The 57,671-nt window shown below is 41.8% G+C and carries 56 protein-coding genes and 4 tRNA genes (1 of these 60 running past the window's edge); 48 read left to right on the forward strand and 12 right to left on the reverse strand.

Annotated elements, in window-relative coordinates:
* Positions 1-18 precede the first annotated feature (18 nt).
* From ACTNDS_RS13245 to ACTNDS_RS13255, 3 genes are all read left to right on the forward strand, one after another.
* Positions 19-91 (forward strand) — tRNA-Asn (locus ACTNDS_RS13245).
* 39 nt (positions 92-130) lie between these two features.
* Positions 131-202 (forward strand) — tRNA-Glu (locus tag ACTNDS_RS13250).
* A 38-nt stretch (positions 203-240) separates the two neighbouring features.
* Positions 241-311, forward strand: a tRNA-Cys gene (locus tag ACTNDS_RS13255).
* Between the two features lie 123 nt (positions 312-434).
* Here ACTNDS_RS13255 and ACTNDS_RS13260 read toward each other — a convergent pair.
* The 4 genes from ACTNDS_RS13260 to ACTNDS_RS13275 form a co-directional block, all read right to left on the reverse strand.
* On the reverse strand, positions 435-983 hold the full coding sequence (locus tag ACTNDS_RS13260; RefSeq protein WP_441036271.1) for a collagen-like protein: 549 nt from the start codon (positions 981-983) through the stop codon (positions 435-437).
* Positions 984-1,101: 118 nt separating this feature from the next.
* Positions 1,102-2,181: a tetratricopeptide repeat-containing glycosyltransferase gene (locus tag ACTNDS_RS13265; protein WP_441036273.1), complete on the reverse strand. Its 1,080-nt coding sequence runs from the start codon at positions 2,179-2,181 to the stop codon at positions 1,102-1,104.
* Between the two features lie 110 nt (positions 2,182-2,291).
* Entirely contained in the window at positions 2,292-2,522 is a 231-nt protein-coding gene (locus ACTNDS_RS13270) for a hypothetical protein (protein ID WP_019160862.1), read from the reverse strand.
* A 414-nt stretch (positions 2,523-2,936) separates the two neighbouring features.
* The gene (locus tag ACTNDS_RS13275) at positions 2,937-4,415 is read right to left on the reverse strand and encodes an ISLre2 family transposase (protein ID WP_441036275.1); all 1,479 of its coding nucleotides are present in this window, start codon (positions 4,413-4,415) and stop codon (positions 2,937-2,939) included.
* A 232-nt stretch (positions 4,416-4,647) separates the two neighbouring features.
* Between ACTNDS_RS13275 and ACTNDS_RS13280 the strand changes: the two genes are divergently transcribed.
* Positions 4,648-5,361, forward strand: a complete 714-nt coding sequence (locus tag ACTNDS_RS13280; RefSeq protein WP_303243132.1) for a LytR/AlgR family response regulator transcription factor — start codon at positions 4,648-4,650, stop codon at positions 5,359-5,361.
* Between the two features lie 249 nt (positions 5,362-5,610).
* Here ACTNDS_RS13280 and ACTNDS_RS13285 read toward each other — a convergent pair whose 3' ends face one another.
* The 4 genes from ACTNDS_RS13285 to ACTNDS_RS13300 are packed head-to-tail and all read right to left on the reverse strand — an operon-like array spanning position 5,611 to position 9,449.
* On the reverse strand, positions 5,611-6,762 hold the full coding sequence (locus ACTNDS_RS13285) for a DHHW family protein (RefSeq protein WP_303243131.1): 1,152 nt from the start codon (positions 6,760-6,762) through the stop codon (positions 5,611-5,613).
* 14 nt (positions 6,763-6,776) lie between these two features.
* The gene (locus ACTNDS_RS13290; RefSeq protein ID WP_441036278.1) at positions 6,777-8,165 is read right to left on the reverse strand and encodes an MBOAT family O-acyltransferase; all 1,389 of its coding nucleotides are present in this window, start codon (positions 8,163-8,165) and stop codon (positions 6,777-6,779) included.
* A 22-nt stretch (positions 8,166-8,187) separates the two neighbouring features.
* Positions 8,188-8,664 (reverse strand): DUF4358 domain-containing protein, encoded by a 477-nt coding sequence (locus ACTNDS_RS13295; RefSeq protein WP_173743825.1) that lies wholly within the window; start codon positions 8,662-8,664, stop codon positions 8,188-8,190.
* Positions 8,661-9,449: a GDSL-type esterase/lipase family protein gene (locus tag ACTNDS_RS13300; protein WP_441036280.1), complete on the reverse strand. Its 789-nt coding sequence runs from the start codon at positions 9,447-9,449 to the stop codon at positions 8,661-8,663. Before ACTNDS_RS13300 ends, ACTNDS_RS13295 begins: the two co-directional genes overlap by 4 nt.
* A 259-nt stretch (positions 9,450-9,708) precedes the next feature.
* On the opposite strand from ACTNDS_RS13300, the gene ACTNDS_RS13305 reads away from it, so the two are divergent.
* The 6 genes from ACTNDS_RS13305 (at position 9,709) to ACTNDS_RS13330 (ending at position 15,127) form a co-directional block, all read left to right on the forward strand.
* The gene (locus ACTNDS_RS13305) at positions 9,709-10,566 is read left to right on the forward strand and encodes an HdeD family acid-resistance protein (protein WP_441036282.1); all 858 of its coding nucleotides are present in this window, start codon (positions 9,709-9,711) and stop codon (positions 10,564-10,566) included.
* Between the two features lie 38 nt (positions 10,567-10,604).
* Positions 10,605-11,369, forward strand: coding sequence for an arginase family protein (locus tag ACTNDS_RS13310; protein ID WP_441036283.1), 765 nt, complete (start codon positions 10,605-10,607; stop codon positions 11,367-11,369).
* A gap of 76 nt (positions 11,370-11,445) precedes the next feature.
* On the forward strand, positions 11,446-12,198 hold the full coding sequence (locus ACTNDS_RS13315; protein WP_441036285.1) for a prolipoprotein diacylglyceryl transferase: 753 nt from the start codon (positions 11,446-11,448) through the stop codon (positions 12,196-12,198).
* A gap of 74 nt (positions 12,199-12,272) precedes the next feature.
* Entirely contained in the window at positions 12,273-14,015 is a 1,743-nt protein-coding gene (locus ACTNDS_RS13320; RefSeq protein WP_441036286.1) for a S8 family peptidase, read from the forward strand.
* 78 nt (positions 14,016-14,093) lie between these two features.
* Complete coding sequence (locus tag ACTNDS_RS13325; RefSeq protein WP_173743819.1) at positions 14,094-14,576, forward strand: CinA family protein; 483 nt, start codon at positions 14,094-14,096, stop codon at positions 14,574-14,576.
* Positions 14,577-14,626: 50 nt separating this feature from the next.
* On the forward strand, positions 14,627-15,127 hold the full coding sequence (locus ACTNDS_RS13330) for an NUDIX hydrolase (RefSeq protein ID WP_173743818.1): 501 nt from the start codon (positions 14,627-14,629) through the stop codon (positions 15,125-15,127).
* 44 nt (positions 15,128-15,171) lie between these two features.
* Here ACTNDS_RS13330 and ACTNDS_RS13335 read toward each other — a convergent pair whose 3' ends face one another.
* Positions 15,172-16,404, reverse strand: a complete 1,233-nt coding sequence (locus tag ACTNDS_RS13335) for a 6-phosphofructokinase (RefSeq protein ID WP_303243124.1) — start codon at positions 16,402-16,404, stop codon at positions 15,172-15,174.
* Positions 16,405-16,551: 147 nt separating this feature from the next.
* Here ACTNDS_RS13335 and ACTNDS_RS13340 point away from each other — a divergent pair, with 147 nt between their 5' ends.
* The 13 genes from ACTNDS_RS13340 to ACTNDS_RS13400 all read left to right on the forward strand — a co-directional run bounded on the left by ACTNDS_RS13340 (position 16,552) and on the right by ACTNDS_RS13400 (position 27,371).
* On the forward strand, positions 16,552-16,860 hold the full coding sequence (locus tag ACTNDS_RS13340; protein ID WP_441036288.1) for a hypothetical protein: 309 nt from the start codon (positions 16,552-16,554) through the stop codon (positions 16,858-16,860).
* A gap of 43 nt (positions 16,861-16,903) precedes the next feature.
* Positions 16,904-18,124: a vWA domain-containing protein gene (locus ACTNDS_RS13345; protein WP_441036289.1), complete on the forward strand. Its 1,221-nt coding sequence runs from the start codon at positions 16,904-16,906 to the stop codon at positions 18,122-18,124.
* Positions 18,121-19,647 carry an AAA family ATPase gene (locus ACTNDS_RS13350; protein WP_441036291.1) on the forward strand — a complete coding sequence of 509 codons (1,527 nt, stop codon included), beginning with the start codon at positions 18,121-18,123 and terminating at the stop codon, positions 19,645-19,647. Before ACTNDS_RS13345 ends, ACTNDS_RS13350 begins: the two co-directional genes overlap by 4 nt.
* 34 nt (positions 19,648-19,681) lie before the next feature.
* On the forward strand, positions 19,682-20,491 hold the full coding sequence (gene srtB, locus ACTNDS_RS13355; protein ID WP_441036293.1) for a class B sortase: 810 nt from the start codon (positions 19,682-19,684) through the stop codon (positions 20,489-20,491).
* Between the two features lie 26 nt (positions 20,492-20,517).
* The gene (locus ACTNDS_RS13360) at positions 20,518-21,240 is read left to right on the forward strand and encodes an NAD-dependent protein deacylase (RefSeq protein ID WP_441036295.1); all 723 of its coding nucleotides are present in this window, start codon (positions 20,518-20,520) and stop codon (positions 21,238-21,240) included.
* Between the two features lie 56 nt (positions 21,241-21,296).
* A complete protein-coding gene (locus ACTNDS_RS13365) occupies positions 21,297-21,488 on the forward strand; it encodes a DUF951 domain-containing protein (RefSeq protein ID WP_019160878.1) in 192 nt (63 codons plus the stop codon).
* A gap of 110 nt (positions 21,489-21,598) precedes the next feature.
* Positions 21,599-21,886 (forward strand): 30S ribosomal protein S6, encoded by a 288-nt coding sequence (gene rpsF / locus ACTNDS_RS13370; RefSeq protein ID WP_019160879.1) that lies wholly within the window; start codon positions 21,599-21,601, stop codon positions 21,884-21,886.
* A 72-nt stretch (positions 21,887-21,958) separates the two neighbouring features.
* Positions 21,959-22,414 (forward strand): single-stranded DNA-binding protein, encoded by a 456-nt coding sequence (locus tag ACTNDS_RS13375; RefSeq protein ID WP_173743811.1) that lies wholly within the window; start codon positions 21,959-21,961, stop codon positions 22,412-22,414.
* 35 nt (positions 22,415-22,449) lie between these two features.
* Positions 22,450-22,713, forward strand: coding sequence for a 30S ribosomal protein S18 (gene rpsR, locus ACTNDS_RS13380; RefSeq protein ID WP_019160881.1), 264 nt, complete (start codon positions 22,450-22,452; stop codon positions 22,711-22,713).
* Between the two features lie 237 nt (positions 22,714-22,950).
* Entirely contained in the window at positions 22,951-25,002 is a 2,052-nt protein-coding gene (locus ACTNDS_RS13385; protein WP_441036298.1) for a DHH family phosphoesterase, read from the forward strand.
* Positions 24,999-25,445 carry a 50S ribosomal protein L9 gene (rplI, locus tag ACTNDS_RS13390; protein WP_019160884.1) on the forward strand — a complete coding sequence of 149 codons (447 nt, stop codon included), beginning with the start codon at positions 24,999-25,001 and terminating at the stop codon, positions 25,443-25,445. Before ACTNDS_RS13385 ends, rplI begins: the two co-directional genes overlap by 4 nt.
* A gap of 21 nt (positions 25,446-25,466) precedes the next feature.
* Positions 25,467-26,795: a replicative DNA helicase gene (gene dnaB, locus ACTNDS_RS13395; RefSeq protein ID WP_019160885.1), complete on the forward strand. Its 1,329-nt coding sequence runs from the start codon at positions 25,467-25,469 to the stop codon at positions 26,793-26,795.
* A gap of 108 nt (positions 26,796-26,903) precedes the next feature.
* Positions 26,904-27,371 (forward strand): helix-turn-helix domain-containing protein, encoded by a 468-nt coding sequence (locus ACTNDS_RS13400; protein WP_441036300.1) that lies wholly within the window; start codon positions 26,904-26,906, stop codon positions 27,369-27,371.
* Between the two features lie 84 nt (positions 27,372-27,455).
* Here ACTNDS_RS13400 and ACTNDS_RS13405 read toward each other — a convergent pair whose 3' ends face one another.
* Entirely contained in the window at positions 27,456-27,629 is a 174-nt protein-coding gene (locus tag ACTNDS_RS13405) for a DUF362 domain-containing protein (protein WP_008707918.1), read from the reverse strand.
* A 246-nt stretch (positions 27,630-27,875) separates the two neighbouring features.
* Between ACTNDS_RS13405 and ACTNDS_RS13410 the strand changes: the two genes are divergently transcribed.
* Positions 27,876-28,076: a DUF1858 domain-containing protein gene (locus ACTNDS_RS13410; protein ID WP_173743808.1), complete on the forward strand. Its 201-nt coding sequence runs from the start codon at positions 27,876-27,878 to the stop codon at positions 28,074-28,076.
* 105 nt (positions 28,077-28,181) lie between these two features.
* Here ACTNDS_RS13410 and ACTNDS_RS13415 read toward each other — a convergent pair whose 3' ends face one another.
* The gene (locus tag ACTNDS_RS13415; RefSeq protein ID WP_303243116.1) at positions 28,182-28,931 is read right to left on the reverse strand and encodes an adaptor protein MecA; all 750 of its coding nucleotides are present in this window, start codon (positions 28,929-28,931) and stop codon (positions 28,182-28,184) included.
* A 1,097-nt stretch (positions 28,932-30,028) separates the two neighbouring features.
* Here ACTNDS_RS13415 and ACTNDS_RS13420 point away from each other — a divergent pair.
* From ACTNDS_RS13420 to ACTNDS_RS13515, 20 genes are all read left to right on the forward strand, one after another.
* Positions 30,029-31,675, forward strand: coding sequence for a glycosyl hydrolase family 18 protein (locus ACTNDS_RS13420; protein WP_303243115.1), 1,647 nt, complete (start codon positions 30,029-30,031; stop codon positions 31,673-31,675).
* 85 nt (positions 31,676-31,760) lie between these two features.
* Complete coding sequence (locus tag ACTNDS_RS13425) at positions 31,761-32,450, forward strand: N-acetylmuramoyl-L-alanine amidase (RefSeq protein ID WP_441036303.1); 690 nt, start codon at positions 31,761-31,763, stop codon at positions 32,448-32,450.
* Positions 32,451-32,651: 201 nt separating this feature from the next.
* The gene (locus ACTNDS_RS13430) at positions 32,652-34,655 is read left to right on the forward strand and encodes a hypothetical protein (RefSeq protein ID WP_441036305.1); all 2,004 of its coding nucleotides are present in this window, start codon (positions 32,652-32,654) and stop codon (positions 34,653-34,655) included.
* A 32-nt stretch (positions 34,656-34,687) separates the two neighbouring features.
* The gene (locus ACTNDS_RS13435; protein WP_441036307.1) at positions 34,688-36,928 is read left to right on the forward strand and encodes a DUF2298 domain-containing protein; all 2,241 of its coding nucleotides are present in this window, start codon (positions 34,688-34,690) and stop codon (positions 36,926-36,928) included.
* Between the two features lie 116 nt (positions 36,929-37,044).
* Positions 37,045-38,100: an L-threonylcarbamoyladenylate synthase gene (locus tag ACTNDS_RS13440; protein ID WP_441036309.1), complete on the forward strand. Its 1,056-nt coding sequence runs from the start codon at positions 37,045-37,047 to the stop codon at positions 38,098-38,100.
* 30 nt (positions 38,101-38,130) lie between these two features.
* Positions 38,131-38,562: a ribose 5-phosphate isomerase B gene (gene rpiB / locus ACTNDS_RS13445; RefSeq protein ID WP_441036311.1), complete on the forward strand. Its 432-nt coding sequence runs from the start codon at positions 38,131-38,133 to the stop codon at positions 38,560-38,562.
* 47 nt (positions 38,563-38,609) lie between these two features.
* Positions 38,610-39,095: a deoxycytidylate deaminase gene (locus ACTNDS_RS13450; protein WP_441036343.1), complete on the forward strand. Its 486-nt coding sequence runs from the start codon at positions 38,610-38,612 to the stop codon at positions 39,093-39,095.
* 413 nt (positions 39,096-39,508) lie between these two features.
* Positions 39,509-40,948 carry a proline--tRNA ligase gene (proS, locus tag ACTNDS_RS13455; protein ID WP_441036313.1) on the forward strand — a complete coding sequence of 480 codons (1,440 nt, stop codon included), beginning with the start codon at positions 39,509-39,511 and terminating at the stop codon, positions 40,946-40,948.
* A gap of 95 nt (positions 40,949-41,043) precedes the next feature.
* The gene (locus ACTNDS_RS13460; protein ID WP_441036315.1) at positions 41,044-42,387 is read left to right on the forward strand and encodes a CCA tRNA nucleotidyltransferase; all 1,344 of its coding nucleotides are present in this window, start codon (positions 41,044-41,046) and stop codon (positions 42,385-42,387) included.
* 49 nt (positions 42,388-42,436) lie between these two features.
* Positions 42,437-43,465, forward strand: a complete 1,029-nt coding sequence (locus ACTNDS_RS13465) for a phosphotransferase (RefSeq protein WP_441036317.1) — start codon at positions 42,437-42,439, stop codon at positions 43,463-43,465.
* A 97-nt stretch (positions 43,466-43,562) separates the two neighbouring features.
* Positions 43,563-43,841, forward strand: coding sequence for an HU family DNA-binding protein (locus ACTNDS_RS13470; RefSeq protein WP_019160901.1), 279 nt, complete (start codon positions 43,563-43,565; stop codon positions 43,839-43,841).
* Between the two features lie 66 nt (positions 43,842-43,907).
* Positions 43,908-44,147 (forward strand): RNA-binding S4 domain-containing protein, encoded by a 240-nt coding sequence (locus tag ACTNDS_RS13475; RefSeq protein WP_019160902.1) that lies wholly within the window; start codon positions 43,908-43,910, stop codon positions 44,145-44,147.
* 78 nt (positions 44,148-44,225) lie between these two features.
* Positions 44,226-44,507 carry a sporulation protein YabP gene (gene yabP, locus ACTNDS_RS13480; protein ID WP_173743800.1) on the forward strand — a complete coding sequence of 94 codons (282 nt, stop codon included), beginning with the start codon at positions 44,226-44,228 and terminating at the stop codon, positions 44,505-44,507.
* 9 nt (positions 44,508-44,516) lie between these two features.
* The gene (gene yabQ, locus ACTNDS_RS13485) at positions 44,517-44,969 is read left to right on the forward strand and encodes a spore cortex biosynthesis protein YabQ (RefSeq protein WP_243874045.1); all 453 of its coding nucleotides are present in this window, start codon (positions 44,517-44,519) and stop codon (positions 44,967-44,969) included.
* On the forward strand, positions 44,921-45,244 hold the full coding sequence (locus ACTNDS_RS13490) for an FtsB family cell division protein (protein ID WP_243176460.1): 324 nt from the start codon (positions 44,921-44,923) through the stop codon (positions 45,242-45,244). Before yabQ ends, ACTNDS_RS13490 begins: the two co-directional genes overlap by 49 nt.
* A gap of 145 nt (positions 45,245-45,389) precedes the next feature.
* Positions 45,390-46,883, forward strand: a complete 1,494-nt coding sequence (locus tag ACTNDS_RS13495; protein WP_441036320.1) for a SpoIIE family protein phosphatase — start codon at positions 45,390-45,392, stop codon at positions 46,881-46,883.
* Between the two features lie 23 nt (positions 46,884-46,906).
* Entirely contained in the window at positions 46,907-48,307 is a 1,401-nt protein-coding gene (tilS, locus tag ACTNDS_RS13500; RefSeq protein WP_441036322.1) for a tRNA lysidine(34) synthetase TilS, read from the forward strand.
* Positions 48,300-48,830 carry a hypoxanthine phosphoribosyltransferase gene (gene hpt / locus ACTNDS_RS13505; protein WP_173743796.1) on the forward strand — a complete coding sequence of 177 codons (531 nt, stop codon included), beginning with the start codon at positions 48,300-48,302 and terminating at the stop codon, positions 48,828-48,830. Before tilS ends, hpt begins: the two co-directional genes overlap by 8 nt.
* A 16-nt stretch (positions 48,831-48,846) precedes the next feature.
* Entirely contained in the window at positions 48,847-50,694 is a 1,848-nt protein-coding gene (gene ftsH / locus ACTNDS_RS13510; protein WP_019160909.1) for an ATP-dependent zinc metalloprotease FtsH, read from the forward strand.
* 429 nt (positions 50,695-51,123) lie between these two features.
* The gene (locus ACTNDS_RS13515; RefSeq protein WP_441036325.1) at positions 51,124-53,238 is read left to right on the forward strand and encodes a glycoside hydrolase family 13 protein; all 2,115 of its coding nucleotides are present in this window, start codon (positions 51,124-51,126) and stop codon (positions 53,236-53,238) included.
* 37 nt (positions 53,239-53,275) lie between these two features.
* On the opposite strand, the gene ACTNDS_RS13520 is transcribed toward ACTNDS_RS13515, so the two are convergent.
* Positions 53,276-53,357: transfer RNA gene (locus tag ACTNDS_RS13520), tRNA-Tyr, on the reverse strand.
* Between the two features lie 261 nt (positions 53,358-53,618).
* Here ACTNDS_RS13520 and fba point away from each other — a divergent pair.
* From fba to ACTNDS_RS13540, 4 genes are all read left to right on the forward strand, one after another.
* The gene (fba, locus tag ACTNDS_RS13525; protein WP_441036327.1) at positions 53,619-54,482 is read left to right on the forward strand and encodes a class II fructose-1,6-bisphosphate aldolase; all 864 of its coding nucleotides are present in this window, start codon (positions 53,619-53,621) and stop codon (positions 54,480-54,482) included.
* Between the two features lie 227 nt (positions 54,483-54,709).
* A complete protein-coding gene (locus ACTNDS_RS13530; protein WP_441036329.1) occupies positions 54,710-55,984 on the forward strand; it encodes an ABC transporter substrate-binding protein in 1,275 nt (424 codons plus the stop codon).
* 86 nt (positions 55,985-56,070) lie between these two features.
* On the forward strand, positions 56,071-56,925 hold the full coding sequence (locus ACTNDS_RS13535; protein ID WP_441036331.1) for a carbohydrate ABC transporter permease: 855 nt from the start codon (positions 56,071-56,073) through the stop codon (positions 56,923-56,925).
* Positions 56,925-57,671, forward strand: partial view of a carbohydrate ABC transporter permease gene (locus ACTNDS_RS13540; protein WP_118511254.1) — the 5' portion only. 93 nt of this gene lie beyond the right edge of the window; 747 of the gene's 840 nt are visible here — the first part of the coding sequence; it begins with the start codon at positions 56,925-56,927; its stop codon lies off the right edge, out of view. The genes ACTNDS_RS13535 and ACTNDS_RS13540 overlap by 1 nt, the downstream gene beginning before the upstream one ends.

The following is a 57,671-nucleotide window of genomic DNA, read 5'->3' on the forward strand; positions in this document are numbered from 1 at the left end:
AAGGTGCAAAACCTTTATTCCTCCTTAGCTCAGTCGGTAGAGCATGCGGCTGTTAACCGCAGTGTCGTTGGTTCGAGTCCAACAGGGGGAGCTTTCGGAACATGAAGTCCGATATGTAAAAGTTATACCAGGCTCCATGGTCAAGCGGTTAAGACACCGCCCTTTCACGGCGGTAACAGGGGTTCAAATCCCCTTGGAGTCATTATACAAAATTTTTGTATAATTTGTAAAATATAATATGGTGCCATAGCCAAGTGGTAAGGCAAAGGTCTGCAACACCTCTATCCCCGGTTCAAATCCGGGTGGCACCTCTAGAACTTCAGATATAATTTATCTGAAGTTTTTTATTTGATTTAAATTTGAGCTAGAATAAAAACGCCGGTATATTGTGTAAAAAGCACAGTATACCGGTGTTTTATGCTTAAAAAGCAAGATCAGCTGTTTAGAATTCCGGCAGCTCTGAGACTAGAGAGAAGCTGATTAAACTGGGTTACAACATCTGTCTGACCTGCAGCATCTGCTACTGCTGCGGCAGATGTTACAGGTCCGGCAGGTCCTGTGGCACCGGTAGGTCCAGTAGGTCCAGTTGGTCCAGTAGCTCCGGCAGGTCCGACAGGTCCGATAGGTCCAGTTGGTCCAATAGCTCCGGCAGGTCCTGTAGCTCCGCTAGCGCCTGTGGCACCAGTAGCTCCTGTGACTCCGGCTGGCCCCTGAGGTCCTATTGCACCAGTAGCACCAGTAGCTCCGATTGGCCCTGGATATCCCTGTATACCAGGTTCTCCCTGAGGTCCCTGGGGTCCGATAGGACCAGCCGGTCCGGGACAACCTCTGGGCCCAGTAGGTCCGGTACAGCCCCGTGGTCCGGGAGGACCCTGACAGTCACAGCCGCAGCGATTGCTATTATTACAGCAGGAAGTGCCGGAAACATCGCTGGTCAGTGATTCAAGTGACTGATCTTTGAGAGGATGACGATGAAACAACATGCATTTTACCTCTGATATTAAGAAGTTTCACTATTATTATATGGAGAATGCCAGATACTGTTCACAGATTACATATTCTTTGCTACTTGTCTGAAGCCAATAATTGTTTCACCCTTTGTCAGGAAAAACCATGCTTCTGTAAAAAATATTGTTGATTTTGGATAATACAGGGCTCATCAGGATGAATTTTAGCAGCCCTTTGAAGGTAGTCAAAGGAGGTTTTGTATTGCCCAAGTTTGTCATAACAGACGCAGAGCTGTACCAAAGGAAGAAAATCATGGCAGTCAGGGATAAAAAATCCCCCATCTTGTTCACAGTAAGGTGCATTTAATGCTTGCTGATACCAGTAAACAGCAGAGATAAAAGCTGATTTTTCCAGAAAAAGATTTCCAAGTTCATAGCATATTTCAGCACGGGGAACATCAAACTGAAAGCTTTTAAAAAGAATATTCATTGCTTTATCATTTTCACCAAGAGCACGGTAACAGTAACAGAGCTGCAGACAGGCATCCAGTTGATTTTCCAGCCATGCTTCGGGATTTTCCAGAAAGTGAAGAAATACAGCGGCAGCTTCTCGATAAAGCTTATGATAAAAAAGTTCTTTTCCATAATAAAATTCCTGACGGGAGTCTAAAACTTCGGCATTTGCGAGCATGTGCTGATAAATCCGAAGATTGCGGTCTGGATCAGAAATCTTAATTTTGCGATGCTCAATTTGAATAGGAGAGTAAAGAATCTTACCGGAAAGAATGATTGCTTCATGTACCTTTCCACACCATCTGAAATCACAGGAGGTTTTTAAAATACGTTCCCGGTAATAGGAAAATGCAGGAGACTGATCTGTATGGAAAGCTGTAATATATTTCATCATTACGATATCAGTGTCAGAGGGAAGAGAACTTTTCAGGGAAGAAAGGAGAGTCAGGTTAGCAGGAGTGATCAGATCATCCGCATCCAGCCACATCCAGTAGTCTGTGCGGACTTTCTCTAAAAGAAAATTTCTGGCAGCAGAAAAATCCTCACACCAGGGAAAGTCAAACACCTGAGCTCCATATTTACAGGCAATTTCTTTCGTCTGGTCGACGGAACCGGTATCTGCAATGAGAATATAATCTGCAATATCAGTCATTGGTGAAAGAATTCGGGGAAGAACATCTGCTTCGTTTTTGACGATCATGCATAAACTTAGAGAAATCATACAATAGATAATACTCCGGGACACTATTGCAACAAGATATGTGAGATTAGCGTGAAATATGATAAAAACCGTAACTGTAAAAAGTTACGCAGCTACGGTTTTGGCATATATTATTCATCAAATTCTGCAGTGACGATAAATCCTCGGGGAGTATGCTCAATATTCTTGATAATACCTTTTCGGGATTTGATCCGTCTGGCATTGGGATAGCATCCTGACATGGCTACGGCTGGTTCAATAATGTAACTGTAATTCATGAAGGATTGGTATTCGGTGATTTCTACTTCATCACCGATTTCAATCAGTCCCTGACGCTCCATTTTAAATTTTTCCTGACGCATAGAATAATCCTTCTTTCTTTAATATTATTTTATTGATAGTGTGAATATCTGATAGTTGTGAACCTTACCTTTATATTAACACATATGAGTAAATGAAGAAAGTCCTGTAAAAAGGGTACGATTGCGTAAGTTTACTGTCGGAATAAATGGGTTAGAGTTCACTCTTGATGCTCAGATAAAGTATCTGGCTTAGATTTTCTTATTCCAACTTTACTTCATTCCCGTCTTTTTTGCAAGTCCCCTTCGGGACAGGGATCCACTTAGGTCTGCTTGAGTATACTTTTAGGCTGTGTACCGGAGTCCTGTCAAGGATGTGTAACACCGCTCTGCGGCTTCGTCCTTGACAGAACTCCGGTCCGCAGCCTTTTTTATAGTCAAGCAGACCTAAGTATATCTGCGGCATTTGCCACTTTTTTATAATCCCCAGATATGCTCATTGAAGTATACTTTTTTCTTTGTGTCCTGACTGATACTATGCGTCATTGCATCCACATATTTCCCCAGTATACCATGCCTGTTTTTCTCGCTTTTGAATATCTGGGCCGACAGAATGATTTCCTGTTCACATCCTGCCGCTTTGGGCAGCTCTACTTTCTGATATCTTACCAGTTCCAACATATCTCCGCCATTATAATAATACGCTCTCAACTGTGCCATTTTTGCAGCACCTTTCCGGCTCCATCCCATTGGTCTGGAACTCATCCTTGTTGAAAGCACATAGCTTACATGCCCCTCTGTACTGCTTCCGATCACTCCGTCTTTGTGCATCAGTCGCAGCCGTGCCGCTCCCCAGTTCTCCAGTATATAATCCCGGCTCTGCTCCAGACGTCTCGTCCCTGTTTCTACGCTTTCTTCCGGAAGCGCATTCTTTAGCCTCTCTACGATTTCACAAAAATCTGCTTTTGTTCCCCTGCGTATTGCTCTCCTCAGTTCTCTATATGCATCATCTGCACTGTCTTTCATATGGCTGATCAGACGGATCAGGTATTTCTGTAAATGGAACTCATCCAATACATACGATACTCCTTTGATCCGTGTCCTTGCTGTTTCTATCCAGCCGCCTCCATCTGCATTCAGATAGATCTTTTTTACTTTCTCCAGCTCATAGTGGGCATTGATATATTCATAGATTTCATCCCAGAATGCTTCATTGTCTTTTCCATCACATACCCTGCAGAAGTAATGCGGATTTATCAGTTTATATCGTTTGCTTTGCGGTGCCTCCGGTTCAATTCCTTCATGCACATACACCAGTTTTGTGATCAGACAGTTGTTTTTCTGTCCATTGCTGCTTTCAGTCAGATCGCCCTTCTGTTCTCGAAACTGGAGCGAAACATGATCCTCATCTGCTTCTATATACAGATATTCAACTTCCCTTTTCTTTTTAGGTTCTTTGGTGTCTTTCGGGAACTTCAGACCATGCAGTTTTGCTTTTACGGTCTGTTTGCTCACAGTTCCTTCCAGGCAGCTTTCCTCACCGCCTCTCCTATAGGAAGTCTGTACAGCCTCTTCCAGCATTGCTGCTACAGCATCTTCTGTTATCCTTTCATGTTTTTCCAGTCCCAGGATCCTGTCCAGCAGATACTCCATCTTACCTGTTTCTCTGTTGATGAAGAGGGTTTTTGTAAAGTGCACTGTTCCCAGTGATGTGACCAGCTGCTTTTGACTGTCTTTTTCAACATACCATCCTGTTGTCCTCTTACCACTGTCTTTCAGTTGTTGGTTCATCTGTTCCAGAGACTCCTGAATCATAAGGAGACCAACCTTATGCAATTCCTTTGTGATGCCTCTGACATACTCTGCCATCTTTTCAGGATGTTTAAAAAAATCATCCTCCAATTTTTCAAAAATACTGATGCTTTCTTCCGCAAAATGTTTTATACTCTTAATCATAGAGAACACCTTCCTTTGTTTGTATTAGTTTCGTCGCTAAATACTTTATCACAAAGTGGTGTTCTCTTTTATTACCATTTTTAATTTTCCGACTAAAACTTTACGCTAGCAAAAGGGTACTTGCTTTTGTAGAATGAATTATATATAATACTATAGAAGTTTTCTATCAAAACGATAAGAAAACAGGCTTGAAATTATGAATAGAAATTATCGGCTGAAAGGGTAACAAGTAATGCGTAAGATTATAGTCTGTGATGATGTGGAACTGGAAAGACAGCTTTTAAAAGATATATTACATGAATATTTTGAAGAAATCCATGAGGAGATTTGCGTTGAGGAATATTCTTCCGGTGAGGTACTTGTAGCTGACGCTGAGGAGGGATACCTGGAGGGAGAATTGCTTTTTCTGGATATCTATATGGACCAGTTGAATGGTATGGAAACAGCCAGAAAACTTCGTGCGCTTTCCTGCAATATACCGATTATATTTCTGACAGCATCTCCGGATTTTGCTGTTGAGAGCTATGAGGTACAGGCATCCGGATATTTGTTGAAATCCTTTTCCGAGGAGAAAATAAAGAAGCTTTTGAATCGTATTCTGAAGACAGATATGCAACGCAGGGTTGCAATTAAAAGTAAACGTCAGTATCGATATCCGTATACAGATGATATTGTATATGTTGAAAGTGATAAGCATACCATTACACTTCATCTGTCCGATCAATCAGAAATTGTAGCACAGGATAAGCTTATAGAGATTGAAAAGAGAATAGATGAGAAGAGATTTCTGCATTGTCACCAGAGTTATCTGGTTAATATGGATTATATAAAGGATGTGAAAGAGGATTTTGAATTACAGGATGGGACAATAATTCCTATTCGTGTTCGAGGAAGAAAGGAAGTGCTGGATAAGTATAATGAGTATTTTGCCAGCCATTTTGAATAAGGTATTTAGTATTATTGAGGAATATGCTTGAAAAAATGAGGAAAATGCATAAATGAGAAATTTATAAAAAAGTCTGATATAATACATCATGAAGGAAGAAAAACCTGATTCAAAACGCGGAAAATGAATGATCTTTTTGCGATGCTGTGAGGCAGACAAAAAATGAAAATTGGAAAAGTGTGTATGAAAATCCCCTCAGTACAGGATGTGTCCGCGTCATCTGAAACTGAGGGGATTTTTTTGAAATAATTACAGTGCCAGCTCCAATGAGGTATCTGCAAAGAAAGTATTGGCATTGTATAGATATAGTACTTCCTGAACATTCTCAACTTGAAGCAGCTGTTCCAGATCTCCATAGTAATAACGGGGATCGATCATAATGATTTTACGGTAATGTTGTGCAAGAAATGGGACAAAACTGTTGGCATAAGAATCCTTCAGAACCAGAAGGGTATTATTACTTTCAGTAGGAGTGCTGATTTTTATCTGTGCATGATTACCGCCGAAGAACAGGGCATATTTATCTCTGGTATTAAGCTTTGAAGTATCATAGAAGCTTGCAGATTTTTTCTGTTCCTCTACATAATTAACAACAGAGGAAAGGGTATTATCTCCATTAGGAAGGAAAACATCAATTTCATCGGTTTCACTGGAACGGAAACCGCTTTTGGCAGAGAGTGTTCCTTTGAACGTCTGGGATACAGGAGCTTTATCATAAGAGTCAGAGGAGGTATCGATTCCCATAACAGCAGCTGCCTGGAGATAAGCGTAGTAGGCACCCAGAGTGGTCCAGTGATGATCAGTGTGATAATAAAGATCTTCTGTTTTGTGATCAGTAAAGGTATCACGGATATCAATAAAGGTAACTCCTGCAGAAGTGAGAGAATCCTTCAGATTATCTATCCAGGGATTCTGATCGTCAGCAGGTGCAAAAGCAGGGAGCTTTGATTTCAGGATGTTTACTGAATTGGGTGCAATCAGTGCATATTGTTTCAGGTCTGAATGCTTCTGCGCGAAGGCAGTCATAGCATTGACTGTAGCATCATATTGAGTCTGAGGAGGAGCGTTAAAGCCTTCCATCAGATATCCATTTTTGCCAAGATACACACCATTTTCCTCCACTTTACCCATCAGCCTGTCTGTAGTGGCTTTTAAAGTAATCCACATATCACGAAGGGGGAACTGATCGTTTTCATAGGTTTCAAATTGTTTTTCGTATCCTCCGGAGACTAATTGATCCAGTTTCAGGGCAGGCCTGGATGCCAGTACCCGGTTTTCTTTTTCAGAGAATCCGGTATCAGGCAGGATAATACTGCTTACCAGTACAATTATAAGAAGCAGAAAAAAAAGAAGCCCTAATCTGTGAAAGAATAGTCGGTAATTTCTCAGTGATTTTTTCATAGGTACCGTCCCTTCTAAAATTTCGCGTATAAAAATGGTGTATAGGAATTATAAACCATATAGGCTACAGACAATGCCAGTAGTATAAGATTTATAAGGAGTGCTCCTGCTGGTTTTTTCTGGATTAGTCGCCTGAAACGTTGGTACAGTCCGGGTCTGCATGCCAGAATACTGATGATAAAAAGTATCAGGCCTGTTTTCAGATAATAAAGTGCAGTTGTGTCTGCAAAGCTGCTGGCTCCTATACCAAACAGTGCACCCAGATAATGGCCAAGTGCAGAAAAGTTTGTCTGACTGAAAAATACCCATCCAATCATGACTGCAACCATAGTATAGGCTGTGCGTAGCCAGGAAGGGAGTCTATCCAATAAGTTATTTAGTACAAATTTTTCAAGTAAGAGGAGAAGGCCGTAGTATAGTCCCCATAACACAAAGTTCCAGCTTGCACCATGCCATAGTCCGGTCAGAGCCCAGACAACCAGAATATTTCGGATATGTTTTATGACTGAGACACGGTTTCCTCCAAGAGGAATGTAGATATAATCCCGAAACCAGCTTCCAAGGGAAATATGCCAACGTCTCCAGAACTCGGAAACACTTGTGGAGATATATGGATAGTCAAAGTTTTTGTTAAAATCAAATCCCAACATTTTTCCCAGCCCAATGGCCATGTCAGAATAGCCGCTGAAATCAAAATATATTTGCATAGTGAAAGTCAGAATTCCAATCCATGCGGTAAGCACAGACATTTGAGTATTACTGCAGATTCCTGCATATAGAGCAGATAGATTATCAGCCAGGAGTACTTTTTTTGCAAGACCCTTAATAAAAAGTTCTGTTCCTGCACCAAAGCGGGAAATATTGACAGAACGTCTCTCAAGTTGTTCCTGGATATCTGCATAGCGGATAATAGGACCTGCAGCAGTATAAGGAAACATGGTGCTGTAGGTTGCAAAGGTAAGAAAGTTCTGTTGTGCTGTAATCTTACTTATATATATATCAAAGAGATAGGACAGGTTCCTGAAGGTATAAAAGGAAAGCCCGATTGGCAGGGAAAGTTCCGGATGGGAAATATGAATGCCTGTAATTCCGCCAAAGGTATCCAACAGGAAACCATAATATTTAAAAAATACAAGAATGCCAAGATTGATAATGATGGCAAAAACAAGATTCAGTTTTTGCTTTTTATCATCATAATAAAGCCGCTCCAGTTCAGTACCCATATAATAGTTAAATACGCTGGAGAAAAGCATAAGAATCACATAAACAGGTTCTCCCCATGCGTAAAATATAAGACTGCCTAAAAAGAGCAGCAGATTGCGAAGCTTTCCCGGAACCAGATAATAGATCAGCATAAAAACCGGAAGAAAGCAGAAAATAAAAAAGATACTGTTAAATACCATAACGAATGTTCTCCAATCTGCTTTATATCAAGGATAGAAATGCATGCTGCCAGCTATGGGCATCGGCTCCACACATATAATATACATAGTTTCCTTTTTTTCCTACAGCTGCATTATTTAAGAGAGCCATCTGGTCTGTACCATATCCTTCAAATACATTTTTCTGACTGGACAGGTGTGCCTGGGCGTTTTCCAGCAATATCTGTGCCTGGGCACGGTCTTTGGCTTTCATAATGCAGATTTCTTCAACAGCCATAGGAGAGGAGGCCTTATAAAAGAAAAAACCGTCAATATCCCGCTCCTCTGTTTGATAATAGCGTTTCAGATCAGCGCGGGTTTCTTTATTCAATGCAATGATGGCCTGATCTTTTTCCATAGACTGGGCAATCTGATCCATGGGAATGTTCCGGGCATTATCGGAGGAGTAAAGCGCTGTAAGATATATTACAAGCAGAATCACCAACCCGGTCTTTATAAGTATATGTTTATTTATTTTCATGTCTGTAACCCCGCTGCCTGTGCCATATGTGTGAGCCATTTAGGGTAATAATCCTGGATCACATGCTCACCGTCCGGTTCGTACAGATCCTCTGAGCTTCCCTCCACAATGGCGGAATTGTCAATAAAGGTACATCCCATTTCCTGGCAGAGACTGATAAGTCCTTCGTTATACTGCGAATAATAGGCAAGATCAGGAGTCGCTTCAATAGCAGCATCCGTAATCGGAAGAATACAGTTTATGTAAATTGGGATATCCGGCAGTGCTTCCTGGATTTTGACAATTTGTTTTTTGTAATCTGCTACAAATCCAGAAGAATCAGCCCCGTAAATTTCCAGATCATTGGAGCCGAAAGCCATGAAAACATGACTGGGATTCAGGCTGATCGCAGTAGCAATTTGTTCATCAGCTCCGGCCACACTTAATCCAAGCTTGGCTACTACTACATCGGTATCCAGATATCCATATTCCACAATAGAATTTGTGATGGAATCTCCAAGAATGACGCTGCCAGCAAAGGCCTGGCGGATCTGCACATCATCGAGAACAGTGCTGCTGTCCATATTGCGCAGAGAATCATCTTCTTCCGATTTTTTCAGATTCTGAAGCTGCTGCTCAGTCTGAGCAATATCTGCGTTTTCCAGTTCCTGAAGTTTGGATACGTTCTCCTGGCAGATCCTATCATCGCCGGAGTCTGGCCGACTGTATAAAAAGACAATGCTTCCCACAAGGATAAGCCCTGCGGGAATAAGAAGTAAAAGCTTATTAAAATCTTTGTTTTTCAAAATAAATCCTTCCTGAAGTTCAATTGCGAAATGTATCGAATTTATTATAATACGTGAAAAAAAAACTTCAAGGAAAAATTCACAGTTTTTTCATATTTTTATAAAAAGTGATGGAGTTGTGTGTGGACGTTTGGAAAAATTAGAGGTATACTTTTGTTATCTGAGTGGATATGCCATCTGTCGGGTTATCTGTTTTTGATAAAGAAAATAACCGAAAGAGAGACAGAACTGTAAAAATAATTGTCAGGAGGATTCATTTGTGGAGAAAAAAACTTCAAAGTTTCTTAGAGGGGAGATTCTTTCCTCAATCTGTTACATTGTATTAGGATTGTGCCTGGTCCTGATCCCGGATCAAACAGTAAACATTATCTGCAAGGTAGTATTTGGGCTGGTGATGATCGCAGCGGGAATTTATCATATTGTAATTTATGCTGCTGAAAAAGAGAAGGCAACGGTACTGGATCTGTCTACCGGAGTGATTGCTGCTGTTCTGGGAGTATTTCTTTTTTTTACGCCACAGATTGTGATTAAAATTCTGCCATACCTGTTGGGTGCTTTTGTAGTAGTTGACAGCATCTGGAAATTTAAGGGCAGCAGCAAATTGAAAAAGGTAAATCAGGGACAGTGGAAGGTGCTTTTTATCGGCAGTCTGATTTTTCTGGTACTGGGAGTCGGAGTGATGGCCTATCCTTTTAAAAAAGTTTCCAGAATGATTTTGGTTAGTGGAATACTTCTGATAGTAAATGGTGCTGCAGATTTTGTATTCTTGATTTTGATGAAGGTATGTCTGAAAAAGGGACAGAAGCGTATGCTAGAGAAAGAACAGCAGAATAACGTTTCAGATGAAGCAACAGATCACACAGAGGATTCTGAGAATGTGGCAGAAACCAGTATGCCTGAAGCTCAGGAAGAAAATAAGGCAGATGTGGAAATTTCTGAGGAACCGGCAGTGGAAACAGCAGCCCCCATAGAATTAGAAACAGCTGAGACTGCCGATGCAGCAGAGGCAGTGTTTTCCATGGAAGAGGCTCCCGATAAAGCAGAAGAAAGCCCTAACAAAGAAATTCAGTCTATGCTGAAAAATCATGATGAACCGCTGGAAGAGTGGAAAGATTGAAGAAAGTGAAGAGCGGTTTCAAAGGGAACAGGAAAATTATGAAAAAAAGAACACCAGTTATTATGAATATGTCCGGAATATATAGAGAAGAAAAATTCTGGAAGGGACAGGAAACTGTCTGGGTAGAAGCAGAAGATATTACCGGTACGAACTGTTATTGTGATGAAGACGCAAGAACTGAGATCAGTTGTCGCATAGATAAATTTTCATCGGAAGGAGTCCATTTTATTGACTCAGGAAACTATCATTATCTTACGCGTTTGTGGATTGGGAAAATCAAACAACCTTTCAGGCTTCTGGTGTTTGATAATCATACAGATATGCAGCCTCCTGCTTTTGGGGGGCTGTTGTCTTGTGGAGGATGGATCGCAGCTGCATTGGAGGAACTTACAAATCTGCGACAGGTGATCCTGATCGGTCCGGATGAAAATGCATATAGCCAGGTAGATGAAAGGCTTCGGAAAAAAGTGGTATTTCTTTCCAGAGAGACCCTTTTGACAATGAAGGAGGAAGAAATCTGCGGTTTCCTGAAAAATGTTATGATGGACAGTGAATTACCTGTTTATCTTTCGGTTGATAAGGATGTGCTCAGTTCAAAAGAGGTCTCAACTGCCTGGAGTCAGGGAGATATGAAACTTACCACTTTACTTGCCGGTGTAGAAACTATGCTGGAGTGTGGAAAAAGCAATGAAGGCCGGCTTCTGGGAGTGGATATCTGTGGAGAAGCTGATGTAAAAGGTATTCATGATAACGATGGCAATGACAGGGCAAATTTACAGTTGCTGAAGTTGCTGTGTATATAATAGGAAAATAGAATCAGAAAAAATATTGTTTTTTATATTTTGAAATAAAAAGCATGGTGAGGAGAAATATCAGTTTATGAAAAATGAGCTTTTAAAAATAGGTCCGCTGACTCTTTATGGTTATGGTTTTATGATTGCCATAGGAGTGCTGGCTGCCTGGCTGGTGGTGGAGCAGAGGGCAAGAAAGCTGCAACTGGCCTGTGAGCATATTTTCTATTTAGTGCTCTGGTGTGTTCTGGGTGGATTTGCATCTGCAAAAATTCTGTTCTGGATTACAGAATGGAAAGAAGTGATCCGGAATCCGTTGGGGATGTTCAGTTCTGATGGATTTGTGGTCTATGGAGGAATTATAGGAGGAATCCTTGCAGGCTGGATTTACTGTAAGGTAAAGAAATTAAATTTTTTAACGTATTTTGACCTGGTGATGCCTTCCATTGCTCTGTCACAGGGATTTGGAAGAATCGGATGCTTTCTGGCAGGATGCTGCTATGGAAAGGAAGCTCAAGGAGGATTGTCGGTGATTTTTACGGATTCGGATTATGCACCTAATAATATTCCACTGATTCCCACACAAATTTATTCTAGTATTCTGGATTTTCTGCATTTTTTCCTTTTGCTTTATATTGCCAGACATAAAAAAGCAGAAGGAGAAGTGGCAGCCTGTTATTTGATTTTTTACAGTGTGGGACGTTTTATTTTGGAATTTTTCAGGGGAGATCTGGAAAGGGGAAGTATAGGAATTTTATCTACCTCTCAGTTTATTAGTATTTTTACAGGAGTTGCCGGAATGGTAATGCTTGGAGTAATAAAGAAAAGGGCAAAGAAGTAAATATTCAAGGATAAACTACTATTTTTATGTTTTAGGGCATAGCCTGTAATAAAGCCTGCATGTGAGGATTCGGTATGTTCGGGTCAGCAGATGTTGAAAAGAATTTTATAAATATGCAGCAGGGAATCTCCAGTTCTTCTTCTGGGCAGAATATAGCACCTGCCCAGAACCAGGAATACGGAGATTTTATTCTGAGAAACTGGGAAACGATTTCGGAGGCTGACATGAAAAGGATGAATGCTGTTTTTCAGAAGGTAAATGAAATGTTCGGTATTCTTTATATTCCTTTGGAGCAGGCCGGAGTTCTGGAAATCAATTCCTATACCTATTCTTCTATTCCAAAATGCTATAGTCCTATGGATATAAATGCCATGGATGCCGGGGGAATCAGTCAGAGCTATCATCAGCCTTATCTGAAGCTGCAGGGTGAAGGAGTAGCTATAGCTGTGATTGATTCGGGAATTGACTATACACATCCGGTTTTTCGTGAAGGAGACAGGAGCAGGATCGCTTATCTGTGGGATCAGACAATAATGGAAAGTGGAAATGAAGCAGTTCCCTATGGGAAAGTCTTTGTGCGGGAAGAGATTGAGCAGGCGATTAAGTCAGAAAATCCCTATGAGACAGTACCGTCCCGGGATGAAAATGGACATGGAACAGCGTTGGCCGGTCTGGCAGCAGGAAATGTGGTCCCTTCTGAAAATTTTTCCGGGGCAGCACCTGGAGCAACTCTGATCATTGTGAAACTGAAGAAGGCTAAGACATACTTAAAAGAATTTTATCAGATTCCGCCTTTGGCAGAAGTTTATCAGGAAGATGATATTATGCTTGGAGTGTCTTATGCAGTTCGAATGGCAAAGAAAATGGGAATGCCTGTATCAGTCTGTTTGGGACTTGGAAGCAGTCAGGGAGCCCATATTGGAGACAGTGAACTGAGCCGGTATCTGGATTATATTAATGAAGATGCAAATGTTTCTGTATCTGTGGCTGCGGGAAATGAAGGCATTGCCCAGCACCATTTTACAGCTGAATTATCAGAAGAGCAGGAAACAGTGGAGTTAAAAATCGGAGAGCAGGAAGGGGGATTTTATACAGAATTCTGGGGAAATCCACCGGATGACTATAGGATTTCAGTTCAGTCACCGGCAGGTGAGATTCTGGATATCAGTACCTCTATTGGGTCTGTGACCCAAAAGCTGTCATTTATTTTTACTGCGACACAGGTTCTGGTGAATTATGTAAAAATGGAACGATCTACCGGAAAGCAGCTGATTTGTTTCCGGTTTCTTCATCCGGCCTCTGGAATCTGGAAAATTCGTGTACAAAAGGAGAAAGGGCCGGGAAACAGATTTCATATGTGGCTTCCTGTACAGGGATTGATTTCACAGGATACTTATTTTCTGCAATCGAATCCCTATTCTACAGTGACTGCTCCGGGAGATTCTGTGCGAAGTATTACTGCTACAGCTTATCAGTATAGGGATGCCAGTCTTTTTTTCCAGGCTGGCCGGGGCTTTACTCCGGATGGACAGGTAACACCGGATCTGGCTGCACCGGGAGTGGAACTGACAGTGCCTTTGAATGGACAGCAGAATTTTGGAAAAGCAACAGGAAGCAGTTTGGCTGCGGCGATTACCTGTGGGGCAGCAGCTCTGTTGCTGGAATGGGCCATTGTCAGAGGAAACCTTCCTTATGCATCAGGGAGTGCTGTGAAATTTGCCTTGCAGAAAGGAGCTGTGCGGGAGGAGAGGATGAATTATCCTAATCCTGAGTGGGGATTTGGAAGATTGTCTGTAATAGACAGCATACCGGAATAAGAAATATTTCTATAAAAAAGTAAGATTTTTTGGTATACTTGTAAGGTAAGAAATCAGAAAAACAGTAGGAGGAAAAGGATGGATCAGGCAGAAAAGGATAAAATCATCCATAAATTAATTGATGCACACAGAACGATTTCCACAATGGAGAGCTGTACCGCTGGCTTGATCGCATCGACGATCACAGATACAGAAGGGGCATCTGCAATTTTTCCCGGAGGGTATGTTACTTATTTGAATGAGACAAAGGTATTCATAGGTGTAGATAAAAATGTGATTGCCCAGTATGGAGTATATTCAAAAGAATGTGCAGAAGAAATGGCAAAAACAGTACAGAAAAAAATGAAAACGGACATTGCCATAGGAATAACCGGAACTACCGGGAACGTTGATCCAAACAATGCAGACAGTGTTCAGGGAGTGGCTTTTTTCTGCATCCTTGTGCATGAGAAACCTTATGTTTTTGAAGTGCATGCAGAGGTTTCCGGCATGAGCCGCCATGAGATAAAACTTTTATACACAGACAGGGTATTCCAGGAACTAAAAAAACTTGTAAAATAAGGGGATTTTCTGAAATTACTGTAACAGAAAATAAAAGAGGAAAAGGATAAATGAGAGATAAAGAAAAAAGTGTGATGACCACTCATTGTTATCTGGAAAAGGATGGGAAATATTTGATGCTTCACAGAATTTCTAAAAAAAATGATGTGAATAAGGATAAGTGGATTGGTATAGGAGGACATTTTGAAGAGGGAGAAAGTCCAGAAGAATGTCTGTGCAGAGAGGTTTACGAAGAAACAGGATATCGATTGCGTTCCTGGAAATTCAGAGGAATTGTAACCTTTACCCAGGAAGGGTATGGGACAGAGTATATGTGTCTGTATACTTCAGAGGAATTTGAAGGAATTCCCAGGGAGTGTGATGAAGGAAAATTGGAATGGATTCCCAAAGAAAAGCTTACTGAGCTGAATATGTGGCCGGGAGACAGGATCTTTAACAAGCTGATCAGAGAGAACGCACCCTTTTTTTCACTGAAGCTCAGTTATAAGGGAGATGATCTGGTGGAAGCTGTACTTAATGGGAAAGCACTGACAGCTGTTGAAGGTGAGTGAACTGCTCACTGCCTGAGGCTGCCAGTGCTTCTCAATATTACATTCTATTTGCGGTATACAAAATCCGGCAGTCCGTCTGTACCAAGGGGAATTTCGACCGTTCCCTGGATTAATGGAGCCGCGTAGTCAAGAAAATCCTGGGTTACATCTGAGCCATCAGCAGTAATCCAGTCTGCAGGAACTGTTTTTTCTTCATTACAGATGGCATTCACATCTTCCAGGCTGCATTTCATGGAATAGCTTCCGTCAGTGCCTGTTTCACGAAGGAAAGAAACCATTTTTCCGGTTTCACCATTCAGTGCTGCCTGTACACCGAAATTACCGGCAGTAACAGCTTCCATCTGGTCAGTGGCGGACATCATGGAGACGGAACAGCGCTGGCTGACATTAAGTTCCACAGAACGTGCTTTTACACCCAGACGGCTGCGTACCAGATTTTCCAGATATTTTCCACAACCTGCCAGCATTTTATGTCCAAAGGTATCTGTACCTACAGAGCTGTCATATTCGCAGATGAAAGTGCCCTCTGCATCGTGGATTCCTTCAGAGACACAGACGATTACATTGCAGTTCTTTTCAAAGGATTTCTCAACAGCTTTGAGGAAAGCTTCCTGATCAAAGGTTGTTTCCGGGAGATAGATCAGGAGTGGATTGTCACCTTTATATTTTCGGGCAAGGGCAGAGGCTGCAGTGAGCCAGCCCGCATGACGGCCCATGATTTCTACAATAGTAACGGATTTTTTCTCATAGACATTTGCATCTATGGTAATTTCACGGACTGTAGAGGCTACATATCTGGCAGCACTTCCAAAGCCTGGAGTGTGGTCAGTATGAACCAGGTCGTTATCAATGGTTTTGGGCTCTCCGATAATGCGGATATCGCTGCCTGTCTGGGCTGCATACCGGGAAAGCTTGCTTACAGTATCCATGGAATCATTTCCGCCAATATAGAAAAACCAGCCGATGTTCATTTCTCTGAATTTTTGAAAAAGTCTGGGGTAAACCGGATCTTCCAGAGATTCAGGAAGCTTATAGCGGCAGGAGCCTAGGTAGGCACCTGGAGTAGTTTTAAGTTTTTCAAGGCTGCTTCCGGGAAGTGCTGTGGCAAAATCTAAAACAGTTCCTGCCAGAAAGCCTTCGATTCCATTTACCATACCGTAAATATGTTGAATTTGTTCGGGATGTCGTAACCCTTCGGACACAACACCGTAGAGACTGCTGTTAATGACTGCAGTAGGGCCGCCGGACTGACCGACGATCAGATTTTTTTTGGACATGAGTTACCTCCTGGATTTTTTTGTAAAAGATATGGAAATCTTTTACTTGTAAAGCTAAAATGATTATATCATAGAGCTACTTTAAATGAAAATCTTTTTGTGATATTATGAAAATCAGATATTAGTACATGAAAACGGGGTGACAGTATGAGGGATCTTAAGCTGTATCAGGCACTGGAAATCTGGTTTGGCGGACAGCAGGAAAACCAGGATGCTAAGTATCAGGAAGCTGAGAAATATCTCAGGCTTCGCATACGTCCGGCAATGGAAATTCTTTTGGAAGAAGAGGATACAGAACGGATGCAGTGTCTGGAGGAACAGGGCTGGTTCGGGAGAAAGGAACTGGATGGTTTTATCTATAGTGCCAGTGAGAAGGAAAAGCTTCGGTCTCTGATATGGTTGCTGCATCTGAAAAATGAAAAGTATGGATATACAGGGAAAGATTTTTCTTTGTAAAACCGGGTAAAAGATCACAGCAGGAGAAAAAGAAACAAAGAATATGGGTAATGCTGAAAAACAAGAGCTTTTGGGAAAGAATATTCTGCAGAACTGCAGAAATGAACTGTATCTGGACTTTCCTTATCTGGACGGGGCATTTGCAGGTCTGGAATACAAGGCGGACAGTAATATTTCCACTATTGGGACAGATGGAGAGAAAATCTATTTTAATCCCCAATTCCTTATGGAAAAATATGTGGAGGATCCTGCTGCTTTAAGAAGAGGATATCTGCATATTCTGTTACATTGCCTGTATCTGCATGTTTTTCTGATACCGCAGGGTTCGGAAGTATCAGCAGAAGCTGTTAAAAGAAATGAATGGGATAGGGAATGTGATCGTTTTGTTGAAAATCTGATTGAAAAAGCAGTCCGGGAGAAAAAAATACAAAGTCTGGACAGGCGTGTCTCTGATTTTTCTGAAAAAGACAATCATTTTGACGATCATTCTATCTGGAGGATACATTGGGGATTTTCATCTGACAGCAAAAGGAACAGGGAGAAGTGGGAACATATTTTAGCATATACTTCTCAGAATAAGAACGGAAGTCAGGGAAAGGCCGGGAGCAGGTCTGATAACCGGCAGGAAGAACTGGATGAGATTTATCGAAGCAGGTACGATTACCGGAAATTTCTGAAACAGTTTTCCAGACCACGGGAAGAAGTGGAACTGGACACAGAGAGCTTTGATTATATATTTTATCATTATGGCATGGAGCATTATAAAAATCTTCCGTTGATAGAACCATTAGAATACAAAGAAGTAAATCGTCTGGAGGAGCTGGTGATTGCAATCGATACTTCCGCTTCCTGCTCCAGAGAAACAGTGCAGCATTTTCTGGGAGAAACTTATGCCATTCTCAGTGAAAGGGAGAATTTTTTTCATAAAATGAAGGTGTATATTCTTCAATGTGACTGCTTTTTACAAAAAGTGGATGTAATTCATTCTGAGGAAGAATGGAAGGAATATGCTGATCAGGTGGTGATCCAGGGCAGTGGCGGTACGGATTTTCGTCCAGTGTTTCAGTTTGTCAGGGAGAAACAGAGGAAAAAGGAATTGGAGAATCTCCGGGCACTGATTTATTTTACAGATGGTGATGGCATTTATCCCAGGCAGAAACCAGATTATGAAACTGCTTTTGTATTCCTGGAACGTTCAGAGAAAATGAAATTGGTTCCGGACTGGGCACTTTGCCTGATTACAGGGCAGAAGGAGAAAAAATGAACATACAGGAAGCAAAAAAAGAAATCTGTCATACTTTAAAAGCATATCTGATGAAGGATGAACATGGGACATATAGTTATCCTGTTTTGCGGCAGAGACCGATTCTTCTTATGGGACCGCCAGGTATTGGGAAAACTGCTGTTGTAGAACAGGCAGCCAGGGAATGTGGGCTGGGCTGTATATCTTATACAATTACCCATCATACCAGACAGAGTGCCATTGGACTTCCGGAAATCAGTCACAGGGTTTATAATGACAGAAAAGTGACAGTGACGGATTATACCATGAGTGAGATTGTGGCATCGGTATATGATTACATGGAAGCAACCGGGAAGAAAGAGGGAATTCTTTTTATTGATGAGATTAACTGTGTGTCGGAAACATTGGCACCGGCTATGCTTGCACTGTTGCAGAATAAGACTTTTGGCAGTCATAAGATTCCGGAAGGGTGGATTCTTGTTGCAGCCGGAAATCCTCCGCAATATAATAAATCTGTCAGGGAATTTGATATCGTAACGCTGGACAGGGTGCGAAAAATTGAGATTGAACCGGATTGCAGAGCATGGCTTTCCTATGCCAGGGCAAACCATGTACATAGGGCAGTGACGTCTTATCTAGAAATGAAAAAGCAGAATTTTTATTTGGTGGAAAATTCAGCAGACGGAAAATTTTTTGTTACAGCCAGAGGCTGGGAAGATTTGTCCAGACTTCTGGACAGCTATGAAAAACTGGGATTTGAAATCAGAAATGAAATAATCGGAGAATTTTTGCAGAAAGAGGAAATTGTGAGAGATTTTTCTGCATATTATGGGCTGTATAGAAAATATGGACAGGATTATGATTTTTCAGGTATTTTGAATGGGACATGTACAGAAGAGGAACAGAGAAAAAAGGAGATGGCCGTTTCCCAGGGAAGCTTTGAAGAAAAATTTGCAGTGGTAAATCTTTTAAATGGGGCTCTGGACAGTGCTGCTGCGGAATATGAGAAACTGGAACAGTTTACTGAGACATTATATTCCCAGCTGCTTTATCTGAAATCATATCTTAAAAAGGAAAGTGAACAGGACTTCAGAAACAGACTGGATGATTTTATTCAGAAGCAGCGGCAGAGTCTGATGGTAAAAGTGGATATGGAGTTGATTTCAGTGGGGGAACACCAGCTCCAGGAGAAAACACTGAAAACTCTGGAGACATATGTGAACCGTGTAAAAGGGGAACATATCCGGGAATCTCAGGATGGTTTTGATAAAATCAGGGAGTATTTCAGGGAAGAGGTGGAAATCCGGGATAAAGAGACAACAAAAATGGAAACAAAACTTCAGCGGGCCTTTGCATTTATAAAAAATAGTTTTGGCGATGGACAGGAGCTGCTTTTATTTATTACAGAGATAACCGGAAGTCCTGTACTTGTAGATTTTATTGCACAAAATGGCTGTCCGGCTTATTTTAAATATAGCAGGACATTGCTGGGGAAAAACAGAGAAAGAGAATTACAGAAGATGTGCCGGGAAGTATTACAATAAATGAAATATATTAAGTTATTTTGGAGGTGACTGCATGTCAGAGAAGAAACCGAAAAAAAAGAAAACAGCAGGAGATGTGATTCTCACAGTGATTCTGATCGCAGCAATTTGTATTTTTTGCTATGCCGGCTATAATTTGTTTCATATTTATACAGAGTACAAAAAGGGAACAGATGAGTACAATCATATAGCACAGATGGCAGTGACAGAGCGTGACCCGGAGGAAGCGGCGGAACCCACTGCAGAAGGGGGACTGGAGGCTCCTATGAACATTGACTTTAAATCTCTGAAAAGTGTTAATGATGATGTGGTGGGATGGATTTATGTGGAAGCTGTGCCGGATATTAATTATCCGGTTGTCCATGGAGAGGATAATGAGACTTACCTGCATCATACTTATGAAAAAAACTATAATTTTGCAGGTACCATATTCGTGGATTATGAGAATAAAGGGGATTTTAATGACTGTAATACCATTGTCTATGGACATAATATGAAAAACGGGTCCATGTTTGCTCAGCTGAAGAAATTTTCAAGTAACAGTGATACATATGAAAAGAGTAAATATTTCTGGATTTTTACACCGGAGAAAAATTACAGATATGAAATTATTTCTGCTTATACCACAGGTGCAAAAAGTGACACTTATACCTTGTTCAAAGGACCAGGAGAGGAATTTCAGGAATATCTGAAAAAGATCCGCGGTTATTCGGAAATACAGACAGATGCCGGTGATCTTACAGTAAAAGACAAGATTGTCACATTATCTACCTGTACCGGAAATCAGGCTACAAGATATGTTGTACAGGGCAGACGTGTGGATGCATTAGATGTGGCACAGTAAAATAGAAATACAGGAGGAACTGGAATATGTCAGGTGAGATTGAAAAATTGCAGGAGCTTGTTGATCAGTATGATAACATTGTATTTTTTGGAGGAGCAGGAGTTTCCACTGAGAGCGGAATTCCGGATTTCAGAAGTCAGGACGGACTGTATCACCAGAAGTATGATTATCCTCCGGAAACCATCTTAAGCCATACTTTTTTTATGAAGCGTCCGGAGGAGTTTTATAAATTTTACAGGGATAAGATGCTCTGCGATACAGCAAAACCAAATGCTGCCCATCAGAAGCTTGCAGAGCTGGAACAGGCAGGAAAGCTGAAGGCTGTGATCACACAGAATATTGACAATCTCCATCAGATGGCAGGCAGTAAGAAGGTTCTGGAGCTGCATGGAAGTGTGTATCGCAATTATTGTATGAAATGTGGCAGTTTTTATGATTTTGCGCATATAAAAGCTTCCACGGGAGTTCCCAGATGCGAATGCGGCGGGATCATCAAACCGGATGTAGTTCTCTATGAGGAGGGACTGGATAATCAGACGATCAATGAGGCAGTGAAAGCAATTTCAGAAGCACAGGTACTCATCATCGGCGGCACTTCACTGGCTGTTTATCCTGCTGCCGGGTTGATCGACTATTTCAGAGGAGAGCATTTGGTTGTGATCAATAAATCTCCCACACCAAGAGACAGGTATGCAGACCTGTTGATTCAGGAGCCCATCGGACAGGTATTTGCACAGATTCGATGCTGATAAGCTAGTGTGCCAACTAGGTGAGTTAAAAAAAATAGAAAGCAGAGGAGGAAAAAATGGGACTTTCCTATGAAGTGGGCGATATCGTTACATTGAAAAAAGTCCATCCCTGTGGAAGCAGGGACTGGGAAATTTTGCGTGTAGGTGCGGATTTTCGCCTGAAATGTACAGGCTGTGGGCACCAGATTATGGTTCCGCGCAAAATGGTAGAAAAAAACACGAAAAATCTTATGAAAAAAGAAAAATAAGACTTTACAGGCCGGGAAAATTATGTTAGAATCAACACTCGTGATATATTTTATATCCTTGCTCTTTGACAGGCAAAGGGCCAACAGACCATAAGGAGGTAAAGCAAGACATGAACAAGTACGAGTTAGCATTAGTTGTTAGTGCAAAAGTTGAAGACGAAGTACGTGATGCAGTTGTTGAGAAAGCAAAAGGATACATCACCCGTTACAACGGCACTATCACAGAAGTAGAAGAATGGGGTAAGAAGAAATTAGCTTACGAAATTCAGAAAATGCATGAAGGCTTCTACTATTTCATTCAGTTTGAAGCAGACGCACAGTGTCCGGCAGAGATCGAGAGACACGTTCGTATCATGGACAATGTATTAAGATACTTAGTCGTAAGAAAAGACGCATAATCTTATACAGAAATGATTTTAGAAGGCACCATTAAGAAACCCGTTCAGGAACAGAAATGATGAGGTAATGATATGAACAAAGTAGTTTTAATGGGACGCTTGACCAGAGATCCTGAGGTGAGATATTCCGCAGGTGAGAATGCATTGGCAATTGCCAGATATACATTGGCTGTAGATCGCAGATTCCGCCGTGATGGTGAGGCTACTGCAGATTTTATCAACTGTGTTTCCTTTGGACGCACCGCTGAATTTGCAGAGAAGTATTTCCGTCAGGGATTGAGAATTGTGGTTTCCGGACGTATTCAGACCGGAAGCTACACCAACCGTGAAGGACAGAAGGTTTACACTACAGAAGTAGTTGTAGAGGAGCAGGAGTTTGCGGAGAGCAAGTCTGCAAGTGATAACTATGCAGCTTCCCATCCGAGAACAGAAGCGCCGGCACCATCCATGCCCAATCCTGGTGCAGCAAGTACAGACGGATTTATGAATATTCCGGATGGAATTGATGTGGAATTGCCATTTAACTAAAGCAAACTGATAGAATAAGATAGGAGGAAGCAACCATGGCTTTTAATAGAGGCGAAAGACCAGACTCTCCAATGAAGAGAAGAGGCGGCCGCAGAAGAAAAAAAGTTTGTGTATTCTGTGGTAAAGAAAATAACGAAATCGACTACAAGGATGTAGCAAAATTAAGAAAATATGTTTCTGAAAGAGGAAAAATCCTTCCAAGAAGAATCACAGGAAACTGTGCAAAACATCAGAGAGCACTGACAGTTGCTATTAAGAGAGCACGTCATATGTCTATGATGCCATACATCCAGGACTAATCCAATGATGAATATTGAGGCTGCTTGCAAAAGCGTTTCCTGCGGGAAGACTTTTGCAGCAGTCTCATTCTTTTTTTACTCTGCTATGGTAAATTATGTGGAACTCTGTTATAATATCTCTTGTACTGGCAGAAAAAAAGATGTTTTGTCCGCTGCCGGAACCATAAGTAAAGCAGGAGCACAAAAACAAGACAGATTTACTGCAGAGAGAACCGCAGTGATCAGAAAGAAAAAGATATGAATAATAAATTAAAACTAAGAGGGCACATGAAGGCTTTTATGAGCTGGCCGTTGATTCTTACAGGTCTGCTGGTTGTGACGAATATACTGGTTTATTTTACAAGTATAAAGGCCGGTATTATTTTGTCAGTAGCTTTGATTATTTATGTTGGAATGGCTTTGCTTGTATTGCGGTGTCACAGACCATTTATTATCAATGATCTGATAGCCTTTGCCAACAGGTACGATGTACTTGAGAAAAGAATTCTTGAGGAGCTGGCCTTGCCCTATGCCATTATGGATACAAATGGCAGAATGATCTGGTCCAATAAGGTATTTTCGGAACTGACAGGGAAGGACCAGTTTTATAAAAAGAATATCAGTTCCATATTTCCGGATATTACGGCAGATAAGCTTCCGGCTTTGGATCAAAAGGATCCCAGTGAAATGAATACACAGGTTGGAGAGCGGATTTACCGTATTTCCATGCAGAGAGTATCGCTGGGCGAGGTAGTCTCCAACAGTGAAATCTTTGAGACTGTGACCAGGGATGTAGATCTGATTGCGCTGTATATGTATGATGACACTCAGCTGAAAGAGTATATTCAGAAAAATGAGGACAATAAACTGGTAGTTGCACTGGCATATCTGGACAATTATGAGGAAGCGCTGGAGAGTGTGGAGGATGTACGCCGGTCTCTGCTGATTGCTCTAATTGATCGAAAGATTACAAAATATTTTTCTAATTTTGATGGTCTGGTGAAAAAAATGGAGAAGGATAAATATTTCCTGATCATGCGCCAGAGTTCTCTGGAAGCATTAAAAGAACAGAGATTCCATATTCTGGATGAGGTTAAGACTGTTAATATTGGAAACGAAATGGCGATTACCCTCAGTATTGGTATCGGATTGAACGCGGCTAATTATATTCAGGATTATGAGTATTCCAGAATTGCCATTGAGATGGCTTTGGGACGCGGCGGAGATCAGGTAGTGATCAAAAACGGAAACAATATTACTTATTATGGCGGTAAGACCCAGCAGATGGAGAAAACCACCAGGGTGAAAGCGAGGGTAAAAGCACAGGCACTGAAGGAATTTATGAGTACTAAGGATCGTGTGGTTGTTATGGGACACAAGATCACAGATGTGGATGCCCTGGGCGCAGCTATTGGTATTTATCGTGCAGGTAAGACTCTTGGAAAGACTGTAAATATTGTTGTAAATGATCCGACCACATCCATAAGGCCGCTTATGATGGGATATATGAATAATTCAGAATATGAGCCATCTATGTTTATAACCAGTGATCAGGCCAGGGATTTGGTAGATAATAATACAGTTGTAGTAGTGGTGGATACCAATAAACCAAGCTATACAGAATGTCAGGATTTGCTGTATATGACAAAAACAGTAGTTGTGCTGGATCATCACAGACGGGGCAGCGAGGTGATTGAAAATGCTGTGCTTTCTTATGTAGAGCCTTATGCATCTTCTGCCTGTGAGATGGTGGCTGAGATTCTGCAGTATTTTTCAGATGATCTGCGTATCCGCAGTATGGAGGCAGATTGTCTGTACGCAGGTATTATGATCGATACCAATAATTTTACCACCCGTGCAGGAGTGCGAACCTTTGAGGCAGCAGCCTTTTTGCGCAGAAGCGGCGCTGATGTAACCAGAGTGCGTAAGATGCTGAGAGATAATCTGGAATCCTATCAGGCCCGTGCAGAAGCGGTGCGTACAGCGCATATATACAGAGACTGTTTTGCGATTGCCAGATGCCCAAGTGAGGGTGTGGACAGTCCAACGGTTGTGGGGGCTCAGGCAGCCAATGAACTTCTGAATATTGCAGGGGTGAAGGCTTCTTTTGTACTGACACAGTATAATAATGAAGTGTATATCAGCGCCCGTGCTATTGATGAAGTAAATGTACAGGTGATGATGGAAAAGATGGGCGGCGGCGGTCACATGAACATTGCCGGGGCTCAGGTAAAAGCATCTCCGGATGAAGTGGAGAAAATGCTCAAAGACATTATAGATAAGGAATATCAGGAGGAGAGCGTAAAATGAAAGTGATTTTACTTGAAGATGTAAAGGCTCTTGGAAAAAAGGGCCAGATTGTAAATGTAAGTGATGGATATGCCAGAAATATGATCCTTCCCAAAAAACTGGGACTGGAGGCGACTCCGAAGAATTTAAATGATTTAAAGCTTCAGAAAGCAAATGAAGAAAAGGTTGCCAAAGAGATCTATGAGGCAGCCCAAGCTTTTGCAAAGGATCTGGAGACAAAGGAAATTATTCTGACACTTAAGACTGGAGAAGGTGGAAGGACCTTTGGTTCTGTTTCTTCAAAAGAGATTTCGGAAGCTGCAAAAAAACAGCTGAATCTGGATATTGATAAAAAGAAACTTCAGCTTTCAGAACCGATCCGCTGCCTTGGCGTAACACAGGTACCGGTTCGTCTTCATCCTAAGGTAACAGGAACCCTTAAAGTCTGGGTAAAAGAAGCTTAAGCTTTCCGGAGGTAAAGGCGAATGGAAGAAGCGCTGATTAAGAGAATCCTTCCTCATAGTGTGGAGGCAGAACGTTCGGTGATCGCATCTATGCTTTTGGACAGAGACGCGATCCTGAAGGCCTCCGAGATGCTTACCAGCGATGATTTTTATCAGAAGCAGTATGGTATTATTTTTGATGCCATGGTGGAGCTTTGCAATGAGGGGAAAACAGTAGACCCTGTTATTCTTCAGAATCGTCTGAAAGAAAAAGAATTACCGCCTGACATTACCAGTATGGAGTATATGAAGGATCTGTTTACCGAAGAGGTAACCTCAGTACTGGTAAAGGATTATGCAGAAATTGTAAGCCAGAAAGCGGTCCTTCGACGCCTGATCAAAGCGAACGAAGAGATTGCCAATACCTGTTATCTTGAGAAAGAGAGTACAGAGGTGATCCTGGAAGAGGCGGAAAAGAAACTGTTCCATATTCTGCAGCAGAGAAACAGTGAGGAATATGTGCCAATCCAGCAGGTTGTGCTTAATGCTATCAATAACATTGAGAAAGCTTCCAAGCTTAAGGGATCTGTCACTGGAATCCCTACAGGCTTTGTGGATCTGGACTATAAAACTTCGGGCATGCATGCTTCGGATCTGGTGCTTATTGCAGCTCGTCCTTCTATGGGAAAGACGGCTTTTGTTCTGAATATTGCTCAGTATATGGCATTCCGTAAGGATGTGACAGTGGCAATCTTCAGTCTGGAAATGTCCAAGGAACAGCTGGTTAACCGACTTCTTGCTATGGAATCCCATGTGGATTCCCAGAATATGCGTACCGGTAATCTGAAAGACGAAGACTGGACAAAGCTGGTGGAAGGTGCAGATATTATAGGTAAATCCAATCTGATCATTGATGATACACCGGGTATTTCCATTGCAGAGATGCGATCCAAGTGTCGTAAATATAAACTGGAACATAATCTTGGAATTATTATGATTGATTATCTTCAGCTGATGAGCGGCAGTGGAAAGAGTGATTCGAGACAGCAGGAAATTTCAGATATTTCCCGTTCTCTCAAAGCGTTGGCAAGGGAACTGGATGTGCCGGTGATCGCACTGTCTCAGCTAAGCCGTGCAGTGGAACAGCGTCCTGATCACAGACCAATGCTTTCTGATCTCCGAGAATCCGGAGCCATTGAGCAGGATGCCGATGTGGTAATGTTTATTTACCGAGATGACTATTATCACAAGGATACCGAAAAGAAGGATATTGCGGAGATTATTATTGCAAAACAGAGAAACGGTCCCATTGGAACTGTGGAGCTGGTATGGCTGCCAAGATATACTCAGTTTGTAAATATGAAAAAGTAGAAAGCCAGGTGAACAGTAATATTTTGAAAAATCCTGTCAATGAAATTTCCTTGCAATCTGTTCGGGATATTTTTATAATAAAATATGCATCGGACAGGAGGGATAGCATTGGAACAGAAATATACTGTGACTCAGGCGGCGGAAATCCTGGGAGTGAGAACTTCTGTTCTCAGATACTGGGAGGAGGAACTGCAGCTGCGTATCAGCAGAAATGCACAGGGACATCGTTACTACACAGGATATGATATTACTCTTCTGGCTAATATAAAGGAACTTAAGAAAAGAGGACTGGCACTTCGAGCAATCAAAGAACTGCTTCCGAAAATTGCCTGTACTGAGCCGGGAGACGGAAACAGTAAGGTAAAGCTTCTGGAAACTTCACAGGAAAGGGACAACAGGATTCTTGAATTTCAGAAAATCATGGAGAGGCTGATCAATCAGGAACTCCGGATGAAGAGAGAGGGAGAAATACAGTGCCGCAATCTGGATGAAGCCATACGAAACAGACAGCTTGCAAGAAAAGAAGCGGCAGCAGCCCGGGAGAAAAAGCCCAGAAAAAAAAACAGAACAGCATAATAAAAAATTGCCGTCCTCAGTCAGATGACTGAAGAACGGCAATTTTTGTTTTGGTCAAATTACTGCAGTACAGTAATACTGATATTATTCTGCTGGATGAATAGCTTCTGTTGGGCAAGCGTCTGCGCATGTGCCACAGTCTAAGCATGCATCAGCATCGATTACATAATGCTCATCTCCCTGAGAGATAGCTTCTGCTGGACATTCGCTTTCACATGTTCCGCAGCTTACACATTCGTCTGAAATTACATATGCCATAGTTATAATCCTCCTTAATTGTAAATATGTAACAGTGTTTTAGTACCCTTCTGGGTTCTAGTCCTATTTTAATATATAAGTTCATGGATTACAAGTATAAAATTTGATACATGGTTATAAATATATTTGTTGATTCTTGATAAAATTAGTATTATAATGTTACTGGGCATAAAATGAACAGTAACATTATAATACTACCGTGTAGAAATGCCCGTATTTCTGATACAGACAAGGAGGAAACATATAATGGCTAAAGTTACTAAAAATATGCTGATTGGACAGCTTCTGCAGATAGATCCTAATATCGCAGCAATCCTTATGAGAGCAGGAATGCATTGCATCGGATGCCCGTCATCTCAGATGGAATCTTTGGAAGAGGCAGCTATGGTTCATGGTATGGATGTAGATGTTCTGGTTCAGCAGATCAATGATTTTCTTGGAGAATAATTTCAGAAAATAATAGGAAAAACAAATAAAAGAGGAGAACTCATATATTTCCGGTGAGTTCTCCTCTTTTGTAATGTTGATTTATGAGCGGGTTGGTAAGTCATATTATAATTGTGACAATTGCAGAAGCGCAGAGGAAGAAATAATCTCTCCGTGTTCTGCAAGGTAAGCTTCGCCTGATGAGGTGAAAGCCCGGCCGCTGCCATATTCCGTAAGAATATTGCAGATTTTATTGAATTCTTCAGGGGAGCATGATGACTGATGGATGACCAGTTTGTAAATATCATCAGAAGGATCCTTGTATAAGGTATTGCTTCCTGTGAAATAACCGTTCAGTCCACGTGCTGCAGCAATCACATCATCCAGATCATCAAATTCATAAAGGCGGATCAGATTAACAGCTGCATTCTCCGGGAGATCTTCTTTGCCTTTTACAGGCTCTGTAGTATCGGCTGTACTGGATTTTTTTGCAGAATTTCTGACTTTTGCTTCACAAAGCTTTTGAAATATATCGATAATATTGTCGGCACCGTCTAGCTGGACAGTATCAGCAGATTCTCGTCCCTTAAAAGGAGAAAATTTGGAAAAACGTGTATCCAGTTCCTCGGGATCCTCCACTTTGGTAATGATCAGGATAATACTTTCTGTACTTACTGGAATAGCCTCGATCATCAGAGGAATGTTATCTGCTTCAAATCCGAATTGAATCTGTGCCTGCTGCATCATGTCCCGAAAAAGCTTTTTGGCTTTGTCTGTTCCATAAGCAAGTTCGCTGATACGGATCTGATGACTTTCCAGATCTTCTCTGGTTAAGGTACAGCGTATCTGATTATCATTTATTTTTTCTATTTTCATGTCATATCACATCCTATTCTGTTTTTATATAGTATGATGGTTACTGTTCACTCTGTACGCAGCAACATATAATGACTTACAATGCCCTGGTAAGCAGCTAAGATATAGCTGCTGTTCACTATCTGTACAGTTTATACTGTTGAATAGCTACTTATATACAGTATATTATATAACATGAAACTGTAAAATGTAAAGGCAAGTCATTTGCCTAATTATAAAAAATTTGGGAACAAAATCGAAAAAATTAAACAAATTGATGAAAAGCATTGCGTATAATTGTAAATGCTGTATAATGAAAAACAGGAGAAAACAATCTGTCTGTAATCCATAAATATGCAGCCTGAGAGTAACCTATATCAATATTATAATATTCATTAAGCTTCACTGCCCTTTTATCCTGCAGCGTTCTTGCTGTGGCAGTGCTCAGATGAATTCCCATGAAAATAAATTGGAGTTTGCAGAGTATTTTGTTTTTTCCGGAAACCAGTAGTGGTGCTTTCTATTATCTGACCTTATCAGACCAGAGAGGGTGTGGTAGGTCATGGCAGGCAGCAGCCCTTCGATTCTTAACTGCCTGACTAATACAGGAAAGGAGGACAGAATACGGAAAATATATCACGGGCCAGGAAACAAAACCTGCGTAAGCCGCTGGAACAGGAGTTAAAAAGGTATCAGTCTCAGGGAATATCTTTATATCTTGACGGATATCCAAGTACTCCTAAAAACATTGCAAAAGCCTGTCAGATTGCAGAAAATGGTGGTTACATGCGGGATTACATTTCAGATGAAAAGGGACAGATTGCTCGTGTCAACTTCGATTTTGTCGAAGAAAAATAACAGAAGATAAAACTGGTGAGCCATAAGCCTCTGTGCCAGGTAAAAAAAACAGGCTGTCCGAAATATACAGAATATTTCCTCGATGTTCATAATGCCTCCGGGCAGCCTGTTTATTTGAAATATCCCATGATAGTATGATTTAAATGGAAATTTCAGGTAAATATTAAAAAATTATGAAAAGTTGATTTTTGTAATGCATTTGTAATAAAATATGATATAATGCTATAGTAATCAGTAATTATACCGAAAGGAAAAAAGTCATGAATAAGAAAATAAAACCCGCAATTGCAGTGATTGTCCTGATTTTTCTGGTAGCAATGATCGGGCTTTTGAGTCATGTGATCATGAAACGTATCCCTACAAAAGAGAAAATGGATCTGAATGAATATTACGGAGAACTGGGGGATGGAGAAGCGGCATTGGTTCTGGGAACAGAGCTCCTGGATGAGAAGGCGTTGGTAGCAGGGGAGAGAGTTTATCTTCCTCTTGATGTAGTGAATACATATTTGAATCAGAGATATTACTGGGATGCTGCCAATAAGCAGATCCTGTATGCAACACCATCAGAAGTAATTACCGCAGCAGCTGCATCAGAAGCAGGTGACCAGGTATGGTTAAAGGACGATAGGGTGTATCTGAATCTGTCATATGTACAGCAGTATACAGATATTGATGCATATATATATAAAGATCCTTACCGGGTTGCGATCCAGTATCAGTTTGATAAGATCAAAACTGTAAAAGCAGAGAAAAATATAGCAGTTCGTTATCGGGGCGGAATTAAATCCAGTATTCTTACAGAAGTGAAAAAAGGAACAAAGCTCCGTCTGCTGGAGGAACTTGAGGATTGGGATCAGGTTGCTACAGATGACGGATACATTGGATATGTGGAGAAAAAGAAAGTAGGAAAAGTGGAAGAAACTACTTTTGAACGCAATTTCCAGGGTGAAGAATATACTTATATTACCATGGATGATCCTGTGAATATGGTATGGCATCAGGTTACTTCCACAGATGCCAATGCATATCTGGAAGATGCCATTGCAAATATGACAGGGGTGAATGTGATCTCACCAACCTGGTTCTGTCTGACGGATACAGCAGGTAATATTTCCAATATTGCAAGTGCAGATTATGTTGCCAAAGCACATGAAAAAGGCCTGAAGGTATGGGGACTGATCGACAACTTTACTCAGGATGTAAGTACTATGGAAACTCTGTCAAATACAGCATCCAGACAGAATCTCATTACTCAGCTGATACAGGCTGCAGTTAATGTGGGACTGGATGGCATTAATGTGGATTTTGAGTCACTCAGTGAGGATGTGGGAATTCATTTCCTGGAATTTCTGAGAGAACTGTCTGTTGAATGCCATAAAAATAATCTGGTACTTTCCGTGGATAATCCTGTTCCTGAGGATTTCACCAGCCATTATGACCGGGCTGAGCAGGGAAGAGTTGTGGATTATGTGATTATTATGGGGTATGATGAGCATTATTCAGGGTCTGACGCAGGATCAGTTGCATCACTGCCATGGGTAGAACAGGGAATTCAGGATACACTGGAAGAAGTACCGGCAGACCGTGTGATCAACGCAGTTCCCTTCTATACAAGATTGTGGAAAACAACAGGTGGAGCTGTTACAAGTGAGGCAATTGGCATGGATCAGGCTCAGCAGGTGATCTCTGAGAAAAATGTGGAAACTTACTGGGATAAGAATACTTCTCAGAATTACGGAACCTATGAGGAGGATAATTCCACCTATCAGATATGGCTGGAGGATGCAGAGTCTATTGCCGCCAAGGTAAAACTGGCATCTAAGTATAAGCTGGCCGGTGTGGCTGCATGGAAGCTGGGATTTGAGAATAGCGGTATCTGGCAGGTGATCACAGATAATTTGCAGTAAATAAATAATACAAAGGAAAAACAGGAATGTGTAAAATACTCTCTGGCATATATTAAGGTGAATATGGCAGGGGGTATTTTATTTTTTGGAAAAGCGAGGGACAAAGCTTGTATTAATCTGTTTGTTTCTGATCGGTGTTTATATACTGGCTCGGGAGGCTGCTCTGGTGTCCGGAAAAAACCATAACCGGGATCCCGGAAAAATGATATTGGTAGATGCAGGTCATGGTGGAACTGATCCCGGGATGATAGGGGTTGGGGGATTAAAAGAAAAGGAAATCAATCTGGAAATCGCTAATAGGCTGAAAAAAGTTCTTGAGGAAAAGGGATATTATGTGATAATGACCAGGAAGGAAGATAAGGGATTGTATGACAAGGACTGTAAAAATCAGAAAGTCCAGGATCTTCAGAGGCGAATCGGGCTGATTGGAAAATACAAGCCTCTTTTATGTGTAAGTATTCATCAGAACAGCTATCAGGATCCTGAGGTATACGGTCCCCAGGTGTTCTATTATGAGGATTCCATACAGGGAAAGGAGCTGGCCGGTTATATTCAGGATGCGTTAAATACCTGTCTGGATGTGACAAGACCCAGGGCTCCAAAGGGAAACCGTACCTATTATCTTCTGAAACGAAGTGAAAGTGTCTTGAATATTGTAGAATGTGGCTTTTTGACCAATCCAGAGGAAGCAGAGCTGCTGCAGACATCTGAATATCAGCAGAAGGTTGCTTATGCAGTGGCACTGGGAATTGATAAATACCTTAAAAGCACTTAAATGTTTCTTTTATGTGAAGTTACTTTTAAAGTGTATTTGTTTTTGTTATACTGATAGAGCTAGTACATCTTTTTCGAAATAACTATACCACTCGCTTGTCTGTGAATCCGATTGGTATAGTTATTTACGAAACGATGTACTGGCAAAGAGAGTAATTGCTATTATTTGAGTTTTTTGAGATTAGAAAAGAGACAGGAAAGGATGACAGAAGGCATTATGCTTGGAATAATATACCTGATTTTGGCGATGCTGTTGGGTTATGAGGCATCAGCCTTTCTTATTGAAAAAGAAGAACAAAAGATATCAGTAAACAGGATCTGGCTTAAGCTTCCGGCAGCTTTTGGCACAGGAATTTTACTGCTGACATGGAGTGTTTATATTGTAGCCTGGTTTTTCAGTGTAGTGGGGGGTGTTCAAGATCCACTGCTATATGGAAATGTGATCGTGCTTGTCAGTGGGACAGTGATACTGGCAGTGATTCTGATGATCAAAAAGAAAAAAAATTATCCCTTTCTGGCAGGAAGGTTATGGGAAGATAAGAGCCGTTTCAGAAAAGAATTGATTTTATATGGATTATTGCTGGTTTTTATTACGTACATGATGTTTTATGTATTTTATATCAGGGACGGAGTACTGTACTCGGGGCTGACAGTTTATGGAGATTATGCACCACACACAGCTATGATGAGATCTTTTTCTCTGGGAAATAATTTTCCCACCCAGTATCCCCATTATGGAGGGGCAGATGTAAAATATCATTTTATGTTTCAGTTCCTGGCTGGAAATCTGGAGTATCTGGGGCTCAGACTGGATTTTGCCTATAATATTGTCAGCATTGGATCGCTTCTTGGTTTTCTTATGCTGCTGAGTCAGCTGGCTGTTCGGATTACCGGACGGTTTTGCTGTGGAGCGGTAACTGTCATTCTGTTTTTTTTCAGAAGCGGAGCTGCTTTTTTCAGATATGTGTGGGAACATCTTCAGACAGGGGATCTGCTGGCTGCTTTGCAGGAGAATACGTCATTTATCGGTTATACTGTAAACGAAAACTGGGGTTTATGGAATTTTAATGTGTATCTGAACCAGAGACACCTGGCATTTGGACTTTTGATCGTAACTCTGGTAATATATGTTTTTCTGGACTGGCTGGAAGCAGGAACCTCTCATAAGGAAAAAGGTTTTTCATGGTTTATACAGCGTATTTTGTCTTTACAGGCCTGGAAGAGCAGAAATCTGGAGAAGGCTTTAATTATGGGATTGCTGCTTGGGCTGAGTGCGTTCTGGAATGGAGCGGCGGTGATTGGCGGATTACTGATTTTACTGGGATTTGCCATTTTCTCCGATGGAAAGGTTGATTATGCGGTTACTGCAGGTACTGCAGTATTCTTTTCTTTTCTCCAGACAAAAATATTTATCCGGGGAAGTGCCATGGATACTAGACTTTATCTGGGTTTTCTGGCTGAGGAAAAAAACTTCTGGGGAGTGGTGAAGTATCTGTTCTGGATGGGAGGTATCTTTTTCCTGGGACTGATCCTGCTGGTATTCTTTATGAAAAGAAGAGAAAAAGCAATGCTTACAGGTTTTCTGTTTCCGGTAATCTTTGCTTTTGTTCTGCTGATGACACCGGATATCAATGTAAACCACAAATATATTGTGATCGCATATGGATTTCTGAGCGTTTTCTGGGCATGGGCAATCTGTAGTCTCTGGGGTAAAAAGTTGTGGAAAAAGCTTCTGGCAGTTCTTTTAGCTGTCTGCCTGACTGCTACAGGAATCTATGATTTTGTTATTATTCTAAAGGGAAACGGAACAGGACACAGGGTGACTGTGAATATGAACAGTGATCTGACCCGGTGGCTGACAGATCATCTTGGAAAACAGGATCTTTTGCTTACTCCGGAATACAGTATGAATGAAGTGACTATGTCAGGAGTGATGCTTTACTGTGGCTGGCCTTATTATGCCTGGTCAGCGGGATACGATACCAATTACAGAGCTGACAGGGCAGTGGAAATTTATACAGCTACAGATGAGAGTGTGTTGAGATCTGTGGTGAAAGAGGAAAAAATTACGTATATTCTTTTTGAGGAAGGATCGGAATTCGAACAGAAAGAATGTCAGGAAGCTTTGATCTCCCAAACCTTCGAGAAGGTCTACGAGACAGAGGATAGAAGAATCCGGATATATAAAACAATTGATGATGAATAAGTGTGACACTAAGAATGAGGAGGAAGACACAGATGAAACAAGTGGTACCCAGAGTGTTTCTGGCAGCAGCTCTGGCTGGACTGTCAGCGTATTTACTGAAGGGTGATGTGTGGACTTTCTGGACCTGGTGGATGCTGGCTTTTCTCATGGGAATGCTGGCTATGCCTGTGACAGGAAGACTTTTTGCTGGATTTGAGGATAAGGGTTGGATTTTTTCAAAGATTCTTGCTATTGCAGTTACCGGATTTCTTACCTGGCTGTTGGTAGCTGTGAAGCTGCTTCCGTTTACTACCGTTTCCTGTATTGGCGTATCTGTAGTGTGCGGGATTTTGTGCATTTTTCTGTATTTTTATCAGATGAAAAAAGGAGTAGATTGTCTGCCGGCTGGCAGAGGAACCTTGATTTTCAGAGAGGAAATTCTGTTTTTTATATTCTTTCTTTTGTGGACTTATGTAGCAGGATTCCGGCCGGAGGCTCACGGAACTGAGAAATTTATGGATTATGGCTTTATGGAGGCTATGATGCGCAGTTCTACTCTTCCGGCAAGAGATCTCTGGTATTCTGAGGGAACCATCAATTATTATTATGGAGGTCAGTATTTTGCTGTTTTTCTTACCAAGCTTACGGGAAGTAAGGTGGAATTGACTTATAATCTTATGCGGACCTTTGTGGCGGCTTTTGCATTTACCCTTCCGTTTTCGCTGGTATATCAGATGACTGTTGATGGATTAAAGGACAGGCTTACAGGGAAAAAACGATATATCCCCACTTTGGCCGGAGTTCTGGCAGGATTATCTGTATCCATAGCCGGAAATATGCATTATGTGGTGTACTGTAAAATAATACCATGGATCCAGAAGCTTCAGGGAGAAACACCGGACAGCTACTGGTTTCCGGATGCTACCCGATATATCGGTTATAATCCGGTCAATGAACAGGACAAAACCATCCATGAATTTCCCTGCTATTCTTTTGTACTGGGGGATCTCCATGCTCATGTGGTGAATATTATGTTCGTGTTACTGCTGGTGGGAGTTTTGTATGCATGGATGAAACATGTCCGCAGCAGGAAAGCAGTCATAGAGAAAATCAGCCGAAAGCAATTTTGGATAAGGCAGCTTTTTATTCCTCATATTTTGCTGGTATGTGTACTGATTGGAATGTTCCATTTTACAAATTATTGGGATTTTATCATTTATTTTGTAGTTGCAGGGGGAGTGATCCTGTTTACCAATATTATTCAGTTTGAAGGAAAGGTGAAAAAAGTCCTGACTGTTACCATTGTACAGGCGGTTGAGATGATTGTGGTTTCTTATGTGGTGATCCTTCCCTTTACTATGAAATTCCAGACCATGTTCCAGGGGGTAGGAATTGCAACCCATCATTCCCTGATTCACCAGCTGCTGATTTTATGGGGACTTCCCCTATTTCTTACAGTATTGCTGATCATATGTATTCTGTGGGAGAAACTTCGTGACGGCAGAAACAGGGGAGTATATCGCCTGATGCGGGCAATAGCACTGCCGGATTTATTTGCAGTGATCATGGGGCTGTGTGCCATGGGATTGATTCTGATACCGGAACTGGTCTATGTAAGGGATATTTATGAAAATGGAAATGCCAGAGCCAATACTATGTTTAAACTTACTTACCAGGCTTATATTCTTTTTGCCATGACTATGGGATATGGGATTGTACGGATGTTGGCTCTGGCACAGAAAAAAGTGTTTAAGATTTTTTCTGTGATTGGACTGGTGCTTTTGTGCTGGACCTTTGGATATTTCGGAAAAAGTGTAACCTCCTGGTTTGGAAATGTGTGGGAGGTTTCAGGGTATAAAGGACTGAATGCAGTTTCGTTTTTGGAAAACGGAGTACCGGAGGATGCTTCTGCGATCAGATGGCTGAAAAACAATGTGAAGGGAACGACGGTGGTTCTTGAGGCACCAGGGGACAGTTATAAAGACTATGATAACAGAGTTTCTGCAATGACAGGGCTTCCCACTGTACTGGGATGGTATGTTCATGAATGGCTGTGGCGGAATGATACAGATGATCTGAATACCAAGAGGACCGAGATTGAGACAATTTATACCTCTTCAGATAAGGAACTGGTGAAAGAACTTCTGGATAAATATGATATTTCCTATATTTTTGTTGGTTCCTGTGAAAGAGAGAAATATGGAACAAATCTGAATGAGGAGATATTGGCAGGATTGGGAAAAAAGGTATTCCAGTCCGAAAATTCTGACACATATATTCTGAAGGTGAACTAGGATGTAATGTTAGAGTGTAACGTCAGAATATCTTTTCATAGACGAAACCATAAAAATCGTGTACAATATTTGTGATATAAATATCAAATCTAATGAAAAAAGAAGGCAGAAGGACAATGAAAGCAGAAGTCGTATCCATGACAGCAGAGCATCTTGATCTGGATGCAATATGTCGTGCCGGAGAAATATTGAAAAAAGGCGGTCTGGTTGCATTTCCCACAGAAACGGTCTACGGACTTGGAGGAGATGCATTGAATCCAGACGCATCCATGAAAATATATGCTGCAAAAGGAAGACCTTCGGATAATCCGCTGATCGTGCACATTGCAGAGTTTGATAAGCTGGCACCCATCGTAGGGGAGATACCGGAGAAAGCCAGAATATTGGCTGAGAAATACTGGCCGGGACCTTTGACTATGATACTCTCAAAGTCAGATCTGGTGCCAAAGGAGACTACTGGCGGCTTGGACAGTGTGGCTGTCCGTTTTCCCAGTGACAGGATTGCCCAGGAAATGATCAAAGCAGCAGGAGGTTATGTAGCTGCCCCCAGTGCAAATACTTCGGGCAGACCAAGCCCTACCACTGCACAGCATGTGATAGAGGATCTGGGTGAGGAAATTGATATGATTATTGACGGAGGTCAGGTTGGAATCGGACTTGAGTCAACAATCGTTGATTTTACAGAAGATGTGCCGGTTGTTTTACGCCCGGGGTATATTTCACTGGAGATGCTGCAGAAGACTCTTGGCGATGTCCGGATGGATAAAGGATTGATCGCATCTGACAGTAAGGTTCGTCCGAAGGCACCTGGAATGAAGTATCGCCATTATGCACCGAAGGCAGATCTGGCTATTGTAGAAGGCAGTCAGGAGGCAGTGGTAAAAAAAATCAATGAACTGGCTGCAGAAGCCAAAGCTCATGGTGAGCTGGTGGGCATTATTGCAACGGATGAGACGAAGGACAGATACCAGGAAGGCCTGGTAGTGAGCATCGGAAGCAGAAGAGAAGAGGAAACAATTGCGCACCATTTGTATGAAGTGCTTCGTGAATTTGATCAGAGTGCGGTCAGATCCATATATTCAGAGGCCTTTTATACGCCAAGAATGGGACAGGCAATCATGAACCGTTTGCTGAAGGCTGCGGGACATAAAATTATCCAGGGGGATAAGTAAGAAATAATATGAATTTCAGGAGGAAAAGGTATGTTAGCTTTAGGATGTGATCACGGAGGATATGAATTAAAACTGGAGATTAAAAAATATCTGGATGAGAAGGGAATCGAGTATAAAGATTATGGCTGTGACAGCCTGGCTTCCGTAGACTATCCGGTATATGCAAAGAAGGTTGCTCATGCCATTCTTGATGGAGAATGTGAAAAGGGAATACTGATCTGTGGAACAGGTATCGGAATTTCTATTACAGCAAATAAGATCAGGGGAATCAGGGCAGCTGTCTGTACAGACTGCTTTACTGCGGAAGCAACGAGACTTCACAATGATGCCAATATTCTTGTTCTTGGAGGAAGAGTTGTAGGTCCTGGACTGGCTGTGAAAATTGTTGAGACCTTCTTAAATACTCCATTCTCCAATGATGAAAGGCACATCAGAAGAATCAATCAGATAGAGACAGAATAAAGTGGACTGCGAATAGCTGCCTGACCAGGGAGGTTTGAGCAATGGATATGAATCATAAACGTACAGATTACTTATCATGGGATGAATACTTTATGGGAGTTGCCATGATGTCAGGAATGCGTTCTAAGGATCCTAATTCTCAGGTAGGGGCCTGTATTGTAAGTGAAGATAATAAAATTTTGTCTATGGGATATAACGGATTGCCAAAAGGGTGTTCGGATGATGAGTTTCCGTGGGCAAGAGAAGGGGATAGCCTTCATACAAAATATTTTTATGTGACCCACAGTGAGCTGAATGCAATCCTGAATTACAGGGGTGGAAGTCTGGAAGGGGCAAAGCTCTATGTGTCTCTTTTTCCCTGTAATGAATGTGCCAAGGCTATTATACAGGCAGGGATTAAGACAATTGTTTATGACTGTGATAAATATGCCCATACTCCGGCAGTGATCGCGTCCAAGAGAATGCTGGATGCTGCGGGAGTGCGTTATTATAAATATAACCGTACAGGCAGAAAAATTACAATAGAGGTATAACGTTAGGATTTTCACCCTTGACACATCCTGAGATTTCGCATAAAATAAAACCAAATGCGAAATATCTATGGCGATGAAGAGAATAGTACATAAGGAGCAATCCCAGAGAGGAATCTGTATGGTGTGAAGATTCTGTGCGCAAATTATGGAACCGGCCTCGGAGCCCCGTGCAATTGAAGTACGGCGTTTTTCCTGCGTTATCGGAAGAAGAGCGAACAGTGTGCAGGCATTTGGGCACAGTGTTAATTAGGGTGGTACCGCCGAAGCCTTTCGGTCCCTTGTGAGGGATGTAAGGCTTCTTTTTTATCTGTGAATGGAAAAAAGAAGTGGAGTACTTACATTCTGATGCCACAAAATACAGTTATTACTGACTGTGAGTTGAAACAAACAATCACAAAAAAGGAGAAACAATCATGGCAAACAACAAGAAAATGGTAGAAGCCATCACATCCATGGAAGAGGATTTCGCCCAGTGGTATACCGACGTTGTAAAGAAAGCTGAACTCTGCGGTTATACCAGCGTGAAAGGCTGCATGGCGATCAAACCTGCAGGATATGCGATCTGGGAGAATATCCAGCATGAACTGGACAGAAGATTTAAAGAAACAGGCGTACAGAATGTGTATATGCCAATCTTTATCCCGGAATCTCTTCTTCAGAAAGAGAAAGATCATGTAGAAGGATTTGCACCTGAGGTTGCATGGGTAACCCACGGTGGTCTGGATCCGCTGCAGGAGCGTCTGTGTGTACGTCCCACATCAGAGACATTATTCTGCGATTTCTATGCAAAAGAGATCCAGTCCCACAGAGATCTGCCGAAGGTATACAATCAGTGGTGTTCTGTAGTGCGCTGGGAAAGGACAACACGTCCGTTCCTTCGTTCCCGTGAATTTTTATGGCAGGAAGGTCATACAGCTCATGCAACAGCTGAGGAAGCAGAAGAGCGTACTATCCAGATGCTGAACCTGTATGCAGACTTCTGCGAGGAAGTTCTTGCAATCCCTGTTGTAAAGGGACAGAAAACAGACAAGGAGAAATTCTCCGGTGCAGAAGCTACTTATACAATTGAATCCCTGATGCATGATGGAAAAGCTCTTCAGTCCGGTACAAGCCATAACTTTGGTGACGGATTTGCTAGAGCATTCGGCATCCAGTATACAGATAAAGAAAACAAACTTCAGTATGTACATCAGACATCCTGGGGAATGACAACACGTATGATCGGTGCCATCATCATGGTACACGGTGACAACAGTGGTCTGGTGCTGCCTCCGAGAATCGCTCCTACACAGGCAGTGATCATTCCAATCCAGCAGAGAAAAGAAGGTGTTCTGGAGAAGGCTGACGAGATGTTTGCAGCATTAAAGGCAGCAGGAGTCCGCGTAAAAGTAGATGATACAGATAAGAGTCCGGGATTCAAGTTCGCAGAGCAGGAAATGCGCGGTATTCCGATCCGTATTGAGTGTGGCCCCAAGGATATCGAGAATGGACAGGCTGTCATCTGCCGTCGTGATACAAGAGAAAAATATACAGTTACATTTGATGAGCTTGTGGAGAAGGTGCAGAAAATCCTGGAAACTATCCAGAAGGATATGCTGGAACGTGCACGTGCTCACAGAGAGGCTCATACTTATGTTGCTACAGATTATGAGACATTTAAGGACACAATTGTTAATAAACCAGGCTTTGTAAAAGCTATGTGGTGCGGTGACCGTGCATGTGAAGATAAGATCAAAGAGGATGTTCAGGCTACATCCAGATGTATGCCATTTGAGCAGGAACATTTAAGTGATGTCTGTGTATGCTGTGGAAAACCGGCTAAGAAGATGGTTTACTGGGGTAGAGCATACTAATCAGTAAGGCAATAAAGAAAACCGGCAGCAGAAATAATATCTGGATGCCGGTTTTTAGAATTAATCATGAATAGAAAAAGGGTAAGGATGGTCATATGATTCTGGAAATACCAAAAAACGCGGAAACAATTTTGCATATACTGGAAAATGCAGGATATGAGGCTTATGTAGTAGGCGGATGTGTCCGCGATTCTATCCTGGGACGAAAACCGGACGACTGGGATATTACTACATCTGCGAAGCCTGAGCAGGTTAAGGAACTGTTTCACAGAACAGTGGATACAGGTCTGCAGCACGGAACCGTGACTGTCCTTATGGAGAAAGAAGGCTATGAAGTTACAACTTATCGGGTGGATGGCGAATATGAGGATGGCAGACATCCGAAAGAGGTAACCTTTACAGCAAGCCTTGAAGAGGACCTGAAGCGCCGTGATTTTACCATCAATGCCATGGCGTATAATCCTTCCGGCGGATTGGTTGACCTTTTTGGCGGGCTGGAAGATATTGACAGAAAGATTATCCGCTGTGTGGGAAATCCGCTGGAACGTTTTACAGAAGATGCACTTCGCATTATGCGTGCTGTGCGGTTCAGTGCCCAGCTTGGATTCTCCATCGAAGAGGAAACACGCAAGGCGCTGAAGGTGCTGGCACCCAATCTGAAACATGTGAGTGCAGAGCGAATCCAGGTGGAATTAGTGAAGCTTCTGATGTCTCCTCATCCGGATTATCTCAGAACAGCTTATGAAGCCGGCATTACTGCAGAATTTCTTCCGGAATTTGATGCCTGTATGGAGACACCTCAGAATACTCCCCATCATTGTTATACAGTAGGGGAGCATATTCTGCACAGCCTCTGCTATGTGCGGGCAGACAGGGTTCTTCGTATTACCATGCTTCTTCATGACATTGGGAAACCGGCAGTAAGAAAGATCGATGAGAATGGAAGAGATCATTTCAAAACCCATGGAAATGCAGGGGAAAAAATGGCAGGCCAGATTCTTCGCAGACTGAAGTTTGATAATGATACCATTCGTAAGGTAACCCGTCTGGTGAAATGGCATGATGACAGACCGGAGGGAACACTCAAATCTGTCCGTCGTGCTGTTAACAGGATCGGTGAGGATCTTTTTCCCCTGTATCTTGAAGTACAGCAGGCAGATATGCTTGCTCAGAGTCTGTATAGGAGAAGTGAAAAACAGGCACGTCTGGACAGTGTAAGGGATGCATACAGACAGATTATAGAGGAAAAACAGTGCGTATCATTGAAGACACTGGCAGTTACAGGCAGAGATTTAATAGAGAATGGTTACAGATCCGGCAGAGAGATTGGGGAAAAACTGGAAAAACTTTTAAATCTCGTTCTGGAAGATCCGGAGAAAAATCAGAAAGAAATTCTATTGGAAATTATAAGGAAAGATCAGGAAAAGAATCCGGCATAGCAGGATTCTTTTTTGCATATGTATAGAAAGTACAAAAAAAGAGGGGGATATGTCATTGTATGATTACGGACTAGGCACTCTTTCTCAGTATGGCCTGAATGCAGAACGTTCTGCAAGGACAAGGGGTGCCCTGCTTTGCTATACAGAACAGGGAATTTTGATACTGAGAGAGTTTCACGGTTCGGAAAAAAAACTGAAAAAACAGCAGGAGCTTTTGCTTCTCCTTCAGGGAAATGGCATAAATACAGATTATTTCCTGGAAAATACCCAGGGCAGTCTCATCAGTCAGAGTAAGGATGAGCAGATGTTTACACTTCAGCATTGGTATGAAGGGCAGGAATGCAGTACCAGATCAAGAGAGGACATTCTGAAAAGTGTAGGAACACTGGCAAAATTACATAATGTCATGAAAATGGAGCCTGCAGAAGAATACAGGGCAAGATCGCTGAGGGAGGAATATATACGGCATAACCGGGAAATCCGAAAGATACGCAAGTTTATCCGTCAGAAAGGTGCTTCCGGAGTTTTTGAAAAAAAATTTCTTTCCAGCGTAGAGGGATTTTTACAGAGGGGGGAGCTGGCACTGGAAATGCTGGAAGAAACGGATTATGACAGTCTCAGGGAAAAAGCCTGGAAGGAGGGAACTGTCTGTCACGGAGCATATAATCAGCATAATGTACTGATGCTGAGAAAAGGGGAAGCAGTGACGAATTTCGGAAACTGGTGTTTTGATATTCAGATGGCAGATCTGTATCATTTTATGAGAAAAATTCTGGAAAAATACAGCTGGGATCTGACATTGGGGAAAGAAATGCTGACAGAATATCACAGGATCCGACCTGTTTCTTATCAGGAATGGCAGAATCTGAAGGTGCGTTTTACTTATCCTGAAAAATACTGGAAACTGGCCAATTATTACTATTCACACAAAAAAGTATGGATTTCCGGGAAAAATGTGGAAAAGCTTGAAAACCTGATTAATCAGAAAGAAATATGGGAAAAATTTATACAGAATTGTTTTCAAAAATATTTTCTGAACGATCATACAGAATTGGCTGAATGTGGTGAAAAACCTTGACAATATAAGGGAAATGGTATATAAACTAATGATAGAGCGCTGTCGCTTCTGGCGGGTGCTGACAAACAAGAAAGAGAGTATTAGAGGAGGAAACACCATGAATAAAACAGAATTAGTAGCAGCTATGGCGAAAGAGACAAATTTATCCAAGAAGGATGTAGAAGACGTACTGAAATCTTTCGTTGATGTGGTTTCTAAAGAACTGAAAAATGGCGGAAAGATCCAGTTAGTTGGATTTGGTACATTTGAAGTAAGTGAAAGAGCTGCTAGAGAGGGAAGAAATCCTCAGACTGGTGAGACAATGAAGATCGAAGCATCTAAAGCACCTAAATTCAAAGCCGGAAAAGCTTTAAAGGATATGGTTAACGCGAAATAATTGATTGACGATAGCCGACAGGGGGGACGGAAGTTCCCTCTTTTTTACTACCTGTGAGGAGGAATTATGCGTTTAGATAAATATCTGAAGGTCTCACGACTGATTAAGCGCCGTACTGTGGCAAATGAAGCCTGCGATGCAGGCAGAGTCCTGGTAAATGACAAACCTGCAAAGGCATCTGTACAGATCAAAACAGGAGATGTGATTGAAATCCAGTTTGGAAGCAAAAATGTACGGGTGGAAGTTCTGGAGGTCAGGGAGACTGTGAAGAAAGAAGATGTAGAGAGTATGTACAAATATCTTTGAGCTGAAATTACTTCTATTTAAAGTTTTCTGCACATAAACTACTGATAAGTAAGAGGAAAAGAAATCCGGAGGACAAAGTTGGAAGAAAGGGGAAATCTTTCTGACCATAGTCTGAAGCTGAGGGATCGCCGGATAGGTACGGTGACCGGTGTACAGGATATAAAATCCTTTGATGATAAAGAAATACTGCTTTTTACAAAAGCGGGAAAACTGTTGATAAAGGGAGAACAGCTTCATGTGAAGCGCCTGAATCTGGAAAAAGGAGAAATTGATCTGGAGGGAAGAGTTGATAATCTCTGTTATCTTTCTAAAAATGCAGATAATAGAGAAAAACCACTTCTCAGAAGGTTATTTCATTAACAGATGAGTATGTTTATTCATCATGAACTATTTCTTGTAATTCAGGCGTTGGGAACGGGGGCTGTTCTCCTTTTGTGCTATGATCTGCTGAAAGTATTTAGAAAGTACGCTGTTCGTTCCCGCAAAATATCAAATGCACAGGACATTCTGTACTGGATAGGAAGTGCACTGTATATCTTTGCCAGGACTTGCCGGAATAATGATGGAAATCTCCGCTTTTATATGATTCTGAGTTTGGCGGCAGGAGCTGGTCTGTGTCATTTGACTGTCAGTCCTTTCTTTGTGAAGTTTTGTGGAATACTCTTTGATATTTGTATAATTATTGGGAAAAAAATAATAAAATGGTTGCTATTTCCGGTCAGAAGAGGTAAAATTTTCTGGTATAAACATGTAGTAAAAGGAAGGCTGGCAAATTGGGTAATTCTAAGAAGAAACGAAAAACGAAAAGAAACAGAAAAATAGGATATAATTCTCTTGGAATGCTTGCTATTGCGCTGGTTGTTCTGGTACTTCTGGGAGGATTAATGCATGAGAGCCGGAATCTCAGAGAGCGTCTGGCAGTGTATGATGCCAAGGCTGCTACCATAGAGCAGGAGATAGAGAATGAACAGGCCCGTACAGAAGATATTGATAAACTGAAAGAATATATGCAGACAGATGAGTATGTGGAGGAAATCGCCCGGGAGAAGTTGGGACTTGCGAAGGATAATGAGACTGTTTTTAAAAAGGAACAGTAGCAGAGCCTATATGTCGAAAACTTTTCAGATTTGTTCGTCTGTATTTGACAGATATTTTAAAACCCAATCCTTATAATATTTCTTTGACGGAGAATGAAGGGGGTACTGTGAGAACAGGACAGTAACAGATAAGGGGAGGGAGAATATGCAGGAATGGATGCTTGCCATGCTCGTGATCAGTATAACACTGATCATACGGGACATGGCAAAAACTATTTTGGCGGGAAATGTACCGGATACACAGGAAATGATCGCTTTGTGTGACAGTCATCCCCAGAAGGAAAGGGTGGAGCAGTATGCAGCCTCTTTTCGGAGACTGGCAGACACTTTTTATGGTATGCCATATCCCAGGGATTACTTAAGCAGCGGACAGATACGACAGATTACAGAAGATACCAATGAACAGGTGTGTGCCAGATGCTATCGGAGAGAAATCTGCTGGGAAAGCAGGGGCAAAGAGATGTGTCAGGAGACAGAGCTGCTGGTCCGGGCACTGGAAAGTGGAAAGGAAGAAGAAATCCAACAGATTCGGGGGGACTGGATGAGCTTCTGCGGGCGTTCCGTGCAGTATTACCATACAGTTTTTCAAAATTTTCAGCTGGAGAAAATGAACCAGATATGGGACAACCGTATGATTGAGAACCGGCTGGCAGTGGCGCAGCAGCTTGGGGAAGTTTCCAGGATTATGGAACATATGGCTGATGATCTGTATGATATGGAAAGATGTACTCCGGAATTTGAGGAGAAGCTTCGGAAAATACTTCGGAAGCGTCATGTGATCTTACGTCAGGTATGGATGATGGACAGGCGCAAAAGCAAAAAACAGATATTTCTCACTATGAGAGCCAGAAGCGGGCAATGTATTTCCATGACAGAAATTGCACAGCTTTTGTCTGAACTTTGTGAAAAACCTATGGCACCTGCCAGCGGAAGCCGATGTATTGTAAACGGAGAGTATCATACAGCACATTTTGTTGAGGATGTCAGTTATCAGATGTTATATGGTACAGCAACTCTGACAAGAGAAGAAGAGAAGGTTTCCGGCGATAATTATCTGTGCAGGCAGGAGGAGGGAGGGCGTTTTATTATGTGCCTCTCAGACGGAATGGGGTCAGGTATGGATGCGTGCAGGGAAAGCGAGACTGTGGTAGAACTTTTGGAGCAGTTTCTGGAATCAGGCTTTTCCCAGGAAACTGCTGCCAAAATGGTAAATTCCGCATTGGTACTTAAAGGACAGGAAGGAATGTTCTCTACAGTAGATATGTGTGCTGTGGATCTGTATACAGGAATCTGCAACTTTCTGAAGGCTGGAGCAGCTTCTACTTTTATTAAAAGAGGACATGGGGTAGAAACGATCACTTCTGAAAGTCTGGCAGCCGGACTGGTTCAGCAGATTGATTTTGAAACTGCTTCCAGAAAGCTTTATCATGGAGATTATCTGATCATGATGACAGATGGGGTATTGGATGCTCTTCCGGTACAGAAGGAGGAGGAAACCATGAAGGAAATTATTCTGGATGTACATGAAGAGTCACCGAAGGAGCTGGGGCGGGAAATCCTGGAACGTGTGTTGGGATACAGTGACTACCGTGCCAGAGATGATATGACTGTGCTGGTGGCCGGTATCTGGAAGAAATAGAGAAAACAGGAGTCACAGAAGAAATGTATAAAAGAATTGCTGGTTACATGAAAGAAAATCATATGACAGAAGCCGGATATACAGTGCTGGCAGGTGTATCAGGAGGAAGTGATTCCATGCTGATGCTCACAATCCTGAGAGAACTGCAGAAGCCGCTGGATTTTAAGCTTGCGGCTGTGCATGTACATCATGGGATCCGTGGACAGGAGGCAGACAGGGACAGGGCTTTTGTAGAGCAGATCTGTGAGGAATGGGGAATTCCCTGTCATGTGTTTCATTATGATGTTCCTGCTTTAAGCAGAAAGTGGAAGCTTGGGGAGGAAGAGACCGGCAGACTGGTACGCAGGGAGGCGTTTGAGAAAGCTGCCCATAGTTATACAGATCAGAAGGTACGTATTGCATTGGCACATAATCAGCAAGATCTTGCAGAAACCATGCTTCATAATCTGTGCAGGGGAACCGGTTTGAGAGGATTGTGCACTATGCGTCCGACTGCGGAAAAAATCATACGTCCTATTTTGTGCCTGAATCGTGGGGAGATTGCTGATTTCCTGGAAAAATATCAGATTCCACATATACAGGACAGTACAAACCTGTGCGATGAATATACACGAAACAGGATACGGCATCATATTTTACCGGCTTTGGAGCAAGGGATCAATCCAAAAGCAACTGCCCATATGGCAGAAACCGCGTTCAGGCTTTCTCAGGCAGAGGACTACCTGACTGCCCGGGGGACAGAGCTGGCAGAGAAATTTTATAGAGAGGGCAGGTACTGTTTTACAGAAGAATTTTTTGGGACTCCGGAAATTCTTCAGATTTATGCACTCCAGCAGGCAATGGAGAAACTGGCAGGAAAGAGAAAGGATATTACCTCTGTTCACTATCAGAAGCTTTGCAATCTGTGGAATATGCAGACAGGAAGAAAAATAAATCTTCCTTATGGAATGGAGGCAGAAAGAAGATATACAGAAGTAGACTTGCACGTAACATATTCGGAAGATATCTGTGAGAAAAAAACTTCTGATCAGCCTGCAGGGCAGAGGATTTTGGTGCCCGGGGATACAATTGGTCCCTTGGGAAGGATCCATACAGAAGTATTTTTGTATGACGGGCAGAAGATTGAAGAAAAAAAGTATACGAAATGGCTGGATTATGATAGAATAATAAAGTATCCGTGCATCCGGACCAGGAAAACCGGTGATTATATTGTTATCAACAGCAAAGGAGACAGAAAAAAGATCAATCGCTGTATGATTGATGAAAAGATCCCGGCAGACAGGAGAAATCAGGTTCCTCTCATTGCAGTGGAGGATGAAATACTTTGGATCATAGGAAGCAGGATAAGTGAGCGATATAAAATAACCCCCTGTACCAGGATGGTTTTAGCATTAACATACCAAGGAGGAAATAAAAATGAGTGAGAAAATCAGAGTTTTACTCAGTGAAGAGGAAGTAGATTCCCGTATCAGAGAAATCGCAGCAAAGATCAGCAGAGATTATGCAGGAAAGGAAATACATTTGATCTGCGTCCTTAAAGGCGGTGTATTCTTTACCTGTGAGCTTGCAAAAAGAATTACAGTTCCGGTAACTCTTGACTTTATGTCTGTTTCCAGTTATGGAGATGATACCAAGTCCAGCGGAGTTGTGAAGATTGTGAAGGATCTGGATCAGCCATTGGAGGGTAAGAATGTGCTTATTGTAGAGGATATTATTGATTCCGGAAGAACCCTGAGTTATCTGATCGATATTCTTGGAAAGAGAAAGCCGGAAAGCATTCATTTGTGCACTCTGCTTGATAAACCTGAGCGAAGAGTAAGAGATGTTAAGGTGGATTACAGCTGCTTTAATATTCCGGATGAGTTTGTGGTAGGCTATGGTCTGGACTATGCGCAGAAATACAGAAATCTTCCGTTTATCGGAGTAGTGGAACTGGGGGAAAACTGAAAGGAGACAGAATCAAGTGAATAAACAGCCAAGCAGAATTGGTCTGTATCTGGTGCTGCTTGTTGCTCTTGTTGCTGGTTATTTCTATTTAAATAATCAGGTGGTATCTCAGAGCAGCTATACGCAGAAACAGCTGGAACAGGCTCTTGAAGACAACAGAGTGGTTGATGCAACGATTCAGCAGAACAGAGAGGTTCCTACCGGTGCAGTGATCGTAGATACCACAGATTCCGGTCAGAAAAAAGTATATGTGACGGATGTGAACCAGGCAATTGAATTGCTGAATAAATATAATATTGATGTTACAACGCAGAATGTGCCGGGAGATAACATATTTTTGACAACTCTGCTCCCTGTACTTCTTACAGGAGCACTGGTGATTTTCCTGATCATGATGATGAACCGGCAGATGTCAGGAGGCGGTGGAAGTAATGCCAAGATGATGAATTTTGGTAAAAGCCGTGCCAGGATGTCCTCTCCGGATGATAAAAAGGTAACCTTTAATAATGTAGCAGGTCTGGAGGAAGAAAAAGAAGATCTGGTAGAAGTAGTAGACTTTCTGAAATCTCCTCAGAAATATACAAAAGTAGGTGCCAGAATTCCTAAAGGTGTGATCCTTGTGGGACCTCCCGGAACAGGTAAGACACTTTTGGCCAAGGCAGTGGCAGGAGAGGCAGGAGTTCCGTTTTTCTCTATCTCCGGCTCTGATTTTGTGGAGATGTTTGTTGGTGTAGGTGCTTCCCGTGTGCGTGACCTGTTTGAAGAAGGAAAGAAGCATGCCCCCTGCATTATCTTTATTGATGAGATTGATGCGGTTGCAAGACAGCGTGGTACAGGAATGGGAGGCGGCCATGATGAGAGAGAGCAGACGCTGAATCAGCTTCTGGTAGAGATGGATGGTTTTGGTGTTAATGAAGGAATCATTGTGATGGCTGCTACCAACCGTGTGGATATTCTGGATCCTGCAATCCTGCGGCCGGGTCGTTTTGACCGTAAGGTCGCAGTGGGACGTCCGGATGTAAAAGGCAGAGAGGAGATTTTACGTGTCCATGCCAAGGATAAACCTCTGGGTGAGGATGTGGATCTGAGACAGATTGCAAAGACAACGGCAGGATTTACAGGTGCAGATCTGGAAAACCTGCTGAATGAAGCTGCTATTGAGGCTGCCAGACAGGAAAGAGGCTTTATTCTTCAGGCTGATATTAAGAGTGCATTTATCAAAGTAGGTATTGGTGCGGAGAAAAAGAGTAAGGTAATATCTGACAAAGAGAAGAAGATTACAGCGTACCATGAGTCCGGTCATGCCATTCTTTTTCATGTACTGCCGGATATGGATCCTGTGTATACCATTTCTATTATTCCTACAGGAATGGGGGCTGCAGGTTATACCATGCCGCTGCCGGATAACGATGAGATTTTTAACACCAAAGGACAGATGCTACAGGATATCATGACTTTGTTAGGAGGCCGTGTGGCAGAGGAGATTATTTTTGGTGATGTTACTACCGGGGCGTCCAATGATATTAAGCGTGCTACTGCTACTGCCAGAAGTATGGTGATGAAATATGGAATGTCTGATAAAATTGGCCTGATCTCCTACGGAGACGATGACGATGAGGTGTTTATCGGCAGAGATCTGGCACACACCAGAAGCTACAGTGAAGAAGTATCCAGGTCTATTGATGAAGAAATTCATCGTATTATTACAGAATGCCATGATCGTGCGAAAGAGATCATTATGGAACATGAGGATGTGCTCCACAGCTGTGCAAAGCTTCTTCTTGAGAAGGAAAAAGTACACAGAGATGAATTTGAAGCACTTTTTACAAGAGAAAATTCTGTGGAAGAAAACCCAAGTATATAAAACAGCCAAAAAAGTGTGCCGAATTTTGTGAAGTTTGTGCACACTTTTCTCTTGCTCCATGGTACTATATAAATCGTAAAAACCCCCCCAATACATTATATAGTTTTTGCTACACCCCATAAGAAGAAATACCTTCTCCAAAAAAGACAGCTTTATCCCGCTGTCTTTTTTTCGTTGATGAAAACATGCAAATCAGAGGTTTTATTGATGATCCTGGGTTTAGGCAGAATAACTGAATAAAAGCCATTTTTATAGCAATCCGATTATTGTCATTGGGGAGATTTTCATATAGAATATAGTAAGTGTCCCTGGTGTGGACATTTCTGCAGGATAAAAAATGCAGATAATTCTTATGATAATATTAAAAATATTATGTGCGATGGGAAAGAAACTGTCGGATGTAATGGTAAAAGAGAGGAGCAGGCAGACATGGAACATGAAAAGAAAGATATCAGGAGAAAAATGCAGTATATCTTAAACATGCGCCCTGTTTTTAATAAAGAGGCACTTTTTTCAGATGGAACAGAATATTACAGAAGTCCATCAGAACCAAAAGCAGGAGATACAGTAACCATTAAATTCCGGACCCAGAGAAACAATGTGGATTCTGTTTATCTGGTAAGCGGTAATCTGCGTAAACAGATGGAATATAGTGAGACTGAAAGTGGTTTTGATTATTATACAGTACAGATCACAGTAGGAGAGGATATTTTTCGCTATTATTTTGAGATCAGATATGGATCTGTAACCTGCTATTACAATAATCTGGGAGTCTCCATGGAACGTGAGGAGCGGCTGGACTTTGAAATTTATCCTGGATTTGATACACCGAAATGGGCAAAAGGGGCGGTCATGTATCAGATTTATGTGGATCGTTTTCTCAATGGTGATCCAACGAACGATGTTGTGACCGGGGAATATGCCTATATTGGAGAACTTAGCTCACAGGTAGAGAACTGGAGCAAGATTCCGGCTGTAATGGGGGTCAGGGAATTTTATGGCGGTGATCTTCAGGGAATTATGAATAAGCTGGATTATATTCAGGATCTGGGAGTAGAAGTGATCTATCTGAATCCTATTTTTGTTTCGCCAAGTAATCATAAGTATGATTGCCAGGATTATGATTATGTGGATCCACATTATGGACGGATTGTGGAAGACTGTGAGGAAGGGGTTCTCTGTGGTGATGACAGAGATAATTCACATGCATGGAAATATATCAAACGTGTGACAAATAAAAAGAATCTGGAAGCAAGTAATGAACTTTTTGCAAAATTAACAGCGGAGATACACAGAAGAGGAATGAAGATCATTCTGGATGGTGTATTTAATCATTGTGGATCCTTTAACAAGTGGATGGACAGAGAGCGGATTTATGAAAAGCAGGAGGGATATCCTAAGGGAGCTTATGTCAGCGCCGATAGCCCTTATCGGAACTTTTTCTCCTTTAACGATCCTGACAAGTGGCCGTATAATCCTACTTATGATGGATGGTGGGCACATGATACCCTGCCCAAATTAAATTATGAAGGCTCCAGGGAGCTTTATGACTATATTTTGCATGTAGGACAGAAATGGGTTTCTGCGCCTTACAATGTAGATGGATGGAGACTGGATGTAGCAGCAGATCTGGGACACAGCAATGAATTTAACCATCAGTTCTGGAAAGATTTCCGGAAAGCGGTAAAAGAAGCAAATCCCAATGCAATTATTCTGGCAGAACATTATGGAAATCCGGAAGGATGGCTTAAGGGAGATGAATGGGATACTGTTATGAACTATGATGCTTTTATGGAACCTTTGACCTGGTTCCTGACAGGCATGGAGAAACATAGTGATGAGTACAGAGAGGATCTCTATGGAAATAGTGATGCGTTTATCGGTGCTATGAAAACACATATGCGTGCATTGCATATGTCGGCACTTCAGATCGCAATGAACGAATTATCCAATCATGATCATTCCAGATTCCTGACCAGGACCAATCACAGAGTAGGAAGGATTTCTTACGCAGGAGCTGAGGCAGCCTCCGAAGGAGTAAATACTGCTGTGATGCGTGAAGCAGTTGCTATACAGATGACCTGGCCGGGTGCTCCTACTGTCTATTATGGGGATGAAGCAGGGCTTTGCGGGTTTACAGATCCAGATAACAGACGTTCCTATCCATGGGGGCGTGAGGATTATCAGATGATTGATTTCCACAAAGCGATGATCCGGATCCACAGAAAGTATGAAATATTAAAGACAGGTTCCCTGGCATTTTTATGGAATGATTATCAGGGGCTTGCCTATGCCAGATTTTCACGAGAGGAACAGATTATTGTGATCATCAATAACCGTCAGGAAGACAGAGAAGTGGAAATTCCATTGTGGCAGGCTGGAATCAGCCGGCTGGGGGATGTGAAGCTTCAGAGGATTATGGTTTCCGATAAAGATAATTTTACGGAACAGGAGGAGGAATTTGTAGCATCTGCAGGCATATTGCGAGTGTTAATGCCGGGCACAGGAGTTATGGTCCTCTGGCATAAAAATCAGAATTGTTAGAAAGAAAAAAGGTTCAGGCATTTGCCTGAACCTTTTATGGATGGAGAAGGATTCGAACCTTCGAAAGCGTTGCTAACAGATTTACAGTCTGCCCCCTTTGGCCACTCGGGAATCCATCCTTAAACCGTTTGTTATTATAGCGGATATTCTGGAAAATTGCAAGTGCTTTTTTGTATAAATTTATAAGGGGTTGGTTGAGGATTTTGGTTGTCATTTTTTTGGCAAAACGCTAGACGAATTTGTTGAAATCTGGTAATATACAGTTATCTGGATGTGGAAAATATAATTTATTGAGATAAATCAGGATATTTTTCATATGTAAGAGATGATTATCGTAGCTGTAGCATCAGAAGGCAGTTACAGATTAGGAGGAATTTATCATGTTAGTAAGCGCAACAGAAATGCTGAAAAAAGCAAAAGCTGGTCATTATGCAGTTGGACAGTTCAACATCAACAACCTTGAGTGGACAAAGGCTATCCTTTTAACAGCTCAGGAACTGAACTCTCCTGTAATCCTTGGTGTATCCGAAGGTGCTGGTAAATATATGACCGGTTATAAAACAGTTGTTGGTATGGTTAATGGAATGATGGAAGAACTGAACATCACTGTTCCTGTAGCTCTTCACCTTGACCACGGCAGCTATGAAGGATGTTTAAAATGCGTGGAAGCAGGATTCTCATCCATTATGTTCGATGGATCTCATTATCCGATCGAAGAGAACGTTGCAAAAACTAAAGAACTGGTTAAGATCGTTGCTGAACACGGAATGTCTCTGGAAGCAGAAGTTGGCTCCATCGGCGGTGAAGAAGACGGTGTTGTAGGTATGGGTGAATGTGCAGATCCTCAGGAATGCAAGATGATCGCAGACCTTGGTATTGATTTCCTTGCAGCAGGTATCGGTAACATCCATGGAAAATATCCGGCTAACTGGAAAGGCTTAAGCTTTGAGACTCTGGATGCTATCCAGAAACTGACAGGAGATATGCCACTGGTACTTCACGGCGGCACAGGTATCCCGGCAGACATGATCAAGAAAGCAATCGACCTTGGTGTATCCAAGATCAATGTTAATACAGAATGCCAGCTTTCTTTTGCAGCAGCTACACGTAAATATATCGAAGAAGGAAAAGATCAGCAGGGTAAAGGATACGATCCTCGTAAACTTCTTGCACCTGGCTTCGAAGCAATCAAAGCTACTGTTAAGGAAAAAATGGAATTATTCGGATCAGTTAACAAAGCCTGAGACATAAAGGCATAAAGAGAGAACAGACTCTGACAGGATTGACCTGACGGGGTCTGTTTTTTTTCTTCTTTTTTATGATATAAAAAAATGTATATATAAAAAAATCAATATCTGAAAAATTTATCATGTTTCTTGATTTTTTATCATGGCGAAATCCTGCTGAAAAATTTACAATATATTCAAGTTATGAAACAGAAAACATCATAGGAAAAGGAGAGAAAACGATTATGAAGATGAAGAAAGTAACAGCAATGGGAATGGCAGTACTTATGGCAGCAACTATGATCCCGGCAGTACCGGCAATGGCTGATGACGCCGGAAAGGTTTATTACTTAAACTTCAAACCAGAGCAGGATGAAGCCTGGCAGAACCTGGCAAAAGAATACACAGAGGAAACTGGTACAGAGGTAACTGTTGTTACAGCAGCTTCCGGACAGTATGAGACAACACTTCAGTCAGAAATGGCAAAGAGTGATGCACCTACTTTATTCCAGGTAAACGGACCGGTTGGTTTGAAAAACTGGAAAGATTACTGCTATGATCTGAAAGATTCCGATATTTACTCACAGCTGACATCTGATTCCTACAGCTTAAAGGATGGAGATGCAGTGGACGGAATCGCATATGTAATCGAATCCTATGGTCTGATCGTAAATAAGACCTTACTTGAAAAAGCAGGATATACTCTGGACGATATTAAATCCTTTGATGATTTAAAGAAAGTTGCTGATGATATCCAGAGCAAAAAAGATGATCTGGGAATTAAGGGAGCATTTACTTCCGCAGGTATGGACGGATCCTCTGACTGGAGATTTAAAACACATCTTGCAAACCTTCCAATCTACTATGAGTATAAAGAAGACGGAATCGATGATACAGATGCGATTAAAGGTACATACCTTGATAACTACAAGAATGTATTTGATCTTTATATTACAGATTCTACCTGTGACGGTTCTGAGCTTTCTGCAAAAACAGCAGATGACTCCAGAAATGAATTTGTAAATGGTGAAGCAGTATTCTATCAGAATGGTTCCTGGGAATATGGTGAACTTTCTAAAACATTCAAAGATGATGAGCTGGCTATGATCCCGATCTACTTTGGTGTAGATGATGCAAACGAAGGTCTTGCAACCGGTACAGAAAATTACTGGTGTGTAAATAAGAATGCATCTGAAGCTGATGTAAAAGCAACACTTGATTTCATGAACTGGTGTGTAACCTCTGAGGCAGGAACAAAATCTATGGCTGAAGATATGGGATTCACAATTCCTTTCAAAACAGCAGAGGCACCAAGCAATGTATTTGTAAAACAGGATGCAGAGTACACAGAAGCTGGTCTGACACCTGTATCATGGAACTTTACAACAATGCCATCTGAAGAGTGGAAAAATACTCTTGGATCTGCTCTTACAGCATATGCAGCAGGATCTGGCTCCTGGGATGATGTTAAGAGTGCGTTTGTCGACAACTGGGCAACAGAGAAGGCACTTTCCGAATAATGAATAAAAAAATAAGGGAGGCAGAGATTCCTGTCTCCCTTTTATAGATTCTAAGCAGAGAATGGGAAGAAGAGGAGAGATTTACCATGGTAGGAAAAACAATCAAAAAGTGGTGGCCGATTTTCGTTGTGCCTACACTGGCTGCATTTATAATCGGATTTTTATGGCCGTTTATCTGGGGAATTTACCTTTCATTTTGTAAATTTACCACAGTGCAGGATGTTACTTTCGTAGGATTTTCAAACTATCAGAAAATATTGCTTGATAATACTTTCAGCCATGCGTTCTGGCTGACTGTGGCATTTGCCTTTATATCCAGTATTCTGATCAATGTTCTGGCATTTGCCATTGCACTGGCGCTGACAAAAGGATTCAAGGGAACCAATGCATTCAGAACAGTATTCTTTATGCCAAACCTGATCGGCGGTATTGTTCTTGGATACATCTGGCAGACCTTATTAAATGGTCTGTTATCCAAATGGGGACAGCCGCTGCTGGCTTTGTCTGCAAAGAACGGATTTATCGGTATGCTGATCCTTCTGTGCTGGCAGCAGATTGGATATATGATGATCATTTATGTGGCAGGTCTGAATAATGTTTCACCTGACCTTATCGAAGCGGCACAGATTGACGGAGCTACATCCAGACAGATTCTGTTCAAGATTAAAGTACCGATGATCATGCCGTCTGTTACAATCTGTACCTTCCTTACACTGACAAATGGATTTAAAATGTTCGACCAGAACCTTTCTCTTACAGGTGGAGATCCTGCCAAGCAGTCTCAGCTCCTTGCCTTGAATATCTATGATACATTCTATGCACGAAGCGGACCACAGTGGAAGGGAATCGGTCAGGCAAAAGCAGTTGTATTCTTTATTCTGGTTGTAGCCATTGCCCTGATTCAGCTTAAAGCAACATCATCTAAGGAGGTGCAGCAGTAATGGAAAACAATAAAAAGAAAAGTATTATTCCTACAATTATATTAACCATACTGTCCCTTCTCTGGATTTATCCTATTATACTGATCCTTTTAAACTCTTTAAAAAAGGAATCAGCCATTACAACTACAGGAGTGTTTGAACTTCCTCTGGGTGAAATATGGAATGGATTTACAAACTATGTAGCCAGCGTAACACAGATGGATTTCCTGAAATCTTTCTGGTACAGCCTTGTGATCTCAGTTATGTCGGTAGTACTGATCCTGCTGTGCTGCTCTATGTGTGCATGGTACATTGTCCGTGTAAATGGAGTGCTTTCCAAGATTTTATACTATCTGTTCATATTTAGTATGGTAGTTCCTTTCCAGATGGTTATGTTCACTCTGGCAAAGACAGCAGATACACTGAAACTGAACACTCCTTATAATATCTGTATTATTTATCTGGGATTTGGTGCAGGACTGGCAGTATTTATGTTCACCGGTTTTGTAAAGGGAATCCCGCTGGAAATTGAAGAGGCTGCTCTGATCGATGGATGTAATCCGTTACAGGTATTTTTCAAGATCCTGATCCCGATTCTGAAGCCTACCATTATCTCCACTGCAATCCTTCAGCTGATGTGGGTATGGAATGACTATCTTCTGCCGACCTTGGTACTGGACATTAAGAAATATCGTACAATTCCTATGGCAGTACAGTACTTCCGCGGAAGCTTCGGTCATGTACAGATGGGACCGATGATGGCAAGT

The organism is Blautia sp. HCP3S3_C12 (assembly GCF_052064155.1).
Classification (GTDB): Bacteria; Bacillota; Clostridia; order Lachnospirales; family Lachnospiraceae; genus Blautia_A.

Excerpts from the sequence above, each read along its gene's own strand:
- ACTNDS_RS13260 (WP_441036271.1), bottom strand. The coding sequence starts at position 983 with ATGTTGTTTCATCGTCATCCTCTCAAAGATCAGTCACTTGAATCACTG.
- ACTNDS_RS13265 (WP_441036273.1), bottom strand. The coding sequence starts at position 2,181 with ATGATTTCTCTAAGTTTATGCATGATCGTCAAAAACGAAGCAGATGTT.
- ACTNDS_RS13270 (WP_019160862.1), bottom strand. The coding sequence starts at position 2,522 with ATGCGTCAGGAAAAATTTAAAATGGAGCGTCAGGGACTGATTGAAATC.
- ACTNDS_RS13275 (WP_441036275.1), bottom strand. The coding sequence starts at position 4,415 with ATGATTAAGAGTATAAAACATTTTGCGGAAGAAAGCATCAGTATTTTT.
- ACTNDS_RS13280 (WP_303243132.1), top strand. The coding sequence starts at position 4,648 with ATGCGTAAGATTATAGTCTGTGATGATGTGGAACTGGAAAGACAGCTT.
- ACTNDS_RS13285 (WP_303243131.1), bottom strand. The coding sequence starts at position 6,762 with ATGAAAAAATCACTGAGAAATTACCGACTATTCTTTCACAGATTAGGG.
- ACTNDS_RS13290 (WP_441036278.1), bottom strand. The coding sequence starts at position 8,165 with ATGGTATTTAACAGTATCTTTTTTATTTTCTGCTTTCTTCCGGTTTTT.
- ACTNDS_RS13295 (WP_173743825.1), bottom strand. The coding sequence starts at position 8,664 with ATGAAAATAAATAAACATATACTTATAAAGACCGGGTTGGTGATTCTG.
- ACTNDS_RS13310 (WP_441036283.1), top strand. The coding sequence starts at position 10,605 with ATGAAAAAAAGAACACCAGTTATTATGAATATGTCCGGAATATATAGA.
- ACTNDS_RS13315 (WP_441036285.1), top strand. The coding sequence starts at position 11,446 with ATGAAAAATGAGCTTTTAAAAATAGGTCCGCTGACTCTTTATGGTTAT.
- ACTNDS_RS13320 (WP_441036286.1), top strand. The coding sequence starts at position 12,273 with ATGTTCGGGTCAGCAGATGTTGAAAAGAATTTTATAAATATGCAGCAG.
- ACTNDS_RS13325 (WP_173743819.1), top strand. The coding sequence starts at position 14,094 with ATGGATCAGGCAGAAAAGGATAAAATCATCCATAAATTAATTGATGCA.
- ACTNDS_RS13330 (WP_173743818.1), top strand. The coding sequence starts at position 14,627 with ATGAGAGATAAAGAAAAAAGTGTGATGACCACTCATTGTTATCTGGAA.
- ACTNDS_RS13335 (WP_303243124.1), bottom strand. The coding sequence starts at position 16,404 with ATGTCCAAAAAAAATCTGATCGTCGGTCAGTCCGGCGGCCCTACTGCA.
- ACTNDS_RS13340 (WP_441036288.1), top strand. The coding sequence starts at position 16,552 with ATGAGGGATCTTAAGCTGTATCAGGCACTGGAAATCTGGTTTGGCGGA.
- ACTNDS_RS13345 (WP_441036289.1), top strand. The coding sequence starts at position 16,904 with ATGGGTAATGCTGAAAAACAAGAGCTTTTGGGAAAGAATATTCTGCAG.
- ACTNDS_RS13350 (WP_441036291.1), top strand. The coding sequence starts at position 18,121 with ATGAACATACAGGAAGCAAAAAAAGAAATCTGTCATACTTTAAAAGCA.
- srtB (WP_441036293.1), top strand. The coding sequence starts at position 19,682 with ATGTCAGAGAAGAAACCGAAAAAAAAGAAAACAGCAGGAGATGTGATT.
- ACTNDS_RS13360 (WP_441036295.1), top strand. The coding sequence starts at position 20,518 with ATGTCAGGTGAGATTGAAAAATTGCAGGAGCTTGTTGATCAGTATGAT.
- ACTNDS_RS13365 (WP_019160878.1), top strand. The coding sequence starts at position 21,297 with ATGGGACTTTCCTATGAAGTGGGCGATATCGTTACATTGAAAAAAGTC.
- rpsF (WP_019160879.1), top strand. The coding sequence starts at position 21,599 with ATGAACAAGTACGAGTTAGCATTAGTTGTTAGTGCAAAAGTTGAAGAC.
- ACTNDS_RS13375 (WP_173743811.1), top strand. The coding sequence starts at position 21,959 with ATGAACAAAGTAGTTTTAATGGGACGCTTGACCAGAGATCCTGAGGTG.
- rpsR (WP_019160881.1), top strand. The coding sequence starts at position 22,450 with ATGGCTTTTAATAGAGGCGAAAGACCAGACTCTCCAATGAAGAGAAGA.
- ACTNDS_RS13385 (WP_441036298.1), top strand. The coding sequence starts at position 22,951 with ATGAATAATAAATTAAAACTAAGAGGGCACATGAAGGCTTTTATGAGC.
- rplI (WP_019160884.1), top strand. The coding sequence starts at position 24,999 with ATGAAAGTGATTTTACTTGAAGATGTAAAGGCTCTTGGAAAAAAGGGC.
- dnaB (WP_019160885.1), top strand. The coding sequence starts at position 25,467 with ATGGAAGAAGCGCTGATTAAGAGAATCCTTCCTCATAGTGTGGAGGCA.
- ACTNDS_RS13405 (WP_008707918.1), bottom strand. The coding sequence starts at position 27,629 with ATGGCATATGTAATTTCAGACGAATGTGTAAGCTGCGGAACATGTGAA.
- ACTNDS_RS13410 (WP_173743808.1), top strand. The coding sequence starts at position 27,876 with ATGGCTAAAGTTACTAAAAATATGCTGATTGGACAGCTTCTGCAGATA.
- ACTNDS_RS13415 (WP_303243116.1), bottom strand. The coding sequence starts at position 28,931 with ATGAAAATAGAAAAAATAAATGATAATCAGATACGCTGTACCTTAACC.
- ACTNDS_RS13420 (WP_303243115.1), top strand. The coding sequence starts at position 30,029 with ATGAATAAGAAAATAAAACCCGCAATTGCAGTGATTGTCCTGATTTTT.
- ACTNDS_RS13430 (WP_441036305.1), top strand. The coding sequence starts at position 32,652 with ATGACAGAAGGCATTATGCTTGGAATAATATACCTGATTTTGGCGATG.
- ACTNDS_RS13435 (WP_441036307.1), top strand. The coding sequence starts at position 34,688 with ATGAAACAAGTGGTACCCAGAGTGTTTCTGGCAGCAGCTCTGGCTGGA.
- ACTNDS_RS13440 (WP_441036309.1), top strand. The coding sequence starts at position 37,045 with ATGAAAGCAGAAGTCGTATCCATGACAGCAGAGCATCTTGATCTGGAT.
- rpiB (WP_441036311.1), top strand. The coding sequence starts at position 38,131 with ATGTTAGCTTTAGGATGTGATCACGGAGGATATGAATTAAAACTGGAG.
- ACTNDS_RS13450 (WP_441036343.1), top strand. The coding sequence starts at position 38,610 with ATGAATCATAAACGTACAGATTACTTATCATGGGATGAATACTTTATG.
- proS (WP_441036313.1), top strand. The coding sequence starts at position 39,509 with ATGGCAAACAACAAGAAAATGGTAGAAGCCATCACATCCATGGAAGAG.
- ACTNDS_RS13460 (WP_441036315.1), top strand. The coding sequence starts at position 41,044 with ATGATTCTGGAAATACCAAAAAACGCGGAAACAATTTTGCATATACTG.
- ACTNDS_RS13465 (WP_441036317.1), top strand. The coding sequence starts at position 42,437 with ATGTCATTGTATGATTACGGACTAGGCACTCTTTCTCAGTATGGCCTG.
- ACTNDS_RS13470 (WP_019160901.1), top strand. The coding sequence starts at position 43,563 with ATGAATAAAACAGAATTAGTAGCAGCTATGGCGAAAGAGACAAATTTA.
- ACTNDS_RS13475 (WP_019160902.1), top strand. The coding sequence starts at position 43,908 with ATGCGTTTAGATAAATATCTGAAGGTCTCACGACTGATTAAGCGCCGT.
- yabQ (WP_243874045.1), top strand. The coding sequence starts at position 44,517 with ATGTTTATTCATCATGAACTATTTCTTGTAATTCAGGCGTTGGGAACG.
- ACTNDS_RS13495 (WP_441036320.1), top strand. The coding sequence starts at position 45,390 with ATGCAGGAATGGATGCTTGCCATGCTCGTGATCAGTATAACACTGATC.
- tilS (WP_441036322.1), top strand. The coding sequence starts at position 46,907 with ATGTATAAAAGAATTGCTGGTTACATGAAAGAAAATCATATGACAGAA.
- hpt (WP_173743796.1), top strand. The coding sequence starts at position 48,300 with ATGAGTGAGAAAATCAGAGTTTTACTCAGTGAAGAGGAAGTAGATTCC.
- ACTNDS_RS13515 (WP_441036325.1), top strand. The coding sequence starts at position 51,124 with ATGGAACATGAAAAGAAAGATATCAGGAGAAAAATGCAGTATATCTTA.
- fba (WP_441036327.1), top strand. The coding sequence starts at position 53,619 with ATGTTAGTAAGCGCAACAGAAATGCTGAAAAAAGCAAAAGCTGGTCAT.
- ACTNDS_RS13530 (WP_441036329.1), top strand. The coding sequence starts at position 54,710 with ATGAAGATGAAGAAAGTAACAGCAATGGGAATGGCAGTACTTATGGCA.
- ACTNDS_RS13535 (WP_441036331.1), top strand. The coding sequence starts at position 56,071 with ATGGTAGGAAAAACAATCAAAAAGTGGTGGCCGATTTTCGTTGTGCCT.